At 70.7% G+C, this 56,706-nt stretch carries 50 protein-coding genes, 1 tRNA gene and 1 riboswitch (2 of these 52 only partly in view); of the genes, 21 read left to right on the top strand and 30 right to left on the bottom strand.

Features of this window, described 5'->3' with window-relative positions:
- Window positions 1–420, bottom strand: the beginning of a protein-coding gene (locus JOE53_RS02060) for a bifunctional methylenetetrahydrofolate dehydrogenase/methenyltetrahydrofolate cyclohydrolase (RefSeq protein ID WP_204946620.1). Its footprint begins 465 nt before the window's first position; the window shows 420 of its 885 coding nt (coding positions 1–420); the start codon lies at window positions 418–420; its stop codon lies off the left edge, out of view.
- A 146-nt stretch (window positions 421–566) separates the two neighbouring features.
- On the bottom strand, window positions 567–1,841 hold the full coding sequence (gene glyA, locus JOE53_RS02055) for a serine hydroxymethyltransferase (protein ID WP_204946619.1): 1,275 nt from the start codon (window positions 1,839–1,841) through the stop codon (window positions 567–569).
- A gap of 66 nt (window positions 1,842–1,907) precedes the next feature.
- A riboswitch (ZMP/ZTP riboswitch) is annotated at window positions 1,908–1,991 on the bottom strand.
- Window positions 1,992–2,128: 137 nt separating this feature from the next.
- Between glyA and JOE53_RS02050 the strand changes: the two genes are divergently transcribed.
- From JOE53_RS02050 to JOE53_RS15065, 6 genes are all read left to right on the top strand, one after another.
- Window positions 2,129–3,703, top strand: coding sequence for a family 20 glycosylhydrolase (locus JOE53_RS02050; RefSeq protein WP_204946618.1), 1,575 nt, complete (start codon window positions 2,129–2,131; stop codon window positions 3,701–3,703).
- Window positions 3,700–4,836 carry an N-acetylglucosamine-6-phosphate deacetylase gene (gene nagA, locus JOE53_RS02045; protein WP_204946617.1) on the top strand — a complete coding sequence of 379 codons (1,137 nt, stop codon included), beginning with the start codon at window positions 3,700–3,702 and terminating at the stop codon, window positions 4,834–4,836. Before JOE53_RS02050 ends, nagA begins: the two co-directional genes overlap by 4 nt.
- A gap of 93 nt (window positions 4,837–4,929) precedes the next feature.
- Entirely contained in the window at window positions 4,930–5,178 is a 249-nt protein-coding gene (locus JOE53_RS02040) for a hypothetical protein (protein ID WP_204946616.1), read from the top strand.
- Between the two features lie 41 nt (window positions 5,179–5,219).
- Entirely contained in the window at window positions 5,220–5,642 is a 423-nt protein-coding gene (locus tag JOE53_RS02035; protein ID WP_204946615.1) for a YrdB family protein, read from the top strand.
- A 13-nt stretch (window positions 5,643–5,655) separates the two neighbouring features.
- On the top strand, window positions 5,656–6,111 hold the full coding sequence (locus JOE53_RS15070) for an FAD-binding oxidoreductase (RefSeq protein ID WP_309297562.1): 456 nt from the start codon (window positions 5,656–5,658) through the stop codon (window positions 6,109–6,111).
- Complete coding sequence (locus tag JOE53_RS15065; RefSeq protein WP_309297563.1) at window positions 6,075–6,473, top strand: FAD-binding oxidoreductase; 399 nt, start codon at window positions 6,075–6,077, stop codon at window positions 6,471–6,473. Before JOE53_RS15070 ends, JOE53_RS15065 begins: the two co-directional genes overlap by 37 nt.
- Before the next feature lie 10 nt (window positions 6,474–6,483).
- On the opposite strand, the gene JOE53_RS02025 is transcribed toward JOE53_RS15065, so the two are convergent.
- From JOE53_RS02025 to JOE53_RS01995, 7 genes are all read right to left on the bottom strand, one after another.
- The gene (locus JOE53_RS02025; RefSeq protein WP_121191122.1) at window positions 6,484–7,119 is read right to left on the bottom strand and encodes a hypothetical protein; all 636 of its coding nucleotides are present in this window, start codon (window positions 7,117–7,119) and stop codon (window positions 6,484–6,486) included.
- An 82-nt stretch (window positions 7,120–7,201) separates the two neighbouring features.
- Entirely contained in the window at window positions 7,202–7,981 is a 780-nt protein-coding gene (locus JOE53_RS02020; protein ID WP_204946614.1) for a glucosamine-6-phosphate deaminase, read from the bottom strand.
- On the bottom strand, window positions 7,974–8,930 hold the full coding sequence (locus JOE53_RS02015) for an ROK family protein (RefSeq protein WP_204946613.1): 957 nt from the start codon (window positions 8,928–8,930) through the stop codon (window positions 7,974–7,976). Before JOE53_RS02015 ends, JOE53_RS02020 begins: the two co-directional genes overlap by 8 nt.
- On the bottom strand, window positions 8,930–9,769 hold the full coding sequence (locus tag JOE53_RS02010) for a carbohydrate ABC transporter permease (RefSeq protein ID WP_204946612.1): 840 nt from the start codon (window positions 9,767–9,769) through the stop codon (window positions 8,930–8,932). The genes JOE53_RS02015 and JOE53_RS02010 overlap by 1 nt, the downstream gene beginning before the upstream one ends.
- Window positions 9,766–10,695, bottom strand: coding sequence for a carbohydrate ABC transporter permease (locus JOE53_RS02005; protein WP_204946611.1), 930 nt, complete (start codon window positions 10,693–10,695; stop codon window positions 9,766–9,768). Before JOE53_RS02005 ends, JOE53_RS02010 begins: the two co-directional genes overlap by 4 nt.
- A 135-nt stretch (window positions 10,696–10,830) precedes the next feature.
- Window positions 10,831–12,108 carry an extracellular solute-binding protein gene (locus JOE53_RS02000; protein ID WP_204946610.1) on the bottom strand — a complete coding sequence of 426 codons (1,278 nt, stop codon included), beginning with the start codon at window positions 12,106–12,108 and terminating at the stop codon, window positions 10,831–10,833.
- Window positions 12,109–12,166: 58 nt separating this feature from the next.
- On the bottom strand, window positions 12,167–13,342 hold the full coding sequence (locus JOE53_RS01995; RefSeq protein WP_204946609.1) for an ROK family transcriptional regulator: 1,176 nt from the start codon (window positions 13,340–13,342) through the stop codon (window positions 12,167–12,169).
- A gap of 111 nt (window positions 13,343–13,453) precedes the next feature.
- On the opposite strand from JOE53_RS01995, the gene JOE53_RS01990 reads away from it, so the two are divergent.
- A complete protein-coding gene (locus JOE53_RS01990; protein ID WP_233449459.1) occupies window positions 13,454–13,903 on the top strand; it encodes a hypothetical protein in 450 nt (149 codons plus the stop codon).
- Between the two features lie 106 nt (window positions 13,904–14,009).
- Window positions 14,010–15,521 (top strand): L,D-transpeptidase family protein, encoded by a 1,512-nt coding sequence (locus JOE53_RS01985; protein WP_204946607.1) that lies wholly within the window; start codon window positions 14,010–14,012, stop codon window positions 15,519–15,521.
- Window positions 15,522–15,611: 90 nt separating this feature from the next.
- Here JOE53_RS01985 and JOE53_RS01980 read toward each other — a convergent pair whose 3' ends face one another.
- Window positions 15,612–17,828 carry an NADP-dependent isocitrate dehydrogenase gene (locus tag JOE53_RS01980; protein ID WP_204946606.1) on the bottom strand — a complete coding sequence of 739 codons (2,217 nt, stop codon included), beginning with the start codon at window positions 17,826–17,828 and terminating at the stop codon, window positions 15,612–15,614.
- Window positions 17,829–18,037: 209 nt separating this feature from the next.
- Here JOE53_RS01980 and JOE53_RS01975 point away from each other — a divergent pair, with 209 nt between their 5' ends.
- The 3 genes from JOE53_RS01975 to JOE53_RS01965 all read left to right on the top strand — a co-directional run bounded on the left by JOE53_RS01975 (window position 18,038) and on the right by JOE53_RS01965 (window position 20,110).
- Complete coding sequence (locus JOE53_RS01975) at window positions 18,038–18,490, top strand: GNAT family N-acetyltransferase (RefSeq protein ID WP_204946605.1); 453 nt, start codon at window positions 18,038–18,040, stop codon at window positions 18,488–18,490.
- A gap of 108 nt (window positions 18,491–18,598) precedes the next feature.
- Window positions 18,599–19,057 carry a TIM-barrel domain-containing protein gene (locus JOE53_RS01970; RefSeq protein ID WP_309297564.1) on the top strand — a complete coding sequence of 153 codons (459 nt, stop codon included), beginning with the start codon at window positions 18,599–18,601 and terminating at the stop codon, window positions 19,055–19,057.
- Between the two features lie 210 nt (window positions 19,058–19,267).
- On the top strand, window positions 19,268–20,110 hold the full coding sequence (locus tag JOE53_RS01965; RefSeq protein WP_271171008.1) for an endonuclease domain-containing protein: 843 nt from the start codon (window positions 19,268–19,270) through the stop codon (window positions 20,108–20,110).
- 146 nt (window positions 20,111–20,256) lie between these two features.
- On the opposite strand, the gene JOE53_RS01960 is transcribed toward JOE53_RS01965, so the two are convergent.
- From JOE53_RS01960 to JOE53_RS01930, 7 genes are all read right to left on the bottom strand, one after another.
- Window positions 20,257–22,074, bottom strand: a complete 1,818-nt coding sequence (locus JOE53_RS01960; protein WP_204946603.1) for an ABC transporter ATP-binding protein — start codon at window positions 22,072–22,074, stop codon at window positions 20,257–20,259.
- Complete coding sequence (locus JOE53_RS01955) at window positions 22,071–23,936, bottom strand: ABC transporter ATP-binding protein (RefSeq protein WP_204946602.1); 1,866 nt, start codon at window positions 23,934–23,936, stop codon at window positions 22,071–22,073. The genes JOE53_RS01960 and JOE53_RS01955 overlap by 4 nt, the downstream gene beginning before the upstream one ends.
- 366 nt (window positions 23,937–24,302) lie before the next feature.
- On the bottom strand, window positions 24,303–24,797 hold the full coding sequence (locus JOE53_RS01950) for a methylated-DNA--[protein]-cysteine S-methyltransferase (RefSeq protein WP_204946601.1): 495 nt from the start codon (window positions 24,795–24,797) through the stop codon (window positions 24,303–24,305).
- Window positions 24,794–26,326 (bottom strand): DNA-3-methyladenine glycosylase 2 family protein, encoded by a 1,533-nt coding sequence (locus JOE53_RS01945; protein ID WP_204946600.1) that lies wholly within the window; start codon window positions 26,324–26,326, stop codon window positions 24,794–24,796. Before JOE53_RS01945 ends, JOE53_RS01950 begins: the two co-directional genes overlap by 4 nt.
- Before the next feature lie 101 nt (window positions 26,327–26,427).
- Complete coding sequence (gene purH, locus JOE53_RS01940) at window positions 26,428–28,038, bottom strand: bifunctional phosphoribosylaminoimidazolecarboxamide formyltransferase/IMP cyclohydrolase (protein WP_204946599.1); 1,611 nt, start codon at window positions 28,036–28,038, stop codon at window positions 26,428–26,430.
- A gap of 33 nt (window positions 28,039–28,071) precedes the next feature.
- Window positions 28,072–28,677, bottom strand: a complete 606-nt coding sequence (purN, locus tag JOE53_RS01935; protein ID WP_204946598.1) for a phosphoribosylglycinamide formyltransferase — start codon at window positions 28,675–28,677, stop codon at window positions 28,072–28,074.
- A gap of 4 nt (window positions 28,678–28,681) precedes the next feature.
- Window positions 28,682–29,938, bottom strand: coding sequence for a cell division protein PerM (locus JOE53_RS01930; RefSeq protein WP_204946597.1), 1,257 nt, complete (start codon window positions 29,936–29,938; stop codon window positions 28,682–28,684).
- Between the two features lie 95 nt (window positions 29,939–30,033).
- Here JOE53_RS01930 and JOE53_RS01925 point away from each other — a divergent pair, with 95 nt between their 5' ends.
- Window positions 30,034–31,488 (top strand): NCS2 family permease, encoded by a 1,455-nt coding sequence (locus JOE53_RS01925; protein WP_204946596.1) that lies wholly within the window; start codon window positions 30,034–30,036, stop codon window positions 31,486–31,488.
- 129 nt (window positions 31,489–31,617) lie between these two features.
- On the opposite strand, the gene sucD is transcribed toward JOE53_RS01925, so the two are convergent.
- Window positions 31,618–32,520 (bottom strand): succinate--CoA ligase subunit alpha, encoded by a 903-nt coding sequence (sucD, locus tag JOE53_RS01920; protein WP_039414217.1) that lies wholly within the window; start codon window positions 32,518–32,520, stop codon window positions 31,618–31,620.
- A 30-nt stretch (window positions 32,521–32,550) separates the two neighbouring features.
- Window positions 32,551–33,717, bottom strand: a complete 1,167-nt coding sequence (gene sucC / locus JOE53_RS01915) for an ADP-forming succinate--CoA ligase subunit beta (protein WP_204946595.1) — start codon at window positions 33,715–33,717, stop codon at window positions 32,551–32,553.
- 190 nt (window positions 33,718–33,907) lie between these two features.
- On the opposite strand from sucC, the gene JOE53_RS01910 reads away from it, so the two are divergent.
- Window positions 33,908–34,585 carry a TetR/AcrR family transcriptional regulator gene (locus JOE53_RS01910; protein WP_061683905.1) on the top strand — a complete coding sequence of 226 codons (678 nt, stop codon included), beginning with the start codon at window positions 33,908–33,910 and terminating at the stop codon, window positions 34,583–34,585.
- A 299-nt stretch (window positions 34,586–34,884) separates the two neighbouring features.
- On the opposite strand, the gene JOE53_RS01905 is transcribed toward JOE53_RS01910, so the two are convergent.
- Entirely contained in the window at window positions 34,885–36,612 is a 1,728-nt protein-coding gene (locus JOE53_RS01905) for an acyl-CoA dehydrogenase (protein WP_204946594.1), read from the bottom strand.
- A gap of 152 nt (window positions 36,613–36,764) precedes the next feature.
- Here JOE53_RS01905 and JOE53_RS01900 point away from each other — a divergent pair, with 152 nt between their 5' ends.
- The 3 genes from JOE53_RS01900 to JOE53_RS01890 all read left to right on the top strand — a co-directional run bounded on the left by JOE53_RS01900 (window position 36,765) and on the right by JOE53_RS01890 (window position 40,601).
- On the top strand, window positions 36,765–37,811 hold the full coding sequence (locus JOE53_RS01900; RefSeq protein ID WP_204946593.1) for an ATP-dependent DNA ligase: 1,047 nt from the start codon (window positions 36,765–36,767) through the stop codon (window positions 37,809–37,811).
- A gap of 264 nt (window positions 37,812–38,075) precedes the next feature.
- Window positions 38,076–39,398, top strand: coding sequence for a threonine/serine exporter family protein (locus JOE53_RS01895; protein WP_204946592.1), 1,323 nt, complete (start codon window positions 38,076–38,078; stop codon window positions 39,396–39,398).
- Between the two features lie 36 nt (window positions 39,399–39,434).
- A complete protein-coding gene (locus tag JOE53_RS01890; protein WP_204946591.1) occupies window positions 39,435–40,601 on the top strand; it encodes an AI-2E family transporter in 1,167 nt (388 codons plus the stop codon).
- Between the two features lie 12 nt (window positions 40,602–40,613).
- On the opposite strand, the gene JOE53_RS01885 is transcribed toward JOE53_RS01890, so the two are convergent.
- The 6 genes from JOE53_RS01885 to JOE53_RS01860 all read right to left on the bottom strand — a co-directional run bounded on the left by JOE53_RS01885 (window position 40,614) and on the right by JOE53_RS01860 (window position 47,549).
- Complete coding sequence (locus JOE53_RS01885) at window positions 40,614–40,868, bottom strand: hypothetical protein (protein ID WP_204946590.1); 255 nt, start codon at window positions 40,866–40,868, stop codon at window positions 40,614–40,616.
- A 40-nt stretch (window positions 40,869–40,908) separates the two neighbouring features.
- Window positions 40,909–41,919: a non-homologous end-joining DNA ligase gene (gene ligD, locus JOE53_RS01880; RefSeq protein WP_204946589.1), complete on the bottom strand. Its 1,011-nt coding sequence runs from the start codon at window positions 41,917–41,919 to the stop codon at window positions 40,909–40,911.
- A 200-nt stretch (window positions 41,920–42,119) separates the two neighbouring features.
- On the bottom strand, window positions 42,120–43,130 hold the full coding sequence (locus JOE53_RS01875) for an SseB family protein (protein ID WP_204946588.1): 1,011 nt from the start codon (window positions 43,128–43,130) through the stop codon (window positions 42,120–42,122).
- Window positions 43,131–43,202: 72 nt separating this feature from the next.
- The gene (locus tag JOE53_RS01870) at window positions 43,203–45,626 is read right to left on the bottom strand and encodes an ATP-dependent helicase (RefSeq protein WP_204946587.1); all 2,424 of its coding nucleotides are present in this window, start codon (window positions 45,624–45,626) and stop codon (window positions 43,203–43,205) included.
- Window positions 45,627–45,685: 59 nt separating this feature from the next.
- Entirely contained in the window at window positions 45,686–46,384 is a 699-nt protein-coding gene (locus JOE53_RS01865; protein ID WP_204946586.1) for a LuxR C-terminal-related transcriptional regulator, read from the bottom strand.
- Window positions 46,338–47,549, bottom strand: a complete 1,212-nt coding sequence (locus tag JOE53_RS01860) for an ATP-binding protein (protein WP_204946585.1) — start codon at window positions 47,547–47,549, stop codon at window positions 46,338–46,340. Before JOE53_RS01860 ends, JOE53_RS01865 begins: the two co-directional genes overlap by 47 nt.
- Window positions 47,550–47,665: 116 nt before the next feature.
- On the opposite strand from JOE53_RS01860, the gene JOE53_RS01855 reads away from it, so the two are divergent.
- The 5 genes from JOE53_RS01855 (at window position 47,666) to JOE53_RS01835 (ending at window position 50,747) form a co-directional block, all read left to right on the top strand.
- On the top strand, window positions 47,666–49,291 hold the full coding sequence (locus JOE53_RS01855) for a PspC domain-containing protein (RefSeq protein ID WP_204946584.1): 1,626 nt from the start codon (window positions 47,666–47,668) through the stop codon (window positions 49,289–49,291).
- Entirely contained in the window at window positions 49,288–49,623 is a 336-nt protein-coding gene (locus JOE53_RS01850; RefSeq protein ID WP_204946583.1) for a hypothetical protein, read from the top strand. Before JOE53_RS01855 ends, JOE53_RS01850 begins: the two co-directional genes overlap by 4 nt.
- Before the next feature lie 27 nt (window positions 49,624–49,650).
- Window positions 49,651–50,049, top strand: coding sequence for a YccF domain-containing protein (locus tag JOE53_RS01845; protein WP_061682901.1), 399 nt, complete (start codon window positions 49,651–49,653; stop codon window positions 50,047–50,049).
- A gap of 110 nt (window positions 50,050–50,159) precedes the next feature.
- A tRNA-Met gene (locus JOE53_RS01840) sits at window positions 50,160–50,232 on the top strand.
- A gap of 98 nt (window positions 50,233–50,330) precedes the next feature.
- Window positions 50,331–50,747 (top strand): hypothetical protein, encoded by a 417-nt coding sequence (locus JOE53_RS01835; protein ID WP_204946582.1) that lies wholly within the window; start codon window positions 50,331–50,333, stop codon window positions 50,745–50,747.
- A gap of 83 nt (window positions 50,748–50,830) precedes the next feature.
- Here the strand turns inward: JOE53_RS01835 and JOE53_RS01830 are convergent, their stop codons facing one another.
- The 4 genes from JOE53_RS01830 to JOE53_RS01815 form a co-directional block, all read right to left on the bottom strand.
- Window positions 50,831–53,953, bottom strand: coding sequence for a S8 family peptidase (locus tag JOE53_RS01830; protein ID WP_204946581.1), 3,123 nt, complete (start codon window positions 53,951–53,953; stop codon window positions 50,831–50,833).
- Window positions 53,954–54,082: 129 nt separating this feature from the next.
- Window positions 54,083–55,168 carry an ABC transporter permease gene (locus tag JOE53_RS01825; RefSeq protein WP_005050370.1) on the bottom strand — a complete coding sequence of 362 codons (1,086 nt, stop codon included), beginning with the start codon at window positions 55,166–55,168 and terminating at the stop codon, window positions 54,083–54,085.
- Window positions 55,165–56,097, bottom strand: coding sequence for an ABC transporter ATP-binding protein (locus JOE53_RS01820; RefSeq protein ID WP_204946580.1), 933 nt, complete (start codon window positions 56,095–56,097; stop codon window positions 55,165–55,167). The genes JOE53_RS01825 and JOE53_RS01820 overlap by 4 nt, the downstream gene beginning before the upstream one ends.
- Window positions 56,098–56,173: 76 nt before the next feature.
- On the bottom strand, window positions 56,174–56,706 hold the 3' portion of the coding sequence (locus JOE53_RS01815) for a glycerophosphodiester phosphodiesterase family protein (RefSeq protein WP_204946579.1). The gene runs 460 nt beyond the window's last position; the window shows 533 of its 993 coding nt (coding positions 461–993); its start codon lies off the right edge, out of view — the gene reads right to left on this strand; the stop codon is at window positions 56,174–56,176.

The following is a 56,706-nucleotide window of genomic DNA, read 5'->3' as shown; positions in this document are numbered from 1 at the left end:
CGAGGTGATCTCGTCGTTGACGTTGAGCACGAGCTTGCCGAGGTTGGTCGGGTGCAGGCCGTCGGCATCCTTGGCCGGATCGATCCGCTCGAGGATGCGATCGGTGTCGATGTGCCGCGGCAGCGGCAGCTGCACGATGTAGCCGTGGCAGGTCGGGTCGGCGTTGAGGCGATCGATCGCGGCTTCGACGTCGGCCTGTGTGGCGTCGGCCGGCAGCTCGACCTGGATCGAGTTCATGCCGATCGCCTCGGACTCGCGATGCTTCATCCCGACGTACAGCTGCGATGCCGGGTCGGCCCCCACCAGCACGGTCGCGATGCCGGGGGTGACCCCCACGGCCTTCAGCTTCGCGACGCGTTCGGCGAGCTCCGCCTTGATGGCCGCGGCCGTCGCGCGGCCGTCGAGCTTGTGTGCAGTCATGCGTTGTCTCCTCCGTGTTCTCCCCGCGAGACACGGTTCCCGCACCGAGACACGCGTCAACGGCGCGTGTCTCGGTGCGCAGGCGGTGTCTCGCGGACCGTGGATGCCGCGGCGCACCCGCGCGGGCGGGGAATGCCGCGGGCGGGTTACTGCGTGAGGCCGGGGTACAGCGGGAAGGCGGCGGTCAGGGCGGCCACGCGCGTGCGCAGCGACTCGACGTCGGCGTCCGGCAGCAGCGCCAGCGCGATGATGTCGGCGACCTCGGTGAACTCCGCGTCGCCGAAGCCGCGGGTCGCGAGCGCCGGGGTGCCGATCCGCAGGCCCGAGGTCACCATGGGCGGACGCGGGTCGTTGGGCACCGCGTTGCGGTTGACGGTGATGTGGATCTCGTGCAGCAGGTCTTCGGCCTGCTTGCCGTCGATCGCGGCGTCGCGGAGGTCGACGAGCACGAGGTGCACGTCAGTACCGCCGGAGCGGACGGAGATCCCGGCATCCTTCACGTCCTGGTGCGAGAGGCGCTCGGCGAGGATCGCCGCACCGCGCACGACGCGCTCCTGGCGCTCCTTGAACTCCGGGGTCGCGGCGAGCTTGAACGCGGTCGCCTTCGCGGCGATCACGTGCATGAGCGGACCGCCCTGCTGGCCCGGGAAGACGGCCGAGTTGAGCTTCTTCGCGAGGTCGGCGTCGTTGGTCAGGATGAAGCCCGAGCGCGGGCCGCCGATCGTCTTGTGCACCGTGGAGCTCACGACGTGCGCGTGCGGCACCGGGGAGGGGTGCAGGCCCGCCGCGACGAGGCCGGCGAAGTGCGCCATGTCGACCCACAGCAGCGCGCCCACCTTGTCGGCGATGGCGCGGAAGCGCGCGAAGTCGAGCTGACGCGGGTAAGCCGACCAGCCGGCGATGATGACCTTCGGCTGGTGCTCGACGGCGAGGCGCTCGACCTCGTCCATGTCGATCGTCGAGGTCTCAGGGTCGACGCCGTAGGCGACGATGTTGTAGAGCCGGCCGGAGAAGTTGATCTTCATGCCGTGCGTGAGGTGCCCGCCGTGATCGAGCGAGAGACCCAGCAGGGTGTCGCCGGGGCGAGCGATGGCGTGGAGCACCGCGGCGTTGGCGGAGGCTCCCGAGTGTGGCTGGACGTTCGCGAACTCGGCGCCGAACAGCGCCTTGGCGCGCTGGATGGCGAGCTCCTCGGCGACGTCCACCTCTTCGCAGCCGCCGTAGTAGCGGCGGCCGGGGTAGCCCTCGGCATACTTGTTCGTCAGCACGGAGCCCTGCGACTGCAGCACCGAGACGGGAACGAAGTTCTCCGAGGCGATCATCTCGAGGTAGCCGCGCTGACGGTCGAGCTCGCGCTCGAGAACCTGCGCGATCTCGGGGTCGACCTCGGCGAGCGGGGCGTTGAAGTACGGATCGGTCATGACGGTCTCCTGCCATTCGTCGGGTGGATGCCGGTGTGCGCCGGGCGCACGCCGGTGTATCAAACGAAGGCCGGCCCAGGCGTGCGGTCGATTGCCGTGTTCGCCGCTCCCCGATGGTGACCCACCTCAACGCCAGTCGCGACAGTGCGAGCATATCGGATGCGACGCCGCCGGCACACGGCTAGGCTGGCGTTATCGGATTTGTTAGGACTCCTTACATCACCGCCGCAGGCTCGGGCCGCTGCCGCTGGGCCCGATCCCCGGCCGCCACGCAGAATGGAGACACCGTGTCGCAGCCCTGCCTCGTCCCCGCACCCGCGCGGCTGACCCTCGACGAGGGCAGCCCCTTCCTCCTCGCGAGCGACGTCGCACTCGTGATGACGACGGATGCCGCGGGAGTCGCCGACGCCGCCGCGGAGCTCCGCCGGCTGATCGCGGCGCGCACCGGCATCCGCCTCGCCGCCCCGACACCCGCGAACGGCCAGGAGCCACACCTCCGATTGAGCCTCGAGCACGACGGGCCCGCCGAGTCGTACCGGCTGAGCAGCGACGCCGGCGCCGTGCACGTGGCCGGCGCCGATGCGGCGGGCCTCTTCTACGGCGTGCAGACGCTCGTGCAGGCGATCACGACAGACGCCTCGGGCTGGCGGATTGCGGCGATGGAGATCGAGGACACCCCCCGCTTCGCGTATCGCGGCGTCATGCTCGACGTCGCCCGTCACTTCCTCGATGTCGCGACGGTGTGCGGCTACATCGACCGCGCCGCCGGCTTGAAGTTCAACGCCCTGCACCTGCACCTGACCGACGACCAGGGATGGCGCATCCAGATGCACTCCCGCCCCCGGCTCACCGAGAAGTCCGCCACGAGCTCGGTCGGCGCCGACGGCGGCGGCTTCTACACGCACGAGGACTACCGCGCCATCGTCGCGTACGCCGGCCGCCACCACATGATCGTCGTGCCCGAGATCGACGGTCCCAGTCACACCCACGCCATCTCCCTCGCCTACCCCGAGCTGTGCGCACCGCCGGTGGTGAGCGCGCAGCTGCGGCGGCAGTCGGAAGAGGACGGCAGCGCCCTCCCGCTCGGCGGCGTCGCCTACGAAGGCATCGGCGTGGGCTTCTCGTCGTTGCGGATCCGCGACGAGGCGACGTACACCTTCCTCGCCGACGTCCTCACCGAGTTGGCGGCTCTCACTCCCGGTCCGTACCTGCACATCGGCGGCGACGAGGCGCTGGGGACGGATGCCGAGGATTACGACCGCTACATCGCACGCGTCTCGCGGCTGGTGGCCGAGACCGGCAAGACCGCCATCGCCTGGCACGAGGCCGGCGTCTGCGGCGGCCTCGCGGAGGGAACCATCGGACAGTACTGGGGTTTCGTGTCGCCGACCGACGGCATGGACGAGAAGACCCGGGGCTTCGTCCGCCGCGGCGGACGCGTCATCCTCTCACCCGCCGACGCGATCTACCTCGACATGAAGTTCGACCCCGACTCGCCACTCGGGCTGACGTGGGCGCGTGGAGTGACCAGTGCCCGCCGCTCCTACGAGTGGGAGCCGACTGCCGTCATCGACGGCATCGATCAGGCGCAGATTCTCGGCGTGGAGGCGCCGCTGTGGAGCGAGACCGTCCGCACATCCGCCGACATCGACGCCCTCGCCTTCCCGCGCATCGCCGCCGCTGCAGAAGCGGCGTGGTCCCCGGCGCTGGGAGCCCTCCCTCTGCGAACATGGGAGTCCTTCCGGGCCCGCGTGGGCGGGCTCGGGCCGCTGTGGAGGTCACTCGGCATCCGCTTCACCGCGCTGTCCGAGATCGATTGGACACCCGCGGAGCCGATCACCGTGCAAGGGGACAACACATGACCACCGTCATCCACTCGGCGCAACTGGTCACCGCCGGAACACTCACCCCCGACGCCTGGATCGCCTTCACCGACGGGGTCATCGACGGCCGCGGCACGGGCACGACGTGGCGCACCCTGAGGGCGGGCCAGGTGATCGACGCCGCGGGAGGGGTGCTCGCTCCCGGGTTCATCGACATCCACGGTCACGGCGGCGGGGGCGCCTCGTTCGATGACGGCGCCGAGGCCATCGCCACGGCGCGGGCCGTGCACCGTGCGCACGGGACGACCCGCGCGGTGCTTTCGCTCGTCACGGCATCGCTCGACCATCTCGCCGCCCGCGCCGGCGTCATCGCCGATCTCGTCGAGCGCGACGCGACGATCCTCGGCTCCCACCTCGAAGGGCCGTTCCTCGATCCCGGACACAAGGGCGCTCACACACTCAGCCTGCTCCGCCCGCCCGATGCCGCGGCCGTGGGACGGCTGCTCGACGCCGGGCGCGGCACCGTGCGGCAGGTCACCCTCGCACCCGAGCTGCCGGGCGCGCTGGCGGCGGTGTCGCAGTTCGTCGCCGCGGGTGTCGCGGTGGCGGTCGGCCACACGAACGCCACCGCGGACGACGCCTTCGCCGCCTTCGACGCCGGCGCGACGATCCTCACGCACGCGTTCAACGCCATGCCCGGCATCCACCACCGCGAACCCGGGCCGGTGGTGGCCGCGCTCCGCGACGAGCGGGTGACGCTGGAGATCATCGCCGACGGGGTGCACGTGCATCCGGACGTCGTCGCGCTGGCGTTCACGCAGGCGCCGGGTCGGGTCGCGCTCATCACCGACGCGATGGCGGCCGCCGGCGCCGCCGACGGGCACTACGAGCTCGGCGGGCTCGCCGTGACGGTCACCGCCGGCACCGCACGGCTCGATGACGGCGGCGCCATCGCGGGCTCGACGCTCACCCAGGACGCTGCCCTGCGGCTCGCCGTCGGCCACGGCATCGCGCTGACGAGCGCCGTCGACGCGCTGACCCGCATTCCCGCGCGTGCTATCGGCGTCGACGACCGGTTCGGCGTCGTCGAGAGCGGTCGTGTCGCCGACGTCGTGCTGCTCGACGAGCACCTCCGGGTGCGGACGGTGTGGGTCGACGGCATCCGCGTCTGACCGCGGGCACCGGACGAGAGAAGCCCCTCCACCGGTACCGCGCAGGTCCTCCCCCGAGATCCCGCGCTTCCGGTCCTGGCCACGGATCGCTCCGTGACTCCCACCCCGACACCGACTCCGGAACCCACACCGGTCCTTCCCGACGGCGCACCCGGCAGCACGGTGACGGTGAAGTTCGGCGACGTTGAGCGAGCGCGGGTCACCCTGTCCGCCGAAGGCACCGCAGAGGTCACGATCGAGGGCACCGTCCTCGACTTCTGGTTCACGAAGATCTCGATTGCGTACATGGCAGGCGCCGCCGGCCCGGCCACCGTCACCGACATCTGGCGCCTCGTCGGCTGACGGCCAACGTGAGTCACAGCCCCGCCGCGTAAACTGGCGGAATGTCCGAACTGCCGCACGTCCGTCCCGCCGCCCCCGAGGCCCCGCGATCGGCCGACGGTGCCGCCGCACGTCCGGCCGGCGTGCGCCCTGCGCTGGATGCGGTGGATGTCCTCGCCTTCCTCTGCGAACTGTTCGCCTTCGTCACCCTGGCGGTCTGGGGCTTCACCGCCTGGCCGTTCCCGTGGAACATCGTGGCCGGCATCGGCGCTCCGTTGATCGCGATCCTGCTCTGGGCTCTGTTCGTCTCACCGCGCGCCGTGTTCGTCGTGCACCCGTTCGTGCGGGCGCTCGTCGAACTGCTCGTCTACGCCTCCGCGACGATCGTCTGGTGGACGAGCGGCAACGCGTGGATCGGCCTGGCGTACGCGGTGGTCGCCGTGACCGTCGGACTGGTCTCGGGTCGACGCCGACTCGCCGCGTGAGCCGCGCCCGATCGTGAGCGCCGTCCTCGACCTGCTCACCGCCGAGCTCGCCGACCGCATCGACACGGATCCCGCCGCCCTCGACGCCGCCCGCGCGGACAAGTCCGGCCACGCGGCCGCCGGCTCGCCGGTGGCGATCGTGCACGCGGCATCCGTCGCCGACGTCCAGGCGACGATGCGCATCGCGTCCGCGACGGGCACACCCGTCGTGATCCGCGGCGCGGGCACGGGGCTGGCGGGCGGCGCGAACGCCGGTGCCGGCGAGATCGTGCTGTCGATGCGCGGAATGGACCGCATCCTGGAGGTGCGGGCCGACGACCTGCTGGCGGTTGTCGAGCCCGGCATCCTCAACGCCGACCTCAACGACGTCCTCGCCGCGCACGGGCTGTGGACGACGCCGAGGCCGAGCTGCTGTGGACCATCCGCCGCTCGATGCATCCGGCCATGGAGGCGATGGGCACGACACTGATCGAGGACGTGTCGGTTCCCCGCAGCGCCCTTCCCGCGATGTTCGACGAGATCGCGCGCATCGAGCGCGCCTACGACCTCGTGATCCCGACCGTCTGCCACGCGGGCGACGGCAACCTGCACCCCAACTTCGTCTTCGACGGCGAGGAGGTTCCCGAGATCATCTGGCGCGCCGCCGACGAGCTGTTCCGCGCGGCCCTGCGCCTCGGCGGCACCCTCACCGGCGAACACGGGGTCGGCGTGCTCAAGCGCCGCTGGCTCGTCGACGAGCTCGGCGAGGATCAGTGGCAGCTGCAGCGCCAGATCACCCGGGTGTTCGACCCCCTCGGCATCCTGAATCCGGGCAAGGTCTTCACCGACTGAGTGGGACCGCTCAGACGGCCGGCGGGTAGATCTGCGGGCTCGGAGCGGCCTGCCCGCGCGCGCCGAGCACCATGGCGAGGATCCCCAGCGCCAGCGGCACGGTGAGGATCACGAGCGACCCGAGCGCGAACAGCCACAGGAGCCCCTGCGGGTCTTGACCCGAGGCCCCGACGAGCGCGATCTGGGGCAGCGCCGAGGTCGCGACGATCACCGCGAGCCCCCAGGCGGGCGCCCACTGCCACGGCCGCGGCACGACGGCGGCGCGCCCGATCGCGACCACGGCGACCAGCGCCGCGGCGGCGGTGACGGCCAGCTGCGTGAACGACAAGATCTGCAGGAGTGAGATGTCCTGCCCGGTCGCCAGGGCCGACAGCGCCAGCTCGACGACCGGCGGGAGGACCGCGAGCACGAGCAGCGCCGCCATGCCCGGTGGACGCCGTGCGACGATCGATCCCTGCCCACGCAGCCCGAAGGCGAACACGAGGAGGGATGCCGCGAACAGCACCGCCGTCACGATCGCGACACCCGAGCCGAGGCCTCCCGGCGCCACGGCCCGCACCGCCGTCGGCACCACCGCACTGGCGGCGAGCAGCGCGCCGCCCCAGATCCATGCGGGCACGGGCTTTCGGATCTCGGCATCCGTCATGGCCCGACCCTACCGCCGCTCGTCCGTCCCGTCATGTCGCTTTCGCCGACGCCTACCGGCGAGAGGGGACGGATGAGCGCCGTCAGAGACCCTGCCAGGCCGGCTTGTTCGCGTAGGCGTAGCGGTAGTAGTCGGCGTGCTCCAGGCGGGATGCCGCGGCCTCGTCGACCACGACGGTCACGTGCGGGTGCAGCTGGATCGCCGAGCCCGGCAGCGACGAGGTCACGGGGCCTTCGACGGCGCCCGCGACGGCCGCAGCCTTGCTCTCACCGAAGGCGAGGAGGAACAGGTGACGCGCCGACAGGATCGTGCCGAGCCCCTGCGTGATGCAGTGCATCGGCACGTCGTCGATCGTGTCGAAGAAGCGGGCGTTGTCGCGTCGCGTCTGCTCGATGAGCGTCTTCACGCGCGTCCGCGATGCGAAGGAGGAGCCGGGCTCGTTGAAGCCGATGTGACCGGAGGTGCCGATCCCGAGGATCTGCAGGTCGATGCCGCCCGCGTCGGCGATGGCCCGCTCGTAGTCCTCTCCGGCGTGCGCGATGCTCGCCAGATCACCGTTCGGCGTGTGGATGCGCTCGGGATCGAGGCCGAGCGGCTCGACCACCTCCGTCGTGATGACGGAGCGGTAGCTCTGCGGATGCCGCGGGTCGATGCCCACGTACTCGTCCAGGGCGAACCCGCGCACCCGCGACACGTCGGTGCCGGCGAGCCGGGGCCGCAGCGCCTCGTAGACGGGGAGCGGAGTCGACCCGGTCGCCAGCCCCAGCACCGCGTCCGGGCGTGCCGCGATGAGGCGGACGATCTCGTCGGCGACGAGCGCCCCGGCATCCGCGGCCGAGGGGACGATGACGACTTCAGCCATGGAAAACAGCCTCCTGCTCGGATTCGGCGCCGAGGATGGCGGCGCCCAGTGCTGCGGCGGGCGATCCCGACGGCAGCAGATCGACGCGCTCGCTGAGCCGCAGCGACCGCAGGAACGGGGATGCCGCGGCGCTGGAGTCCAGTTCGGCGAGCACCGGCCTCAGCATACGGTCGCCCAGTGCCGTGACGCCTCCCCCGAGCACCACGGCGTCGACATCGGTGGACAGCACGATCACGCGGACCGCCGACGCGACGCCGTACGCGAGCCCTCGGCGCAGCTGCACGGCGAGCGGGTCGCCGGCGTCGGCGGCGTCGAACACGTCGCGCACGGGCAGCTCCGCGGGCCGGCCCCATCGCTCCGCGACGGCGGCTCCCCCGCTGAAGGCCTCGATGCAGCCGCGCTGTCCGCAGCGGCAAAGGGGTCCCGTCGGATCGACGGAGATATGTCCGACCTCCCCCGCGGCTCCGTGGACGCCTCGCCAGAGTCGGCCGCCGTGCACGAACCCGGCGGCGATGCCGGTGCCGAGATTGAGGTACGCCATCGACGGCAGCGTGTCCGCACCGCGCAGCACCGCGGCACCGACGGCAGCGGCCTTGACGTCGTTCTCGGCCCGCACCGGAATGCCCAGGCGCGGCCCGAGTGCGAGGGCCAGATCGAGCTCGTCGATGCCGAGGTTCACCGCATGGGCGACCACCGCGCCTCCCGGAGCGACCTGCCCCGGCATCCCGACGCCGAGCGAGGTGAAGGCGGCAGGGGGCATGGCGACGGCGGCAGCCAGCTCGTCCACCGCGTCGAGGATCGTCGTGATCACCGCATCCGCGCCCCACCCGGTCGCCCGGCGCACACGAGCGAGGATCCGCTGATCCGACGCGTCGCCGCCGCGCGGGCCGGATGACGCGACGACCACGGCGTCGGTCTTGGTGCCCCCGACGTCGAATCCGAGTCGCATCAGCCCTTCACCGCTCCCGACACGAGACCGCTGGTCATCTTGCCCTGCACGATGAGGAAGAAGATGATCACCGGAATGGCCATGAGGGTCGAGCCGGCCATGACGACGGCCCAGTCGGTCGCCTTCGTCGCCTGGACGAAGCTGCGCAGCCAGATGGGAAGCGTCTGCGCCTCGGGGCGGGTCATGATCACGAGGGCGAAGATGAACTCGTTCCACGCTTGGATGAACGCGAAGATCCCGGTGGAGACCAGTCCCGGCGCGAGCAGCGGGAAGGTCACGCGCCAGAAGGCCTGTGCCCTGCTGCACCCGTCGATCATCGCCGCCTCCTCGAGGTCGGCGGGGATGCCGTTGACGAACCCGCGCAGGGTCCAGATCGTGAAGGGCAGCACCATGGCGATGTAGACCGCCGACAGTCCGATCACGGTGTTCAGCAGGTGCCAGCCGTCGAGCACGCGGAAGGTCGAGATGATCATCGCCTCGGCGGGGATCATCTGGATCACGAGGATCGCGACGATGAAGCTCTTGCGGGAACGGAAGCGGTACCGCGAGATGGCGATGGCGGCGAGGAAGGCGAAGACCAGGGCCGCGGCGACGGTGAGCACGGTGACGGCCAGCGAGATCCACAGCGCCGGCATGAACCCGCCGTCCCAGGCCGCGCGGAAGCTCTGCAGGGTGAACTGGTCGGGCCAGAAGTGCGGCGTCTCGCTCTTGACGGCCGAGCCGGGCAGGAAGGCGGTGTTGACCATCCAGTAGACCGGGAAGACCGAGCAGACGAAGACGACGACGGCGGCGAGGTTGAGGAGCACACGCCCGGCGGCGCGTCTCGTGCGGGCGCTCATCCGTCGTCCTCCGAGGTCAGCATGGTGCGGATGTAGTAGGCGGAGATGGCGAGCAGCACGACGACGAGGATCACCGAGATCGCCCCTCCCGAACCGAGATCGCCGGTGGCCATCGAGACGCTGTAGATGTAGACGCCGATGGTGTTCGTGTCGGCGCGGATGCCGCCGACGGTCTGCAGCGCATAGATCTGTGCGAACACGCGCAGGTCCCAGATCACCTGCAGGATGAGCAGCACGACGAGGATCGAGCGGATGTAGGGCACGACGATGAAGCGGAACCGCTGCCACGCGCCCGACCCGTCGAGGGATGCCGCCTCCAGCACCTCGTCGGGAACCTGCGAGAGTCCGGCGTAGGTGGAGAACGCGACGAACGGGATCGCGCCCCACGTGATGATGATCGCCGCGACGCCGAAGAAGCTGAGGGGGTCGGACAGCCAGCTGTGTCCGAACCAGTTCTGCCCGGTGATCCGCGTCAGCGCGTAGTTGACGAGGCCGTAGGACGTGTCGAAGATCCAGCCCCACACGATGGTGCCGGTGAGCGCGGGCATCGCCCAGGCCAGCAGCAGCCCCACCGAGACGACGGTGCGCATCACGCGTCCGAGTGAGGTCATCATCAGGGCTATCGCGATCCCGAGCACCATCGTGGCGGCGGCGCAGACCACCATCAGCCCGAAGCTGCGGGCCAGGACGACCCAGAACTCGGAGTCGGTCAGCACACGCACGTAGTTGTCGAACCAGACGAAGGTGGGCGGCTTGCCGAAGATCTGCTCGCGCCCGTACTTCTGGAACGACATGACGATCAGCTGCACCAGAGGCCAGCCGATGAAGACCAGCAGCATCGCCAGGGCGGGCAGCAACAGGACCAGCGGCGTGCGGTCGCGGCGCCGACGACGCGGAGATGCCGCGGGCGCGTGAGCGGTGGTCATGCCGGCTCTCCTTTCGTGGGTGTCGGGGGCATCTCGACTCGCGGCGCCCGCTCAACGACCGGGGAGGCGATACCACCGCCGGTCGTTGAGCGAGGAGCGCAGCGACGAGTCGACACGCAGACGGGTCGAGCGGGCTCAGCTGTTGAGGATGGAGTCGATCCGCTCGTCGAGAGCCGTGGCGAGCGTCTTGACGTCACCGCCGGCCGCGACCTGGACGAAGAAGTCCTGCAGCAGGCCCTTCGCCTCCACGTCCGCCCACTTCGGCGAGGCCGGCGTCAGCTTCGCGTTCGCGGCGGCATCCGAGATGATCTTCGCGAGTTCCGGAGTCGCCGCGGCGACCTGGCTGCCGAGCGACTTCTTGGCCGGCACGAGGCCGGCCTTGGCCAGCAGCGTCTGGTAGTCGTCGCTGAGCATGATCTCCAGCGCGCTCTTGGCAAGCTCGGGGTGGGCCGACTTGGCGGAGATGCCGATGTTGGAGCCGCCCGCGAACACCTGCGCGGCGCCTCCGTTCTTGCCCGGCAGCGCGTAGAAGCCCACGGTCTTGGTCAGGGCGGTGTCGGCCTTGTTCTCATCGGCGACGATCGACCAGTACGCCCAGCTGGGCGCCGACAGGGTGGCTGCCTTCTCGGTGCGGAACGGAACCCAGGCTTCGGTCTCGTCGCCGTCCTTCGGGGCGAGCGAGGCCGTGGTCATCAGCTGCTGCACCTGCTCGATGCCCTTGACCGAGGCGTCGCTGGACATCTGCGCCTCCCACTTGCCGTCCTTCTGCACGGCGATCTCGCCGCCGTTCTCCCAGATGAAGGGCAGCGTGTTGTACCAGTCCTTGCCCGGGAAGTAGACCCCCGAGACCCCGGGCAGGGCCTGCGCGAGCTTCTCGCCGTTGGCCACGTACTCGTCGAGGGTCGTGGGCACCTGCACGCCGGCGGTGGCGTACTGGGCCGTGTTGTAGAACACGATGCGGGCGCCGGAGTAGTACGGCGCGGCGTACAGCTTGCCGTCCCACGAGCCGGCCTCCACGAAGCCGGGCAGCAGGTCGTCGCCGCCGATGGTGTCCTTGATGTCGGAGATGTCCAGCAGTGCTCCGCTGGAGGTGAACGCGGGCGACTGGGTGTTGCCCATCTCGACGATGTCGGGCGTGTCGTTGGAAGACAGGCTCGTGGTGAGCTTGTCGACCAGGCCCGTCCACTGCTGCTCCTCGATGACGAGCGTCGAGCCCGGATTCTGGGCTTCGAAGGTCTTCACGAGATAGTCGCGGGCATCCTGCGGCGTGTCGGTGCCGTTCAACCACACGCGCAGCTGGGCCGGCGCCGGAGTGCCGGAGGCGTCGTTGCCGCCCGAGTCTCCGGCCGCGCAGCCGGCGAGAACGACAGCCGAAACGCCGAGGAGCGCGAAGGCGCCGAGCTTCTTGTTCATGGTGTCTTCCTTTGTCTCTCTTGGTGGTGTCGGGGCGCAGTGCCCCGCGGTGATGGGGTCAGGACACCCCGAGTTGTCCGGACAGGACCATGACGGCCGCGCCGCGGAGGACGATGTCCTCCCCCTGCGCCGTCATCCGCACCTGGACGCCGTCGTGGAACGAGGCGAGCGTCCGCGTGCGCAGAGTCTCGACGGTCGCGGTCGCGAGGGTTGCGTCGAGAAGATCGGGCCTGCCGGAGAGGATGATCTCCGACAGATCGAGCACGCCCACGATCGGGGCGAGGGCGATGCCGAGGCGCTCGCCGGCGTCGCGCAGCACGGCATCGCGGTCCGCGCCGGGCTCGGCCACGCGTGCGTCCAGGGCCGGAACCGACAGCCAGGCCTCGAGGCAGCCGACCTTGCCGCACACGCAGCGCGGGCCGCCGTCCGTGCCGACGGTGACGTGACCGATCTCTCCGGCGGCGAAACGACTGCCGGCCATGGGCTGGCCGCCGGCGAGCAGGCCTGACCCGACGCCTCGGCCCACGCGGACCAGCAGCACGTCGTCGGCGGCTCCGCCGAAGGTGTACTCCGCCAGCACGGCCGCATTGGCGTCGTTGGCGACGAGCACCGGCAGCCCCAGGTCGGCACGCAGAGCGCCTTCCAGGTCGACGCCCTGCCATCCGAAGTTCGGCGCCGTGAGAACGACGCCGCGATCGTCCACGATGCCGGGGCTGCCGACGCCGACGCCGAGGACCGGCGCGTGCGCGTCGGCCACGAGGCCACGCGCGAGCTCCATGACGGCGCCGAGGATGTCGGCGGGGTCCGCCGGTACCGTCACGTCCTGACGCGCGACGATCTCTCCGTCGAGCGTGAGGATCGCGCCGAGGAAACGATCGGAGCCCGAGAGGTCGAGCCCGACGATGCGATGGCCGTCCCGGTCGAGGTCGACGAGGATCGCGGGCTTTCCCGGCCCCGTCACCTCGCGCATCCCGCGTTCGGCCACGTAGCCGTCGTCGATGAGCTCGGCGACCAGATCGGAGATCGTCACCCGGGTCAGACCCGTCTCACGGGAAAGGTCCGCGCGACTCATGGCACCCTGGTGGAAGAGGGTCTGCAGCACGAGGGCGCGATTGTGCGCCCGCGCATGCTCCGGCAGCACCTTCGCCGCATGGCGCAGTGCGCGGCCCGGCACGACGGAGCGGGCCGGCGGTGCCGCATCGACGGCGCCACGCGGGAGATCAGATCCGGACATGTTTGTTAGTAGACCTTACGAAAGCCGCATCCACAAGCGTCGGCGCGGATTCGGAAGGACGATTTACAAAACTGTTACATTGCGCGACGCCCGCCCAGAGGAGAGAGCTTGTTGACCGTCACGACACGGACCCGCCGCATCGCCGCTATCTTGCTGACCGTCACCGCGATGGCCGGCCTCGCCGGGTGCGCCGCCGACGGCGGGACGGGCCCCGCGCCGTCGGGCGGCGACACCCAGACGACGAGCCAGGCGTGCGAGACGGTCCGCGCGAGCGTCCAGGACGCCGCCGCCCAGGTGCAACGCCTCGACCCCGGCGACCCGTCGTCGGCGGTGACGGCATTCGACGAGGTCGCCGCCCGTCTCGACGACGCCGCGCAAGAGGTGGGCAACCGCAGCGTCGCCGATCTGCTGCCGCCGCTGCGATCGGGCTTCACGACGGCATCCGCCGACCTGTCCGCCATCGCGGGCGGCGACCTCTCCCGCCTGGCGTCGCTGCAGAGCGCCGCCGCGCAGATCCAGTCGGCACTGAGCGCGTTCGCCGCCGCGTGCCCGACCCCCTGACCCTCGGCACGCGCGTCGGCAGCCGCCGATGGATACCTCTGCCGGCGATCGGCGTCCATCCCGTACCATAAGAGAGCGCGGCCGCGCAGAACACGGGGGTGTTTCGGTGACCGATCCTGCAACGGGACGAGAGGCAGAGGGTTCGCCCGACGCCTCCTCAGCGAGCCCCGCGACCGCCGCGACCGCCGTCCTGGACGGCCCGATCGACGCGATCGACGGTGCACAGCTGCCACCCGAAGACGCCCCTCCCGTGCAGTGGGCACCCGCAGAACCCTCGCCCCAGCGCAAGCGACGACTGTGGTTGTGGATCGGCGTCCCGGCCGCACTCCTGGCCGCGGGAGTCGCCACCGCATCGCTCGTGCTCATCGCCCCCGGAACGGCCGTCGCCGGAGTGCCGGTGGGCTTCATGACCGCGGGTGCCGCCACCGACGCGATCAACCAGCGCCTGGGCGCGACCACGATCGTCCTCGGCGACGGTGGTCCGACCGTCACCGCCGCGCAGCTCGGCGCGGCCGTCGATGCCCGCGGCCTCGCCGAATCGGCCTTCGACGCGCGGCCGATGTGGAACGTCACGCAGTGGTTCGGCGACAGTCTGGACGCGCCCGTGACGCTCGATGCCAACCGGGCCGACGCCGCCCTCCGCGCTGCACTGCCGTCCGCCTTCACGGCTTCGGTCCCGGCGCAGGTGTCTTTCACCGGCACGTCCTACGCCGTCACGCCGGCCGTCCCGGGCACGGGTCTCGACGTCGACGCGATCGCCGCGGCCCTCCACGACGCGTTCGTCGCGGGAACCGGCACCGTGACCGTCTCGGCCTCCCCCGTGCCGGTCGCCGCACCGGCCAGCAGCGAGAAGGCCCAGTCCACCGCCGATCAGCTCAACGCCATGCTGCAGACGATCGGCTTCTACGTCGGCGAGGAGCGCACCGTGCCGGTCGACCCGGCCACGGCCGCGTCGTGGCTGAAGATCACGCCCGACGCATCGGGAACGTTCTCCATCAGCGCGGATGCCGCCAAGATCCAGGCTTCCGTCGATGCACTGCCCGCGGCCGTCAACCGCGCCCCCGCCAACGGCACCGTCATCACCAACTCCGACGGAACGGTGCTCGAGACCAGCGTCCCCGGCGCCGATGGCCGCACGCTCGGCGACACGAGCGCGGTGGCGAAGGAGTTCGCCGCGCAGCTGACGGCAGGCAAGGCCGCTTTCGTCCTGCCGGTGACCTTGACCCCGGCATCCACCGTCACGCTGCAGCGCCTGCTCGAGGTGAACCTCAGCGAGCAGATGCTGTATCTGAAGGAGAACGGCGGCGTCGTCGACTCGTGGCCGATCTCCAGCGGCGTCGCGCAGTCTCCGACGTACACGGGCCATTTCCGCATCAACAGCCACATCCGCTCGCAGACGATGACGAGCACCGATCCGAACAACCCGTACTGGAACTACGACGTGCCCAACGTCGAGTGGGTCATGTACTTCAACGGCGATGAGGCGTTCCACGGGGTCTACTGGCACAACAACTTCGGCACACCTCAGAGCCACGGCTGCGTGGGCATGCCGAACTACCGCGCAAAGCAGATCTACGACTGGTCGCCGACGGGAGTCGACGTCTGGATCCACGACTGACGCTCGCGACGCGTTTCGGCTCGCCGCGCACGCCGCAACGAGAACGGCCCGGGTATCACCCCGGGCCGTCTTCTCGTATCCGCCTGTGGATCAGAGCGCGTCGATGACCGCGTTGAGCGTCCCGGAGGGGCGCATCACCGCGGCGACCTTGGCCACGTCGGGGTGGTAGTACCCGCCGATGTCGACCGGGTGTCCCTGCACGCCATTCAGCTCTGCCACGATCTGCTGCTCCGCGGCCGCCAGCTTCTCCGCCACCGGCGCGAACGCGGCGGCGAGGTCGGCGTCCGCCGTCTGGCGGGCCAGCTCCTGGGCCCAGTACAGACCGAGGTAGAAGTGGCTGCCGCGGTTGTCGATCGTTCCGAGCGAGCGGCCGGGCGAACGGTCTTCCTCGAGGAAGGTGCCGGTCGCGGCATCCAGCGTGTCGGCGAGGATCTTGGCCTTCGCGTTGCCGGTGAACTCGGCGAGGTGCTCCAAGGATGCCGCCAGCGCGAAGAACTCGCCGAGCGAGTCCCATCGCAGGTAGTCCTCCTCGAGCAGCTGCTGCACATGCTTCGGCGCGGAACCGCCCGCGCCCGTCTCGAAGAGGCCGCCGCCGGCCAGGAGCGGGACGATCGAGAGCATCTTCGCCGACGTGCCGACCTCGAGGATCGGGAAGAGGTCAGTGAGGTAGTCGCGGAGCACGTTGCCGGTGACCGAGATGGTGTCCTCGCCCTTGCGCAGGCGCGCCAGCGTGTACCGCGTCGCCTCCTCGGGCGGGAGGACCACGATCGTGATGTCGCCGGTGTCGAGCGTCGCGAGCGCCTGGTGCACCTTGCCGATGAGCTGGGCGTCGTGGGCGCGGTTGACGTCGAGCCAGAAGACGGCGGGAACGCCGGTCGCGCGGGCCCGCGTGACGGCGAGGCGCACCCAGTCCATGATCGCGATGTGCTTGGCCTGGGTCGCGCGCCAGATGTCACCCTTCTCGACGTGGTGCTCGATGAGCACCGTGCCGGCGGAGTCGAGCACTTCGACGACACCGTCGGCCGGGATCTCGAAGGTCTTGTCGTGGCTGCCGTACTCCTCAGCGGCCTGGGCCATGAGGCCGACGTTCGGCACCGTGCCGATCGTCGCCGGGTCGAGGGGGCCGTTGGCGATGACGTCGTCGATCACGGCCTGGTAGACACCGGCGTACGACGAGTCGGGGATGACCGCGATGGTGTCGTCTTCGGCGCCGTCGGCGCCCCACAGCTTGCCGCCGTTGCGCACGAGAGCGGGCATCGACGCATCGACGATGACGTCGGAGGGCACGTGCAGGTTGGTGATGCCCTTGTCGCTGTTGACGTAGCTGAGGCGGGGGCCGGTCTCGAGGTCCTGTGCGATGCGGGCGGAGATCGCCTCGCCGTCGGCGAGCTCGCCGAGGCCGGCGAGGATCGAGCCGAGTCCGTTGTTGCCGTTGAGACCCGCCGCGGCGAGCTGCTCTCCGTACGCGTCGAAGACGTCGGCGAAGAACGCGCGGACGACGTGGCCGAAGATGATCGGGTCGCTGACCTTCATCATCGTGGCCTTCAGGTGCACGGAGTACAGCACGTTCTCGGCCTTGGCCTGCGCGATCGTGTCGGCGAGGAAGGCGTCGAGAGCCTTCGCGGAGAGGAACGTGGCGTCGACGACCTCGCGCGGCAGCACCTTCAGCCCTTCCTTGAGAACCGTGACCGTGCCGTCGGCGGCGGTGTGTCGGATGCTCAGGACGTCGTCGTGCGCGGCGATCCAGCTCTTCTCGTTGCTCTTGAAGTCGTCGTGCCCCATGGTGGCGACGCGGGTCTTGGACCCGGCCGGGAAGGGCTTGTTGCGGTGCGGGTGCTTCTTGGCGTAGTTCTTGACCGCGAGCGGTGCGCGGCGGTCGCTGTTGCCCTCGCGCAGCACGGGGTTCACCGCGGAGCCCTTGATGCGGTCGTAGCGGGCGCGGATGTCCTTCTCCTCGACCGTGGACGCGTCGTCGGGATAGTCGGGGATGTCGTAGCCCTGCGACTGCAGTTCCGCGATCGCGGCCTTCAGCTGCGGAATGGATGCCGAGATGTTCGGCAGCTTGATGATGTTGGCCTCGGGAAGGGTGGCGAGTCCACCGAGCTCGGCCAGGGCGTCGCCGACCTGCTGCTCGGGCGCAAGACGCTGCGGGAAGGCGGCGAGGATGCGGCCAGCGAGCGAGATGTCGCGGGTGTCGATCTCGACTCCGGCCTGCCCGGCGAACGCCTTCACGATCGGCAGGAAGGACGCCGTCGCCAGCGCCGGCGCCTCGTCGGTGTGGGTGTAGATGATGGTGGACTCGGGCACGTGTGATCTCTCCGTCGTGAGCGTCGTCGTGGGCGTCGTGGTGAGCGTCGCGGGGTCGCCTCCAGGCTATCGCATCGACAGAAACTATCTTGACGTCAAGATAATTCTCGCCCCGCTCCTCGGCATCCTCTTGCGCACGCGCAGCGCTGGGGGTTTTCTCACCATTCGGAGGGTGCCCCCCGCGCTTTCCCCCGGGGTAGCCTGAGGGCATGACCGAGCTGCGCCTCGAGGAACTGTCCGCCGCGACGATCGTCGCCGTCAACACGATGTCGCTCAAGCCGGGGCAGGAGCAGTATCTCGCCCCCACCAGCTATGCCGTCGCGGGCACGGTGGCAAACCCCAGCACTGCCTGGCAGCGCGTGGTGCTCGACGGCGACGAGGTCGTGGGCTTCGTGAGCGCCAACTTCGACCCCGACGCCCTGCACGAGCACTTCCGCTCCGTGCTGTGGCGCATCAACGTCGACGCCGACGACCAGGGCCGCGGCGTCGGCCGCTTCGCCGTGGAGCAGCTGCTGGAAGAAGCCCGCACCCGCGGCATGGATCACGTCCACGTGATCTACGAGGAGGGGCAGGGCGGCCCCGACGCGTTCTTCCGGAGGGTCGGGTTCACGCCGGTCGGTGAGACCGAGTTCGGCGAGGTCATCGCCGAGGTCCGCTTCTAAGAGCAGCACGGTGGCGTGGCGAGAAGCCGCTCGCCGCTCTGTTTGTTGCCAATCTCCACAAAACTCTTGCGTCGGCGACGCCGACCGCTCTATCGTGATCACCAGCTCATGCCCTACCTGCATCAGCTCGGCGTGGATGCCGCGCGCACCGGCATCCCCCTGCTGCGTCCGATGGCCCTGGAGTTCCCGGATGACCCGGCCGTCGCCTACCTGGATCGCCAGTACATGCTCGGCCCGTCGCTGCTGGTCGCGCCGGTGATGTCGGCGAGCGGGGAGGTGGAGTTCTACCTGCCGGACGGCGAGTGGACCTCGCTGCTGAGCGGCGAGCACGTCACCGGCGGGCGGTGGCGCCGCGAGAACCATGGATTCGAGACCCTGCCGCTGTACGTGCGCCCCGGCGCCGTGCTGGCGTGGGGCGCACGCGAAGACCGTCCGGATTATGACTACCTCGACGGCCTCGAGCTGCGGGTGTTCCCCGGCGGCTCCGGCACGCGGGAGGTGGTCGTGACGACCCCCGACGGGCGCAGCGAGACCTTCGAGGTCGACCTCGACACGGCATCCGACTGATCGCCGCGGTTTGACCCGCTTGACCCGCTTGAACAGATGCGGAGATGAGCAACAGATGCGGATGCCGCACGCCTCGGCATCCGCATCTGTTCATCTGGTCCGCATCCGCTCCTCTGGCGGAGGCTCCTCCCCAGGAGCGGACACGAGCAGGTTATGCACGATCGCCCGCAGATGTGTCCGCGGCCGTGCGCGGTGGGCGAGGCTGACACGGTGGGGATCGGGGAGCTGGTGGCGGCGGGTGGCGGCATCGTGCATCGACAGGTGGTGCTCGATGCCGGCATCCGCCCCGCTGCGTTGCGGGCAGCCATCGCGGCGGGGGAAGTGCGCCGCGTGCGCCGTTACTGGGTGGCGACGTCCGCGGCCCCGCAAGCCCTGGTGCAGGCCGTCGAGGTCAGCGCCCGACTGGCGTGCGTCTCCGCCGCGAAGCATCGAGGGTGGTGGATGCCGCCGGCCACGACGCTCCGGCCGCACCTGCACGTCCGCGCTCACGCACACCGGCCGCGGGGCGACGACGCGGCGGTGATGCACTGGGATGCGCCGATGGTGCCGTCGCACCCGCACACCCTCGTGGAGTCGGTGCCCGACGCCCTCGCGCACATCGCCGGGTGTCTGCCGTACGAGGACGCGCTGGTGGTGTGGGAGTCGGCCGTCCGCCTCGAGCGGCTGCCGCTCCCGGTGCTGCGGCGGTACCGCTGGCGCACCCCCGACGCGCGGCGGGTGGCCGCCGACGTCACGGGTCTGAGCGACTCGGGCATCGAAACGCTCTTCGCCTCGCGGATCCGCGCGTTCGGTGTGACGGTGCGCCAGCAGGTGCTGCTGCTCGGACACCGCGTCGACGGCCTCATCGGGAACCGGCTCGTCACCCAGCTCGACGGCTATGCCTTCCACTCCTCGGCCGCCGACCGCGGCCGCGACCTGCACCACGATCGCGAACTGACCGCCCACGGCTACACGGTGCTCCGCTTCACGTACGCCGAGGTCGTGCACCAGTGGCCGCGCGTCGAGACGGCGATCCTCCGCGCGATCGCGCAGGGCCTGCACCTGTCCCGCTGACGCGCCCGCACCGCCCCCTCTCCGCGGCGACCCGGCGCGCATCAGAAGCGGACCAACGCAACAGAATCGGATGCCGAGAGCCCCGGCATCCGATTCTGTTGCTCATCTCCGAATCCGCGGTTGTGGAGATGGCCGCGTGGGCGTCGTCAGACGAGCGACTGCTTCCAGGCGCTGTGCAGCTGCGCGAACTTGCCCGTACCGGCGATGAGGCTGGCGGGGGTGTCATCCTCGATGATGCGGCCGTGCTCCATCACCAGCACGCGGTCGGCGATCGACACGGTCGACAGCCGGTGCGCGATGATGATGGCGGTGCGGTCGGCCAGCAGCGTCTGCAGCGCGGCCTGGATCTGCCTCTCGCTCGGGATGTCCAGCGACGCGGTCGCCTCATCGAGGATGAGCACCGCGGGGTCGGCGAGGAAGGCGCGCGCGAAGGAGATCAGCTGACGCTGTCCTGCCGACACCCGACCGCCGCGCTTGTTCACGTCGGTGTCGTACCCGTCGGGCAGGCGCTCGATGAAGGCGTCGGCGCCGACCGCGCGGGCGGCGGCGCGGATCTCCTCGAACGTGGCGTCAGGCTTTCCGAGCGCGATGTTGTCGGCGACCGTTCCACTGAACAGATACGCCTCCTGCGTGACCATCACGATGGCACGGCGCAGGTCTTTCGGATGCAGTTCCCGCAGATCGACACCATCGAGCGTCACAGCGCCGCGCGACGGGTCATAGAACCGCGACACGAGCTTGGCGAGCGTCGACTTGCCGGCGCCCGTCGTCCCCACCAGGGCGATGGTCTGACCGGCGGGGATGTCGAGCGAGAAGTGCGGCAGGATCGTGCGTTCGTCGGAGTAGCCGAACACGACGTCTCGGAACTCGACGTGTCCCGCGGCCTTCCACAGGTCGACCGGACGTGCAGGATCGGGAACGGTGGGCTGCTCCTCCAGCACCCCCGAGACCTTCTCGAGGGCGGCGGTCGCCGACTGGTACGAGTTCAGGAACATCGCCACTTCCTGCAGCGGCGAGAAGAAGTTCCGCACATACAGCACGGCGGCCAGCAACGTTCCCACCAGCAGCGCCCCGTCGACCACCCGCAGACCGCCCCAGAGCAGCACACCGGCCACGGCGAACGCGGAGACCGCCATCATGCCCGGCTCGAACGTTCCGAACAGGCGCAGCGAGCGCATGTTGACGTCGCGGTACTGACCCGACAGCTCGCCGAACTCCTCGTCGTTGCGCGGCTCCTTGCGGAACGCCTTGACGGCGCGGATGCCGGTCATCGTTTCGACGAACTTGACGATGACCTTCGCGCTGACCACCCGCGACTCGCGGTACGCACGCTGCGAGTTGCGGTAGAACCAGCGCATCAGCAGGTACAGCGGGATGCCGGCGACCGCGAGGATGACACCCGACTGCCAGTCCAGCAGCAGCAGCGCGATCAGGGTGAAGGCCCCGTAGAGCACGCCCGAAACCAGCTCGTTGAGGCCGCCGTCGAGCAGCTCGCGGATGGAGTCGAGGTCGCTCGTCTGACGCGAGATGATGCGCCCCGACGTGTACGACTCGTGGAACTCGAGGCTCAATCGCTGCGTGTGCAGGAAGATGCGGGTGCGCAGGTCAAGCATGACAGCCTGCGTCAGCCGCGCGGCCACGACCGCGTACCAGCCGATGAGCGCAGCACCGCCGACGCCGGCGAGGAGGTACACGACGACGATGACGATGGTGGGCATCCAGTCGGCATCCTGCATGGCTTGCGGAAGCGCCGTGTTGAGGCCGTAGGCGATCAGAGCGGGACCGGCCACGCGCAGCGCGGTGGAGATCACCAGCACGACGAGGGCCAGCACGAGCTGCCACCGCAGCGGATCGACGAGCGATCCGAGCAGCCGCAGCGAACGCTGCCGGATGGAGCGCGATTCGTCGCGCGTGTAGTCCGAGCGGTCTTCACCGGTGGTTCCGGCGACGGATCCCGTACTCACAGGTTCACCTCCGTCTCCCGCAGGCGGGTGTTCTCTTGTGCTTCGGCATCCTCGAGGCTCGAGATGACGTGCCGGTAGTGCTCGCTGCTGCGCAGCAGCTCGGTGTGGGTGCCGACGGCGGTGATCCGCCCCTCTTCGAGCAGCGCAACCCGGTCGGCGAGGGTGACCGTCGAGGGTCGGTGCGCGATGACGAGGGTCGTCGTGTCGGCCATCACGTCGCGCAGGGCGTCCTCTACGAGCGCCTCGGTGTCGACGTCGAGCGCCGACAGCGGGTCGTCGAGCACGAGCACGGCCGGACGGGCCGCGATCGCACGGGCCAGCGCGAGGCGCTGGCGCTGGCCGCCCGAGAGCGAGAGCCCCTCTTCGCCGATGATCGTGTCGACCCCGTCGGGCAGCTCGTCCACGAAACCGGCCTGCGCGACGGCGAGCGCCTCACGCAGCACCGCCTCGGCCTGCGCGCTGCCCGGCGCCAGGTCTTCACGACCCAGCAGCACGTTCTCGCGCACGGTCTGGGAGAACAGTGTCGAGTCCTCGAAGGCCATGCCGACGTGGGTGCGCAGCTCTTTCAGGGTGAGGTCGCGGACGTCCACGCCATCGATCGTCACGCGCCCTGCGGTGACGTCGTACAGGCGAGCGGGCAGGGTGGTCAAGGTCGTCTTGCCCGATCCGGTGAGCCCCACGAGCGCCATGGTCTCGCCCGGCACGAGCGTGAGATCGATGCCGTCGAGCAGATCCCGCTCCCGCGCCGCGGCATCCTGATAGCGGAAGTGCACACCCTCGAACGCGAGTGCGCCGCGCGATGCGCCCAGCACGACGGGCGCGGCGGGATCGGTGATCGTGTTCTCCTCGTCGAACACCTCGAAGATGCGGTCGCTCGCGGTACGGGCGTCGAGCAGGAACGAGAAGAGGAAGCCGATCGACTCCATCGGCCAGCGCAGCACGGTGGCCATCGCGAAGAACGCGACGAGCTCGGCGATGCCGAGCTGGCCGAGCTGCTGCAGCACGATGCCGACACCGAGGCACAGCGCGAACGCGATCTCGGGCAGCAGCACGAGCCAGAACCAGATCCAGCCGACGGCGCGCGCTTTGCTCAGCTCGGTCTCGCGGAGGGTCTCGGCCTGACGGGTGAACTTGAGGAGGGCGTGCTTTCCGCGCCCGAACGCCTTCAGCACGCGGATGCCGTGGACGCTCTCCTCCACGCTGGTCGCGAGATCGCCGGCCTGGTCCTGGCTCTGGCGCGCGAGCGTGCCGTACGTCTTCTCGAACCGGTAGCCGGCGTACCAGAGCGGGGCGCAGACGATCAGGAAGGTGACGCCGAGCGCCCAGTGCCAACGGAACAGCAGCGCCATCCCCACGAGGATCGTCAGCAGGTTGACGACGAGCAGGACGATGCCGAAGGCCATCCAGCGCCGCAGCATGCTGATGTCCTGCATCATGCGCGAGAGCAGCTGTCCCGACTGCCAGCGGTCGTGGAACGCGACCGGCAGGCGCTGAAGACGTTCGTAGAAGCTCGTGCGCAGGTCGTACTCGACCTTGGTCGACGGTGCCAGCACGAACCAGCGCCGCAGCCACACCATGACGGCTTCGAGAAGCCCGAGCACGAGGATGAGAGCGGCGCCCCACACGAGCTGGCTGCGATCGCCGGTGGCGCTCGCTCCCGCGGCGATCGGGCCCTGCACGAGCACTTCGAGCACGAGCGGGATCGAGAGGGCGAGCAGGCTCGCCACGAGCGCGCTGACGGCGCCCAACACGAGCCGGGGCAGGACGGACCGGGCGAAGGGGTAGAGACGCGCGAGCGCGCGCACCGTCGACAGGCGCTCGACGGGAGGGGTGAGCTCGGAGGGCGTTGAGGAGGAGGTCATGATCCTTGCGGAGGGGTGGAACGGATGCCGGGGTCACGCGGCCGGCGAAAGGTGACGGGTGGGCGCACGAAGGCGCGGCAGGACGGAAAGCCCTGTCGGAGGTAACGCGCGGCGGGACGATGCCGCCGAAGGAGGACGCGCGGCGCGTTATCCCCGACCGATTCCGGCGGCCTCGACCGGGGCCGGGGCGGCGTTCGACGGACGGAGGAAGGCGGGCTTCGTGGTGACGATGGCCGTGGACATGGCTTCCTCCAGGGAGTCGGTGAACGGGGACTGCGGCCCACGCGGTTTCTCGCACGGGCGCGACAGCCCCCCAGCCTATGCCGCTGCGTTCACCGGGGGCAAGGATTTTTTCACAGCGGCGCCTCAGGCGCGCGCGACCGACTCCCGCGCGAGCAACGCGCGCTTCACGTCGAGACCCCAGGCGAAACCGCCGAGGCCACCGCCGGTGCGGAGCACCCGATGGCACGGCACGAACAGGGCCGGGGCGTTGCGGGCGCAGATGGATGCCGCGACGCGCACGGCCGCGGGCCGTCCCAGCGCGGCGGCGAACTCTGCGTACGTGAGGGGGTGGCCCGCGGCGATGCGGCGCAACGCCGCCCACCCTTCGAGTTGCAGAGCGGTGCCGGTCTGGGCGACGGCGACCGTGTCGATCGCCGTCAGGTCACCCGCGTAGTACGCGTCCACGGCGGACGCGGCATCCGTCTCCCCCTCGCGGATGTCCGCGGCAGCGAGGGCGATCCGGCCGAGGATGGCAGCGGGGTCGGCGCTCCAGCCGCTCGCGAGCACGCGTCCGCGGTCATCGGTGAGCAGCGTGAAGGGGCCGTCGGCAGTGGGGATCGTCTGGATGGTCGCGGTCATCGAGGGCTCCGTTCGCGGGGTGCGGTGCGTGCGCGGGGGGCACGGATCGCCGTGGTCGGCGCGGCGCGCCAGAGGTGGGCGGTGAGATAGCTGCGCCAGGGCGCGGCACGGACGGCCCACGCCTCGTACCCGCGCGGGTCGGCGGGGAGGCCTGCCGCTGCCGCTCCGGCGCGGACGGCGACATCGCCGGGCAGGGTGATGTCGGGGTCGCCGAGCACGCGCATGCGCACGTAGTCGGCGGTCCAGGGCCCGACGCCGGGCAGTGCCAGCAGCGCCTCGCGCTGAGCGAGGCTGTCATCGCCGGGACCCAGCTCGAGCGCGCCCGAGGCGAGCGCCGCAGCGGCACCGGTGACCGCGCGGATGCGCGCGGCGGGGCCGCGCAGCACCTCGGCGCCGTGCTCGGCGATGGCCGCCATCGTGGGAAAGAGGCGGTCGAGGCCGTCGTGCGGCGCCACGCGCTCCCCCAGTTCGGCCGTCAGCGCGGTCAGAGCCGTGCGCGCGGCCGCGACGGTGATCTGCTGACCGATCATCGCGCGGATGAGCATCTCGTGCGGGTCGGCGGCGCCGGGCACGCGGATGCCGCCGGTCGCCGCGACCAGCGGCGCGACGACAGGATGCGCCGACAACGCGGCATCCACCGCCGTCGGGTCGGCGTCGAGGTCGAACAGCCGCCGTACGCGGCTCACCAGCACAGGAAGATCGCCGAGGTGGGTCAACCGGGCGTTCAGCCGCAGCTTCCCCGCGCCATCGAGCCGGATCGCGAACCACACCGGACCCCCGGGCAGCCGCAGAACGCGGGCGAACGCGTCGTCGCCGGCCTCCTCGACCCCCGCGACGGCGCGGGCGCGCATCCAGGCGAACAGCCCGGCGGCGTCGAACGGCGTGCGGTACGGCAGCACGAGATCGATCGTCCCGGCGGCCGGGGCGCTCACCGTGCGCGCCGCCGCCGGTCGGCGCGCACGCAGGTCGCTCGGCGAGAGGCCGAACACCTCGCGGACCGTGTCGTTGAACTGACGGACGCTCGCGAATCCGGCGGAGAAGGCGACGTCGGCGGCCGTCAGGTCGGTGGATACGAGGAGCATCCGCGCGGTGTGGGCCCGCTGAGCGCGGGCGAGCGCGAGGGGCCCGGCGCCGAGCTCGGCGGTGAGCAGGCGCGTGAGGTGGCGGGCCGAGTAGCCGAGGCGGCGCGCGAGCCCCGGAACACCCTCGCGCTCGACGACGCCGTCGGCGATGAGCCGCATCGCGCGTCCGGCGATGTCGCCGCGCAGGTCCCACGCGGGCGAGCCGGGCGCGGCCTCGGGCAGGCACCGCTTGCAGGCTCGGTACCCCGCCTCGTGGGCCGCGGCCGACGTGGGATAGAACGTGACGTTGGCAGGCTTGGGCGTGCGCGCGGGACAGCTGGGACGGCAGTAGATGCCGGTCGAACGGACGGCCGTGACGAACTGACCGTCGAAGCGCACGTCACGAGCGTCGATGGCGCGGTAGCGCTCGTCGAACGTCATCGCGGCGGTGGCGTCGACGTGGGGCATGCGTCCAGCCTGACACGGCTGCGCGCCGCCCGCTCGCGGAAATCGGACACGGCAGTGCGCGGCATCCACCCTGCCCCGTGGATGCCGCGGCGTCAGCCTGATCAGTGGAAGAAGTGACGCTCTCCCGTGAAGAACATCGTCACGCCCGCGGCGCGCGCCGCGTCGATGACCTCCTGATCGCGCACCGAGCCTCCCGGCTGCACGATGGTGCGGATGCCGGCGTCGATCAGCACCTGCGGGCCGTCGGCGAAGGGGAAGAACGCGTCGGATGCGGCCACCGACCCCGCCGCGCGGTCTCCGGCGCGCTCGACGGCGAGGCGGCATGAGTCGACGCGGTTGACCTGTCCCATGCCGATGCCGACGGTCGCGAGCCCCTGAGCGAGCACGATCGCGTTGGACTTGACGGCGCGGCAGGCCTTCCACGCGAAGATGAGGTTCTCCATCTCCTCCGCGCTGTCGGGGCGCTCGCCGGAGACGAGCTCCCAGTCCTTCGCGACCGACTCGATGTCATCGGGGAAGCGGTCGGCATCCTGCAGCAGGAGCCCGCCGGACAGCAGACGCACGTCCATCGGCTCCTGCCGCCAGTCGGCGGGAAGGCGGAGCACGCGCAGATTCTTCTTCAGGGCGAAGACTTCCAGCGCCTCCGGCTCGAAGTCGGGGGCGACGATGACCTCGGTGAAGATGTCACGCAGGTTTTCGGCCATCTTCAGGGTGACCGTGCGGTTCGCGGCGATCACGCCGCCGAACGCCGAGACGGGGTCGCACTCGTGGGCGCGCAGATGCGCCGACGCGATGGGGTCGAGCGCGTTGGGCGCCGCGACCGCGATGCCGCAGGGGTTGGCGTGCTTGATGATCGCCACCGCCGGCTTGACCATGTCGAAAGCTGCGCGCAGGGCCGCGTCGGCGTCGACGTAGTTGTTGTACGACATCTCCTTGCCCTGGATCTGCTCGGCCTGGGCGATGCCGTGGGCGCCGGCGCGCGTGTAGATCGCGGCGCGCTGGTGCGAGTTCTCGCCGTAGCGGAGCGTGCTCAGCCGCTCGGCCTTGATCGTGAGGTGCTGGGGCAGGTCGCCCTCCGCCTCGAGGGTCTCCTGCGCGAACCAGGTGGCGACGGCACGGTCGTAGGCGGCGGTGTGCGCGAAGGCGCGCGCGGCGAGCTCGCGGCGCTGGGCGAGCGAGGTGCCCCCGGCACCGAGCGCCTCGATGATCGCGGGGTAGGACGCCGGCGAGACGGCGATGGCGACGTTTGCGAAGTTCTTGGCCGAGGCGCGCACCATGGCCGGCCCGCCGATGTCGATCTGTTCCACGACCGCATCTCCGACGGCACCGGAGGCGACGGTCTCGACGAACGGATAGAGGTTCACCACGACGAGCTCGAAGGGCAGGATGCCGAGGGCGTCCAGCTGCGTCTCGTGGTCTTCGAGACGAAGGTCGGCCAGCAGCCCCGCGTGCACGCTGGGGTGCAGCGTCTTCACGCGCCCGCCCAGCGACTCGGGGAACCCGGTGATCTCGGCCACATCCTTGACGGCGAGGCCCGCGTCGCGCAGGAGCGCCGCCGAGCCGCCGGTCGACACGATCTCGACGCCCGCGGCATCCAGGGCCTCAGCGAGCGGCAGCAGGTCGGTCTTGTCGCTCACCGAGATGAGCGCCCGGCGGACGGGCACGAGGTCACGGGATCGGTAGAGGGCGGGATCGACGGCAGGACCGGCCATGCGGGGCTCCAGTGTTCGAGGTGGATCGGTTCTTCAGGACGCAGCCGCGTCGGAGGCGACGGCGGACAGCTCGAGCTCTCCGGACGCGACCGCGCGGACGACATCGATGAGCAGGCGCCGTTCGACCGGTTTGATGCGCTCGTGCAGGCTCTGCTCGGTGTCGTCGGGCAGCACGGCGACGCGCTCCTGGGCCAGGATCGGCCCGGAGTCCACCCCGTTGTCGACGACGATGACACTCGCCCCGGTCTGGGTCACGCCGGCCGCGAGGGCGTCGCGGACGCCGTGGGCGCCCGGGAACTCGGGCAGGTAGGCGGGGTGGGTGTTGATGATGCGGGGTGCCCACGCGTCGACGACCGACGCCGGAAGCAGCCGCATGAGACCGCTCAGCACCACGAGACCGGGGTTCCACACCCGCAGCTGGCGGTCGAGTTCCTCGCCCCACTGCTCGCGCGTCTCGAACTCCCGGAAAGGCACGAGGAAGGTCGGGATGCCGAAGGCTTCGGCGTGGGCGAAGCCTTCCGCCTCGCGATCGGCGCCGACGACGACGATGCGTGCCGGGAATGCGGGGTCGGCGGCAGCCTCGAGGAGGGCTCGGAGATTGGAGCCGGTGCCCGAGATGAGTACGGCGACCGTCAGCACCCGGTCAGTCTACCGGCGCGCCGGCGGGGTCTCTGGTGTGCGCCGGGGAGAAGAGCGCGATCGCGGCTCCGACGGCGAGCTCGACACCCACGCAGAACGCGAACGGACCGGCGGCCGGTCCGACGGTGCTGAGGCGTCCGGGCCCGACCGCGCCCGATGCGAGGACCGCCAGCAGCGCCGCCGCGGCGGCTCCGAGCACGACGATCACGCCGAAGACGAACAAGCGCACAGCCGTGGTCGACTCCCGCGGGGCGCCGAACTCGTCAGCGGACGCGAGGCGGGCACGGGCGGTCGCTCCGGCGACGAAACCGACGGCGACGACCACCAGGACGAGGGCGAACAGCCACGGCGAGGGGTTGTCGGGGATGAGGCCGAGAGACGGGATGCCGGGGAGGACGCCGAGAGTCGTGCCGGCGGGCGATACGGCAGTGCCGGCGCCGACCGCGAAGCCCGGCCCGGCGGCGAACGAGGCTCCCCACACGATGAGGGTCGGCAGGTAGACCAGCTGCCCGAGGGAGAGTACCGCGCCGCCGAGCACATCGACGTGCGCCGCCTCGAAGAGAGCGACGACCTGCCCTCCGCGCAGCACCGCGGCCACGGCGACGACGAGCGCACCGACGCCGACCAACCCGGAGACGGCGGCGGCGAGACCCCGGACTGCGGCCGAGACGGCGCTCACCCACGGGTGACCCCGGCGCGCATCGACGCCGTCGATCCGGTCGCGGAGGCCATCGATGAGACCGTCGTCTCCGAACCGCCACGCCTCGACGACAGCGCCCACCAGGGCGGGGACGGCGAAGACGAGAGTGGGCAGCAGGATCGCCTGCCATCCGTAGACGGCGGCGACGGGCGTGCGCGAGGTGGCCCAGAGGGCGGCGGCGAGCAGAAGCGTGACGAGCGTGCCGGCAGCCACCCCCACCGCCCACGCCCCGGAGCGGGCGGCACGGGCGCCGGAGCGCGCCGCGAAGAGGGCCGTGAAGACGGCGAGCGCGAGCGGCGCCAGCGAGACGACGAACGACGCCGCCTGCGGCGCGATTCCGGTGGCGACGAGGTAGTCGTCGCCGAGCGTGATGTGCAGCGGCACGAACTGACCGAGCTGCCAGATGCGCACGGCCGCGGGCCACAGCGCACCCCAGTCGGCCGTGCCCCCCAACGCCATCACCCAGAAGAGCGTGAGGGGTGCGAGCACGACGGCGACACCGACGGCCACCGCGATGAGGGCATCGACGGCGGCGAGGAGGAGGACGAGCAGGCGGTTCATGCGGGTTCGACCCTACCTACCCGGGTGAGGAGCGGGCGCGGGGCGCGCGGGGCGGGGGCGGCGCGGCATCCACTACGGTTCTGGATGGAGGATCCATGCCCGCTACACCCACGTCCGCCGCCCGTTCCGCCGACGCCCCGCGCGGGGCGCTCGACCGCTTCTTCGAGATCAGCCGTCGCGGCTCGACGATCGGGGGCGAGATCCGCGGCGGACTGGTCACCTTCGTCACGATGGCGTACATCGTGATCCTCAATCCGATCATCCTGTCGGGCAAGGCGGATATCGCCGGCAACGAGCTGGCGTTCTCCGCCGTGGGGGCAGCGACCGCGCTGACCGCCGGGGTCATGACGATCCTGTTCGGCGTCGTCACGCGTCTGCCGTTCGCGTTCGCGGCCGGACTCGGCATCAATGCGTTCCTCGCCTTCAGCGTCATCCACGAGGTCACCTGGCCCGAGGCGATGGCCCTCGTGATGATCAACGGCGTCATCATCGTGCTGCTGGCCGCCACGGGCCTGCGCAAGCTCATCTTCGACGCCGTGCCGGTGCAGCTGAAGCTCGCCATCACCGTCGCGATCGGTCTGTTCATCGCCTTCATCGGGTTCGTGAACTCCGGGTTCGTGACGGCGACCGGATCGAACTCCCCGCCGGTCGGCCTCGGCATCGGCGGCTCGGTCGCGTCGATACCGACGCTCATGTTCGTCCTGACGCTGCTGGTCACGGGCGTGCTCGTGGCCCGCAAGGTGAAGGGCGGCATGCTGATCGGCCTCGTCGGCGGCACGGTCGCCTCGGTGATCGTGGAGGCCATCTGGCACCTCGGTTCGGCGACCGATCACCCGGGCGGATGGGGCCTGACGATCCCCGCCCTCACCGGGTCGCCCGTCAGCATCCCCGACCTGAGCCTGCTCGGCGCCGTCGACTTCGGCTTCGACATCGGCAAGGTCGGCATCGTCGCGCTCATCATGCTCGTGTTCACGCTCGTGTTCTCGAACTTCTTCGACGCGATGGGCACCATGACCGGTCTCGCGAAAGAGGCGGGGCTCGCCGACGAGAAGGGCGACTTCCCCCGCATCAAGTCCGCGCTCGTCGTCGAAGGCGTCGGCGCCGTCGTGGGAGGCGCGACCTCCTCGTCATCGGCAACCGTGTTCATCGAGTCGGGCTCCGGAATCGGCGAGGGCGCCCGCACAGGGCTCGCCAACGTGGTGACCGGTGTGGTCTTCCTCCTGGCGATGTTCTTCACGCCGCTCACCTCGATCGTGCCGACCGAGGTCGCCGCCGCGGCGCTCGTGATCGTCGGCGCGATGATGATGGCGCAGGTCAAGCACATCGACCTCGGCGACTTCAGCGTGCTGCTGCCGGTGTTCCTGACGGTCTCGGTCATGCCGATGACGTACTCGATCGCCAACGGCATCGGCGCCGGCTTCATCAGCTGGGTGGTCGTGCGTTCGCTCTCCGGCAAGGCGCGGCAGATCAGCCCGCTGCTGTGGGTGGTGGCCGTCGGCTTCCTGATCTACTTCGCCCGCGGCCCGATCCAATCCCTGCTGGGAGCCTGACCCGCGCCCCCTCCCGCGAGCCGCTACGCCCGTTCGTGGCGGCTCGGCGGATTCGTAGCGGCTCGGCACGGGGCGGAGACAGAGAGAGGGGGTGGATGCCGCGGCATCCACCCCCTCTCTCGTCGGACGTCAGAGCGTCTCGATGATCTCCCGCATGAGGGCAGCCGTCTCGGACGGCGTCTTGCCCACCTTGACACCGGCGGCCTCGAGGGCCTCCTTCTTGGCCTGCGCGGTGCCCGCCGAGCCGGAGACGATCGCGCCGGCGTGGCCCATCGTCTTGCCCTCGGGTGCCGTGAAGCCCGCGACGTAGCCGACGACGGGCTTCGTGACGTTCGCCTTGATGAACTCGGCCGCACGCTCCTCGGCGTCGCCGCCGATCTCGCCGATCATCACGATCGCCTTGGTCTCGGGGTCGGCCTCGAACGCGGCGAGGGCGTCGATGTGCGTCGTCCCGATGATGGGGTCGCCGCCGATGCCGATGGCCGTCGAGAAGCCGAGGTCGCGCAGCTCGAACATCATCTGGTAGGTCAGGGTGCCCGACTTCGACACGAGACCGATCGGTCCCTTGCCGGTGATGTTCGCGGGAGTGATGCCCACGAGCGCCTCACCGGGCGTGATGATGCCGGGGCAGTTCGGACCGATGATGCGGGTCTTGTTGCCCTTGCTCTTCGCGTACGCCCACGCCTCGGCCGTGTCGCCGACGGGGACGCCCTCGGTGATGACGACGAGGAGCGGGATCTCGGTGTCGATGGCCTCGACCATCGCGTCCTTCGTGAACGCCGGGGGCACGAACGCGATCGACACATCGGCGCCGGTGGCGGCGATGGCCTCGGCGACCGAGGCGAACACGGGCAGCTCGACGGGGTTGCCGTCCTTGTCGACGTGCGAGACGGTGGTGCCGGCCTTGCGCGCGTTGACACCGCCGACGACGTTGGTGCCCGCCTTCAGCATCAGCGCGGTGTGCTTGGTGCCCTCACCGCCGGTGATGCCCTGGACGATGACCTTGGAGTCCTTGTTGAGGTAGATCGACATAGTCCTAGTTCCTTGTTCCGATGCCGCGGCTCAGGCGTTCGCCAGCTCGGCGGCCTTGTCGGCGCCCTCGTCCATGCCGGCAGCGAGAGTGACGAGCGGGTTGTTGGCGGCGGCGAGGATGGCGCGGCCCTCTTCGACCTGGTTGCCATCGAGGCGGACCACGAGCGGCTTGGTGGCGGCGTCGCCGAGGATCTCGAGCGCCTTGACGATGCCCTCCGCGACGGCGACGCACGACGTGATGCCGCCGAAGACGTTGACGAACACCGACTTCACCTGCGGGTCGCCGAGGATGACGTCCAGCCCCGCCGCCATGACGGTCGCCGAAGCGCCGCCGCCGATGTCGAGGAAGTTGGCGGGCTTGACGCCGCCATGGTTCTCACCGGCGTAGGCGACGACGTCGAGGGTCGACATGACCAGACCCGCGCCGTTGCCGATGATGCCGACCTGGCCGTCGAGCTTGACGTAGTTCAGGCCGGATGCCTTGGCCTTCGCCTCGAGCGGGTCGGCGGCGTCCTTGTCCTCGAGCTCCTCGTGCTCGGGGTGGCGCACCTCGGTGGCGTTGTCGTCGAGCGACACCTTACCGTCGAGGGCGATGATGTTGCCCACGGCATCCTGGATGAGGGGGTTCACCTCGACGAGGGTGGCGCCCTCACCGGTGTAGACGTTGTAGAGCTTGACGAAGACGTCGGCGACCTTGGCGGCCAGCTCGTCGTCGAAACCACCGGCCTTGGCGATCTCGAGCGCCTTGGCGGCGTCGATGCCGGTCAGCGGGTCGACCTCGACCTTGGCGAGGGCCTCGGGCTTCTCGACGGCGAGCTGCTCGATCTCCATGCCGCCCTCGACCGAGCACAGGCTCAGGTATGAGCGGTTGGCGCGGTCCAGCAGCACCGAGAAGTAGAACTCCTTCTCGATCTGGGCGCCCGCGGCGACCATGACGCGCTTGACGACGTGCCCCTTGATGTCCAGGCCCAGGATGGCCTTCGCCGCCTCATAGGCGTCATCGGAGGTCTTGGCGACCTTGACGCCGCCGGCCTTGCCCCGGCCTCCGGTCTTGACCTGGGCTTTGACGACGACGACGCCGCCGAGCTTCTCGGCCGCCGCCTTCGCCTCCTCAGGAGTGTCGGCGATGATGCCGGGGAGCACCGGCACCTCGTACTTCTCGAACAGGTCTCGTGCCTGGTACTCGTACAGATCCACGTGCAATCCTTCGCTGGGCGTCAGTGGGTGTCGTGCCGAAGGGTTCTCGGTATCGGAACAAGAGTGCTCAAACAATCTCGATATCGAGAGATCGACCGATCCCCCAGCTTAGTAGACGCACCGCAACGGTCCGACCGTCGCCCGCCCCGCGCAGCGGCACGGGCGTCCGGGTCGCGTTAGGCTCACGGGCATGGCCGAAGCGTCTCCCACCTCCTCCCGCAACGCCGTCGTCGCCGCTGCGCTGGACCTCTTCGCCGCGCACGGGTTCGAAGCGACCTCGGTGGAGCAGATCGCGCAGGCCGCCGGAGTCTCCCGGTCGACCTTCTTCCGTCAGTTCGGCGGCAAGGACGACGTCGTGTTCAGCGACCACGACGTGCTCCTCGCGCACCTGCGTCAGAAGCTGACGGCCGGCGGCGAGAGCGCCGGACAGAACCCGTGGGCCGCGGCGTGCGCGGCATCGGTCGACGTCTTCCGCCACTTCGCCGCCGAGCCCGAACTCGCCCGCCGCCGTTACGCGGTGGTGCGCCAGGTGCCGGCGCTGCGCGACCGCGAGATCGTGACCGTCTTCCAGTACGAGCGGCTCTTCGACGACTACCTGCGCTCCGCGCTCCCGGGCCTCGACCCGATCGACGCCGTGGCGTTCTCTGCCGCCGTGACCGCGGTGCACAACCACGTCCTGCGCCGCCTGCTGCGCGGCACCGAGGACATCCCCGAGTCGGTGCTGACCGACGCCTACGACGAGCTCATGCACCGCTTCGGCGTGCACCCGGACGGCGAGCAGGCGCAGAACGACGACGTCGTCGTGGCGACCTTCCCCCGTCGGATGCCGATGGCCGAGGTCGTGCGGCGCCTGCGCGACGAGCTCTGAGCGCGCGCTGCCCGACCGAACTGCAAGGGCTGCCGGACGGCACGCCGGGATCACGGCATCCCGCGCGGCGTGTCGCCCGACGGGCCTTGCAGTTGCGGCGCGGGATGCCGAGGGCGGCGGCGGGCGCGCTGCGCTCGCTCAACGACCGGGGGCGCGGCGGCTGCCCGACCGAACTGCAAGGGCTGCCGGACGGCACGCCGGGATCACGGCATCCGGTGCGGCGTGTCGCCCGACGGGCCTTGCAGTTGCGGCGCGGGATGCCGAGGGCGGCGGCGGCCCGGCAGGGCGGCGGTCCGCCCTCAGACCGTCTCCCCCGAGGCGACGGTCTCGGCGAGCGCGTGCACGCGCGGCAGGTGGTGCGCGCCGTAGAAGTCCGCCGCGGTCAGCCGCTGCGCGTCGGCCTCCTCCGGGGTGGCGTGGGCCGCGACCGCGACGACCGCCAGCGCGTGCATCCAACCGCCGGCAAGGACGCCGAGGAGCATCAGATAAGGCACGCTGACGGCGTGCGCATCCCGCGGCGCGTCGGCGAAGCCGATGAGATCGGCGGTTGCGCGACGCGCGGCATCCACGGCCCGCTCGAGGCGTGCGGCCGTGCGCGCCGCGACGTCGCCGCCCGCCGCGCGCAGTGCCGCGACGGTGCCGGTGATGTCGGCGAAGAGCGCCTCGGCGGTCGCCCCCTGGTTTCGGATGACCTTGCGTCCGATGAGGTCGTTGGACTGGATCGCGGTGGTGCCTTCGTAGATCGGCATGATGCGGGCGTCGCGGTAGTGCTGAGCCGCACCGGTCTCCTCGATGAAGCCCATGCCCCCGTGCACCTGGATGGCGTCGCTCGTCAGCGCCACGGCATCCTCCGTCGACCAGCCCTTCAGAATCGGCACGAAGAACTCGGCCATCGCGAGCACGGCGGCATGGTCGGTCTGCTCCGCCCGGTCGAACAGGTCGGCGACGTAGACGCCCAGAGCGCGCATCGCGAAGACTTCGCTGCGCATCGACAGCAGCAGCCGGCGCACGTCGGGGTGCTCCGCGATCGGCGCGGTGCCCTCGCGGCCGAGGACGCGTCCCTGTACCCGATCAGCGGCATAGGCCGTGGCCTGCTGCAGCGCGCGGTCGGCGATGCCGGTCGCCTGGAACCCCATCGCGATGCGGGCGGAATTCATCATCACGAACATGCCGGCCAGTCCCCCGCCGACCTCGCCGACGAGGTACCCGATGGCGTCCTCGTAGGAGAGCACGCAGGTGGGGCTGCCGTGGATGCCGAGCTTGTGCTCGACGGCGACGGTCGTGACGGCATTGCGATCGCCGAGCGAGCCGTCCGTGTTGACGAGGTACTTGGGCGCGACGAACAGTGACAGCCCCTTGGCCCCGTCGGGGGCGCCGGGCGTGCGTGCGAGAACGAGGTGAACGATGTTCTCGGCGACGTCGTGATCGCCCCAGGTGATGAAGATCTTCTGCCCGCGGATCGCGTACGTGCCGTCCCCGCGGGGTGTGGCGATCGTGCGGATGGCGCCGAGGTCGGTGCCCGCCGCCGGCTCGGTGAGGTTCATCGTGCCCGTCCATTGGCCCGAGACCAGCTTCGTCAGGTACGTCTCGCGGATCTGATCGGATGCCGCGGCATCCAGCGCATGGATCTGTCCGGCGGTGAGCAGCCAGCACAGCGCGAACGCGGCGTTCGAGGCGTTCCAGATCTCGCCGAGACCGGCCCGAATCGCCCCGGGGAGTCCGTCACCGCCGGCCGAGTCCGGTGCTTCGGCGCTGATCCATCCCGCGTCGACGAAGGCGGCGTAGGCCTCGGCGAACCCGTCGGGCAGACGCACCTGGCCGTCGACGAGACGAGCGCCCTCGCGATCGCCGATGCTCTGCAGCGGCGCGAGGACGGACGCCGCGAACTCACCGGCTCCGGCGATCACATCCGCGCCGTCGGCGGCGGTGAGCTCGCCGCCGGTCGCGCGGGCGACGATGTCGAGACCGAACGCCTCGCCGAACAGGAAGGCGTAGTCGGCGGTGGGGGCCTGGTACTCAGCGGCCATGGGAACTCCTCGGATGCTCGCGGCGTCTCGGTGATCGATCCCGATGAAGAATGCGAATGAGACTGCGGACCATCATAAGTGATACTCAGTCTCATCGCGAGTCGTCGGATGCCCCCTGTCGCCGCCGTGCCCCCGCCGTCATGATGAGAGCCATGCCGTACGACATCCCCGCACCGATGCTGGCGAAGGCCGTCAGCGCCGTTCCCGACCCCGCCCGCACCCCCGGGGGCCTCGCGTTCGAGCCGAAATGGGACGGATTTCGCGCCCTGCTGTCGTGGGACGGCACCGACGTCGAGATCGGCTCGCGCGGGGCAAAGCCGCTCACCCGCTACTTCCCCGAACTCGTCGCCGCGTGCACCGCCCTGCTGCCCGAGCCGTGCCTGCTCGACGGGGAGATCGTGGTGGCGCTCGACGGATCCGACGGGCGTCGGCGGCTGTCATGGGAGGCGCTGTCACAGCGCATCCACCCCGCCGCCTCACGCATCGCCCTGCTGAGCAGGGAGACGCCCGCGATGTTCATCGCCTTCGACCTCCTCGCCCGCGGCGAGCGCGATCTCCAGCAGGAGCCGTTCTCGACGCGCCGCGCAGAACTCGAAGACCTCCTGCGGACGGTCCCCGCCCCGGTGCACGTGACGCGCACGACGGGTGACCACGACCTGGCGACGCAGTGGCTCGCCCGCTTCGAAGGCGCCGGGCTGGACGGGGTGATCGCCAAACCGCTCGCCCTGCCCTACGCGCCCGGAAAGCGGACGATGTTCAAGATCAAACACGCCCGCACGGCCGACGTCGTGCTGCTCGGCTACCGCGTGCACAAGAGCGGCCACGGTGTCGGCTCGCTGCTGCTGGGGCTGTACGACGAGAACGGCGATCTCCGCAACGTCGGCGGAGCGTCGGCCTTCAGCGATGTGCGCAGGCGTGAGCTCGTCGACGAGCTGGCGCCTCTCGTCGTCACGGATGCCGAGGGCACCGCCATGACCGGACAGACCGACCGTTCGCGCTTCTCGGCGACGAAGGACACCTCGTTCGTCCGGCTGCGGCCGGAGCGCGTGCTCGAGGTGCGCTACGACCAGCTCGAGGGCGCACGCTTTCGCCACACGGTGCAGTTCGAGCGGTGGCGGCCCGACCGCGACCCGCGCTCGTGCACCTTCGCCCAGCTGGAACAGGTGCGCGCATACGACCTGGCGGACGTCCTGGACTGAAGCCGCGGCGCACGGATCCGACCCGCGCAGCACCGCACGGGCCGGATCCGGCTCTCCCGCCCACGCCCGCATCGGCGCCGGGTTCCGGCGGCCGGACATGCGATCCGTTGGTGCGGATGGTGAGGGGCGCTCTCCCCTCCTCCGTGATCCCGAGCCTACGGGCGCGCGAAGGACCGCTGATCGGTCGGCGACCGTGAATATCGGCATCCGTTGTTCCGGCTCGTGATCCTCGCCCTGCGGCGGCGCCGGTGCGAGGATCGGACCATGGTCCCCGCCCCGCCCGACGAGCCGTCCGCTGCGCCGTCCGAGCCCCTGGAACCCACGGTGACGCAGGAGCTCGCACTCGAACCGGTGCAGTTCATCGCCCGCACGGACGCGGTGCTGCGCCTGGGATCGCTCATGCTGGGGGCGGGTGCCTCCTCCGCGCGGGTGCGCGACAGCATGGTGCGGGCCGCGGAAGCGGTGGGAATCGACGACGTGCACTGCCGCGTCGGCATGACCGACATCGTGCTCACCGCCGGGCGCGGTCAGATGTTCCGCACACGCGTGGCGGAAGTTCCTCGTCCGACCGTCGACGCCGACCGCATGACGGCCCTGAAACGTCTGACGGCGCGTCTGCAGCCGGGCACGACGCCGGCTCACCTGCAGGGCGAGCTGCGCGAGGTCGAGCGGATGCCGCGGCGCTACTCCGATCTGACGCGCGTGCTGGCGGCCGCGCTGGCGTGTGCGGCCTTCGCGCTGCTGAACAACGGTGGGTGGCAGGAGTTCGTCGCCGTCGGGATCGCGGCGGCGGCGGGCCAGTGGGTGCGGATGCTCATCCACCGCCTCCGCACGAACGAGTTCCTGCTCGTGTTCGCCTCGGCGATGACGGCCCTGCTGGTGTACCTGGCCGCCGCGCAGGTGTTCGTCGCCCTCGGCGTTCCCGGCGGACAGCACGACGCGGCACTGACCAGCGCCGTGCTCTATCTCGTTCCCGGCTTCCCGCTCGTGACCGGCGCCCTCGACCTCGCCCGACTGGATCTCAACGCCGGCATCGCCCGGGTCACCTATGCCGTCCTGGTGCTGCTGGCCACCGGCACCGCCGTCTGGGGAGTCGCGACCGTCTTCGACGCGACCGTCACGCAGGTCGCCGCCCCCGAGTTCGCCGAGCCGTTCCTGTCGCTCGTCCGACTCGCCGCCGGCTTCGTCGGGGTACTCGGTTTCGCTCTGCTGTTCGGCACGCCCTGGGCGATCGCTCTGACGGCATCGAGTCTCGGCGCCGTCGCGAACGTCGGGCGCTTGGCGCTCGTCGACGCCCACGTCAATCCCGCCGTCGCCGCCGCTGCCGCCGCCCTGGCCGTGGGACTCGGCGCCTACCTCTTCGGTGATCGGCTGCGCGCCGCACGCGTGACCCTGACCGTGCCGGCCGTGCTGATCATGGTTCCGGGGGCGGCCGCGTACCGCTCGATCGCCGGTGTCATCGGCGGCGACACGGTGGCGGCGATCCAGAATGCGACGACCGCGCTGTTCGTCGTCGTGGCCCTCGCGATCGGCCTGACCGTGGCGCGCGTGCTCACCGAGCGGGAGTGGTCGCGTCCGGCCCGGTGACCGAAGCGGAGGCTACGGGTCGTCTACGGTCGAGGCATGGGACTGTTCCGCGACCGCACCGTCCGCATCGACCAGCACGGCACGGACGGGGTCGACGTGCGCCCGGTGGGCAGACCGTGGAGCCTCTGGGCGGATGCCTTCGGCGCCCTCGCGATCCGGGCGGTGCAGATCATCGTGGTTGTGGCCCTCGCCGCGGGGATCATCTGGGGCATCCGCCAGCTGACCGTCGTGACGATCCCGCTCGTGATCGCGCTGATCCTGGCCTCGGCGTTCGCGCCGCTCATGGCCTGGCTGCGCGGGCGCGGCATCCCCTCTCTCGTCGCGACGCTGATCGCCCTGTTCGCGATCGCCCTCGTCCTCACCGCGGTGGGCTGGCTGATCATCTGGGCCGTGCGCGACCAGTGGGATGAGCTAGCGACACAGGCGCAGGGCGGCTTCACCGATCTGATGGCGTGGGCGGGCACCCTGCCGTTCCAGATCGATCATGCCCAGATCGACGAGTGGCTGAAGACCCTCACCGACTTCGTGACGAGCGCGCAGTTCGGCAGCGGCGCCCTCGCCGGCGTCAGCGCCGTGGCGAACTTCATCACCGGCCTCGTGCTGATGGTCGTGATGCTGTTCTTCTTCCTCAAGGACGGTCCGCAGATGTGGGCCTTCCTGCTGCGGCCGTTCCGCGGCGAGCCGTACCAGCGCGCGCTGCGGGTCGGCGACAAGACCGTGACGGTGCTCGGTTCGTACGTGCGCGGCACGGCGACCGTCGCCGCGGTCGATGCCGTTGGCATCCTGATCGGGCTGCTGATCCTGCAGGTGCCGTTGGCCCTGCCGCTGGCGGTGCTGGTGTTCCTGCTGGCGTTCATCCCGATCGTCGGTGCGACCCTCGCCGGCATCCTCGCTGCGCTGGTCGCCCTCGTGGCCAACGGCTGGGTCGTGGCCCTCCTCGTGGTGGGCGTGGTCGTGCTCGTCAATCAGCTGGAGGGCAACCTGCTGCAGCCCGTGCTCATGGGACGCTCGATGCAGCTGCACGCCTTCGTCATCCTCATCGCCCTGACCGCCGGCACCGTGCTGGGCGGCATCGTCGGGGCCGTGCTCGCCGTGCCGATCACCGCGGTCGCGTGGGGGATCGTGCAGGTGTGGGACGGCCCGCACACCCCGGCGCGGTGGGCGCGCCCGCATCGCCGCGAGGCGATCGCCCGCACCGACTGACCCGCGGCGGCGTCAGGGGATCCAGACGACGACGCCGTTCTGTCCGCTGAGCAGCGCCGCGACCCCGGCAGCGACGGCGTTGCGGCAGCGCTCGGGCGTGAAGCTCGCCGGATCGTGGTGGGCTGCCTGACCGAGATCCTCGCCGCGGAAGCCGGCTCCGGCCCAGTCGACGGCGAGCACGTTCTGCGTCGGCTCGGCCAGTTCGCCACCCAGGACGAGGAAGGGTTGGTCGAGGTGACTCGCGGTGACGATCGCGAGGGGATCCACGAGTCCGTCGCAGGTCCAGGCGACCGCGCGGTGAACCCGCTCAGTCCTTCTTCGCCCGACTGGGTTGGACGCGCGGCGGCTCCCCCGGCATCTTGGGGAACTCGGGCGGGAACGGCAGCTCCCCCAGGCCCGCCTCGCGATCGCGTCGCCACCACTCGAGCAGCACATCGATGCGACCGGGGTTCTCCTGCAGACCCTCCCACGGATCGCCCACCGCGGCGAGTCGTTGCGGCACCGTGCGCACGGTGAACGCGGCGGGGTCGACGCCGTCGGCCAGCTCCGCCCAGGTGATGGGCGTCGCGACGGTCGCCGACGGCAGGGCGCGCGGGCTGTAGGCGCCGGCCATGGTGCGGTCGCGATTGGCCTGGTTGAAGTCGACGAAGATGCGCCGTCCGCGCTCCTCCTTCCACCAGTCGACCGTCACGGCATCCGGCATCCGTCGCGCGAGCTCTCGCCCGGCCGCGATGACGGCGTGGCGGACATCGAGGAACTCGTGCGTCGGCTCGATGGGGCAGAACACGTGGATGCCGCGGTTGCCGCTGGTCTTCAGCCACGGCTCGAGGCCGGCCTCGCGCAGCACGTCGCGCAGCACCGGGGCGACGGCCGCGGCATCCGCGAAGTCGGTTCCCGGCTGCGGGTCGAGATCGATGCGCAGTTCGACGGGATTGTCGGTGTCGGCGGCGAGCGAGGCCCACGGATGGAAGACGACGGTGTTCATCTGCACCGCCCAGACGATCGCGGCGGCCTCGTCGAGGACGACCTGCGGGTGACGGCGCCCGCTGTTGTAGGTGCACATCACGTCGTGGACGTACTCCGGCACGCCGCGCGGCGGGTTCTTCGAGAAGAAGCGCTCCCCGTCGACCGTGTCGGGGAACCGCTCGAGCGAAACCGGACGGTGGCCGTTCGCGCGCAGGAACGGCTCTGACACCGCGATCACGTACTCGGCGAGTTCCTGCTTCGTGATGCCGAGCTGCGGCCAGATGACGCGGTGCGGACTGGACAGCGAGACGTCCCGGCCCGCAACGTCCAGGGTGATGCGCTCCGAGGCCATGCCCCGACCCTACGGGCCGGTCGCCGGTCGCGACAGGGGGCGGGCCGCCGCCCTCGGGCGGGCGGCCGCGCTCGGGCGGGCCGCCGCAGATTCGGAGGCCAGCAACGGATGCGGACCGGATGCCGCACAGCATCCGAATCCGATGCACTGATCCGAATCTGCAGCGCGCTGTGGGGCGCGCGAGTGCCCGACGGCGCGCGTCAGCGGGCGAGTGCGAGCACGCCCGCGAGCGCGTCGCGGTCGAGTTCGATCCAGGGGCCACCCGGATCCACGACGACCCCGGTGAGGCCGGGCTCGGATGCCAACGCGCGACCCAGCTGCTCGGGCTGCACCGGCAGGGGGCTGTCGCCGCGGCCGAGTGCAACGACCTCCAACGGGTGCGAGAACACCTCCATGCGGCGCTGTCCGTCCGGGGTGCGCGCCTCGGCGAGACCCATGCGCCCCTCGGCGTCACTGTTGCCGGCCACCCAGACCGGCAGGCGCGAGAGGGCATCGGCGACGCGTGCCGCCGTGCTCTCATCGCGCGATCCCGAAAGCAGGGTCTTGATCTCGAAGGTCGGCTCGCTCTCCTCGACCGCACGGCTGATCAGCGGCGACGGCAGGATCACGCGGGCGCCGAGCGTCGCGTGGTCGAGGTAGACGCCGTCATACCCGCCGCCGACGGCGTTGCGCAGCACCTCGATCGCCGGCTGGCCGATGACCGATGTGGACACGCCGCCCTCGGAGTCGACGCTCGCCTGCAACGCCGCGCCGCCGCTGAAGGCGAGCAGGAAGCGCTTACCCTCCACCGTCGCGATCGCGAGGTTGATCTGCTCGCCCGCGGCGAGCAGCGCCTGCACGTCGCCCTGGGCGCGCAGGAACAGCTGCCCCTGCATCGCCTGGCGCATCACGTTCATGATCTCGGTGTTCTGCGGCTCCGCGGACAGCGCGGACAGGGCTGCCTGCAGCAGCGCGTTGTCGACCAGACCGGGGACGATCTCCCGCGGCGCCGGCGCGGTCGCTGCGGGGCGCGTCGGAGCTGCGGGCGCCGGAGCCGTCGGGTCGGCGCCGAAGGTGGAGACCGAAATGCCGACCTGCGGCACGGCCTCGGCAGCGACGGCGGCCGCTTCGGCGGGTTCGTCCGTCCCCGCGAGGGCGTCGACGGACTCGACCTCGGACGCCGGGGCGGCATCGCCCTTGTCGGAACGGTCGCGACGCGAGAAGAGTGCCATGGGTTCGAGCCTAGCCGTGACGGTGTGCGGCCCGCGGCGGTCGCGGCATCCACCGCCGGTCGGGACGGCCTGCTACAGCTTCTCGATCGGGGCGATCTTGATGAGCAGCTTCTTCTGCCCGGCGCGGTCGAAGCGCACGTGGGCCACGCGCTTGGCGCCTTCGCCCGTCACCTGATCGACACGGCCCTCTCCGAAGTCCTCGTGGCGGATGCGGTCACCGGGCGCCAGCTCCATCTCGCCGTTGTCGCGCACCTTCGCGGGGATGCGGTTGGCGAACTTCGCGAGGTCGCCCGCGGGCTTGTCCCGCCGGGGCAGCGGGACCAGGTCGTCGCCGTAGCGCGAGCCACCCGATGTCCCCGAGCCGCCGAACCCACCCGGCCTACGCCCGTTCAGCGCGCGCGAGCCGCCCTGGCCGCGCGCGTTGATGTCACCGGGTGACTGGCGCCAGTCGATGAGGTCGTACGGGATCTCCTGGAGGAACCGCGACGGCATCGCGACCGACACCTCGCCGAACTGGGCGCGGGTCATGGCGAGCGAGAGGTGCAAGCGCTTGCGGGCGCGCGTGAGGGCGACATAGAACAGACGCCGTTCCTCCTGCGGACCGCCCGGCTCCCCCGCGGAGATGCGGTGCGGAATGAGATCTTCCTCGACCCCGGTGACGAACACGGCGTCGTACTCGAGCCCCTTGGCCGTGTGCATGGTCATGAGCGAGACAGTGCCGGATGCGTCGGCGAGGTCATCGGCATCCGAGACGAGCGCCACCTCGGTGAGGAAGTCGAGGAGGGTGCCGTCGGGGTTGTTCCGGGCGAACTCCCGGGTGACGGCCACGAGCTCGTCGAGGTTCTCGACGCGCGCCTCGTCCTGTGGGTCCTTCGACATGCGCAGGGCGTCCAGGTAGCCGCTCTTGTTGAGCAGAAGGGTGAGGCCCTCGGCGACCGCGGTCGAGGGCGGCGCCTCGCCCGAGGCGGGCAGCATGATGGCCGTCGCCTCGACGAGGACGGCGTCGAGCTGCGCGATCGCGGTCTGGATCTTGGGGCCGACGCCCAGCGCCGACGCGTGGGTGAGCGCGTCGCGGAAGGTGATGTCCTGATCGGCGGCGTAGCGGGCGATGGAGGTCTCGGTGACGTCGCCGATGCCGCGGCGCGGCTTGTTCAGGATGCGGCGGACGCTCAGCTCGTCGGCGGGGTTGGCGACCGCGATGAGGTAGGCCATCGCGTCTTTGATCTCGGCACGGTCGTAGAACTTGGTGCCGCCCATGATCTTGTAGGGAACGGCGGCACGGATGAAGATCTCTTCCAGCGCGCGGGACTGCGAATTGGTGCGGTAGAACACGGCCATCTCGCCGTAGGGCAGGCCGGCGCGGTGCAGCGCTTCGACCTCGTCGGCGACGAACTGGGCCTCGTCGTGCTGCGAGTAGCCGGTGAAACCGACGATCTTGTCTCCGGCGCCGAAGTCGGTCCAGAGCTTCTTGTCCTTGCGGTCGAAGTTGTTGCTGATGACGGCGTTGGCCGCGGTCAGGATGTTCTGCGTCGAGCGGTAGTTCTGCTCGAGTAGTACGACCTTGGCGCCCGGGTAGTCGCGCTCGAACTCGGTGATGTTGCGGATGTCGGCGCCGCGGAAGGCGTAGATCGACTGGTCGGAGTCACCGACGACGGTCAGCGACGCCCCGTCGGTCTCGTCCAGCAGCGCACCGACGTCTTCGATCGGCCGGGTGAGCTCGTGGATGAGCGCGTACTGGGCGTGGTTGGTGTCCTGGTACTCGTCGACGAGGATGTGCCGGAACCGGCGGCGGTAGGTGTCGGCGACGTGCGGGAACGCACGGAACAGATACACGGTCTGGGCGATGAGATCGTCGAAGTCGAACGCGTTCGCGCGCTGCAGCGAACGCTGATAGTCGGCGAAGATCTCGGCGAACAGGCGCTCGGCGGGGTCGCTCATGTTGGCCGTGCGCGCGAACGACTCGGCATCCGCGAGCTCGTTCTTCAGCTTCGAGATGCGCCCCTGCACGGATGCCGGGGTCAACCCGAACGCGTCGGCCTCGTACTGCTTGACGAGTCGCTTGATGAGCGCGCGCGAGTCGCCGGAGTCGTAGATCGTGAAGCTCTTGGTGAAGCCGAACTGGTCGGCCTCACGTCGGAGGATGCGCACGCACGCCGAGTGGAACGTGGAGATCCACATGCCCTGGGCGGTGTCGCCGATGAGCTGCTGCACGCGCTCGCGCATCTCGCCGGCGGCCTTGTTGGTGAAGGTGATGGCGAGGATCTGGCTCGGCCAGGCCTCACGTCCCCGCAGCAGCGACGCGATGCGGCGCGTGAGCACGCTCGTCTTCCCCGAGCCCGCGCCGGCCACGATGAGCAGCGCTTGTCCGCGATAGGTGACAGCTTCGCGCTGCTGCGGGTTGAGGCCCACCAGGAGATCCTCGTCGACCCGGCCTCCCGCACCGCGCGCGGCGTCCGTGGGCATGCCGACGATGACGGGTTTGATCGGGTCGCTCATAACCCGTCAAGTCTAGGTCGCGGCTCTGACACCGCCGACGGGATGCCGCGGCGACCTGCTCAGAGCAGGCGCCGCTGCGAGGCCCACACCGTCAGCTCGTGCCGTGACGACAGCTGAAGCTTTCGCAGCACCGCCGAGACGTGCGTCTCGACCGTCTTGATCGAGATGAACAGCGCGCTCGCGACTTCCTTGTACGCGTAGCCGCGGGCAATGAGGCGCATCACCTCCTGCTCGCGGGCCGAGAGGCGATCGAGCTCGTCGTCGACGGCGGCGGTCTCACCCGCGACCGCGCCGAACGCATCGAGCACGAACCCCGCCAGGCGCGGCGAGAACACGGCGTCCCCCTCGGCGACGGCGTGGGCTGCTCGACTCACTTCCGCACCCGACGAACCCTTGGTGATGTAGCCGCGGGCGCCCGCGCGGATCACGCGCACGACGTCCTCGGCCGCGTCCGACACGCTCAGCGCCAGGAACCGGGTCGGCGCGGCGGCGGCGGCGCGGATGACCTCTTCGCCGCCGGTGGCATCGTCGCCCTGCCCGCCCGGCAGATGCACATCGAGCAGAACCACGTCCGGCCGCGTCTGGGTGATGACGGCGATCGCGGTGGGCACATCAGCTGCCTCCCCGACGACCACGACGGTGTCGTCGAGGTCGCTGCGCAGACCCGAGCGAAAGATCGAATGGTCGTCGACGATGACAACGCGGATGCCGTCAGCCACGACCGTTCCCCTCGGCGCTCGCCGACCGCAGATGGACATCGGTGCCCTCCGGTCCCGACGTCACCGTCGCGGTGCCCCCGAGGCGCCGCATCCTCCCGATGATCGACTGCCGCACGCCGAGCCGGTCGTCAGCGACCTCGTCGAGGGCGAAACCCGGTCCTCGGTCGCGGACGAAGACGTCGACGCCGTCGGCTCGCCCTTCGATGTACACCGAGACGTCGCCGCCGGCATGGCGTGCCGCATTGAGCATGGCCTCTCGCCCGGCGGCCGCGATCTCGCCGCTGGCGCGCTCGCTCGAGACCCCGACGGTGACGACGTCGATACGCACCGGGTAGTCGAGCTCGAGTGCCGCGGCATAGTCGCGAAGGTCAGTCGCCAGGTCGCTGTCGGCCGGCTGATCGCCGTCGTACAGCCAGGCCCGCAGCTCCCGTTCCTGTGCGCGGGCGAGCCGCGCGACATCGCTCGATGCGCCGCCCCGGTTCTGGATCAGGGCGAGGGTCTGCAGGACGGAATCATGCAGGTGCGCGGCCATCGCGGCGCGCTGCTCCTCGCGGATGCGTCGGTCGCGCTCACCGCTCAGCTCGCGCCACTTCTCAACGAGGTTCGACGACAGCATCGCGGCGAGCGCGACCAGGGGCACCACGATCAGCAGAGCATCCGCCGCCGCGCCGTCGCGAAGGGCGAGGATGGTCACTGCGCACACGGCGAGCAGGATGATCACGACCGCGGTTCGGACGATCACCGCGTGCCCCGGTCCGCGGAGGGGGTCGCGGCGATCGATCAGCGTCGCCCATGACCCCGCGGTCGCCGCTGCCGCCGATGCGGCGACGACGGCGGCGGCGAGGTCCGAACTCGCACGCGAGCCGACGACGGCGAGCGCGGTCAGCGGCAGCAGGGCGATCGCGGCGGCGCACGTGAGAATCCAGGCGATCGGCGCCGAACTCGTGGTCGGCGCGTCTCCGGCGGCGCGAGGCGCGAAGGCCCAGCACCAGGCGTAGAAGAGGATGCCGGCACCTCCGCACAGCGCGAGGGTGACGAACAGCGCGCGCACGGCGCTCACGGGGGCACCGAGGTGACGGGCGAGTCCTTCGGCGACGCCGGCGACGACGCCCTCGCGAGGACGCCCGAGCGACGGCCGGGCCGGCGGCACCGGACGGGGCGCGGGCGCGGTGCGCGCGGCATCCGAGGCGGCGGCGGGCGTCATACGGCCCATCAAACCACCCGCGGCCACGGCCGTCGTCACTCCGGCGGCGCAGATCAGGGCCGTCTCAGGGGTTCCCCCCATAGTCGGCGCGGCTGCCGCGCCGCGAAGATCGATGCATGACCACCCCGCCCGTGGATCCGCCACCGCCCGCCGCGTCGACGCCATCTCCTCCCCTCGACACCGACCCCACCGGCGCCACCCCGGCCGCCGCGCCCACCGACACCGGCCGCGACAGCCGGAACACCGGCGACCGCTTCTTCTCGTGGACCGCGGGGCTGGGGCTGGTCCGCAGCGACGGGTGGATCGGCGGGGTCGCGGCGGGAATCGCGGCGCGCCTGCGGATCGATCCGCTGATCGTCCGCGGCATCCTGGTCGTGGTCGCTCTCTTCGGGTTCCCGGTGATCTTCCTCTACGCGCTCGCCTGGGCGCTCCTGCCCGACCTCGACGGTCGGATTCTGCTGCGCGACGCTCTGCGTCGTCGGTTCGAGCCGGCTCAGGTCGGGATCGTCGGGCTGCTGATCCTCGGGCTCATTCCGCTCGGACCGGGAGTCGTCTTCGTCGGCGGGATCCCGCAATGGATGCTGAGCCCCGGGCTCGGGGGATGGTCTGCCCTGTCCGCTCTCCTGGTGGCCGTCGGCCTCGTCCTCACCGGAGCACTCCTGTTCATCATCGTGCGCGCCGCGCGTCACTCCGCGCGCTCCGCGTCTCCGGCACCGCCGCAGCAGAGGGCTTCCGCTGCGGATGCGTCGCCGGATGCGTCCGCCGTGGCCACCGGTTCGGGTCCGGTCGCCCCCGCGGACCCGCAGGGGACGGATGCCGCCGGCTTCGCGGCATCCTCCCCTGCCCTCTCTCCCGACGACGATGCGTACGCCGCGTGGCGAGAGCAGCACGCCGCGTGGAAGATGCAGGACGACGCATGGCGCCGGCAGCAGCAGGATGTCGATCGCGTCGTCCGCGAGCAGGCGCGCCGGGAGCGGCAGGAGCGCGCCACCGTGTTCGCTGCCGAAGCCGCGGAGCGCCGTCGCCGGCGGCGTCTGAATTCTCCGCGCACGCCGCTCGCGTTCGTCGGCGTCGCCCTCGGCGTCGCCGTGATCGCGGGCACCGCCACCGCGATTGCTCAGCGCGATGCCCTCGGCGCGGCGCGCGGGCTGTTCGTCGCGGCGGTCGTGCTCGGCCTGTCGATGGTGGTGGCCGGTGTGCTGCGCCGCCGCAGCGGCTTCCTCGCCTTTGCGACCGTCGTGACGCTGCTCGGCGCGGGCGCGGCGACGGCGATACCGATCGCTCAGACGCTTCACATCGGAAGCTATTGGATCGCCGTGGGCGATGCGTCGCAGCCGGGCACCTCCGCATCAGACCCCTTCGTCCAGACGTGGGGCGACCTCGTCATCGTCGCTCCAGACAACGGTGTGGACGGTTCGGTCTACGTGGAGAAGACGTCGGGTAACACGCAGATCATGGCGGAGCCGCTTGACGGATCCGTCCGAATGGAGATCGAGATCACCACGCGAGACGCCGCGGTCGATCGGGTCCGCCTCACGGATGCCGACGGCACGTCGTACGCGCGCCTCTCCGACGACCCCGACGTCACGAGCACTCGTCTCGCTGACGGGCGGATCCGTCTGACGACGACGGTGGGCGGCGCGAACGCCCGGACTCACCACCGCATCGTCATCGAGCAGGACAGCGGCTTCATCTCTGTCATGCAGTCATCACCCGCAACGACGACAGGAGGCTCCCGATGAGCGATTCCGCACCAGGCTCTGACGTGTTCCCGGCATCCGCTGCCGACGCTCTCGCGCCCGACGCGCCCGACGCGCCCGAGGCCCGGCCGGGCCCGCGCATCCGGTGGGCAGGGATCGTCTGGGGGCTCGTCTTCGCCGCAGCCGCCGCGGTCGGCGCCGTAATGACGTGGACGCCTCGCGCGCTCGACGACCTGGCGACGATCGTCCCTCAGCTGACCGGAGCCACATTGGCGGCCGCCACGCTCATGGCGCTCGGCACACTCGCGTTGATCTGCGGACTCGTAGGGCTGCTGCGTCACGCGCAGAGCGCGGCGGCTCGGCGTCGCGCGTAGCCCCGCGCGGCCGGGGAGAATGGACGCATGCGCACGATCCTCAACATCGTCTGGATCATCTTCGCCGGGTTCTGGCTGTTCGTCGGCTACGTGGTCGCAGGTGTCGTGCTGTGCATCCCGATCATCACGATCCCCTGGGCGATCGCCTCGTTCCGCACCGCCGGCTACGTCATCTGGCCGTTCGGACGCACGATCGTGCCGAAGCCGACGGCGGGCGTGGGCTCGTTCCTCGGCAACGTCGTCTGGGTGATCCTGGCGGGCTGGTGGCTCGCGCTCGGGCACCTCGTCAGCGGCATCGCGCTGTGCATCACGATCATCGGCATCCCGATGGCGATCGCCGACTTCAAGATGATCCCCATCTCTCTCATGCCGCTCGGCAAGGACATCGTGTCGACCCGCCAGAGTGCGTTCGACCGGACGCTGTGACCCCGACGCTCGCCCGTGTCACGCGCGGACACATATCGCAACCACAGGTCACACACCTGTCCCCGGCGGTCGGGGCGGGTTAGCGTGGGAGCGTCCCCTCACCGGGGCATCGCGGCGATCCGGGCGGACCCGGGCACCGGCTCATAACCGGGTGCGTTGCGGGTTCGACTCCCGCCGTCGCGTCGACGTCGGACTTCCCCGTTCTCCCCGCGCATTCGCAGGCGCAGGGCCTACCCTCGCTTCATCCGGCACACCGCATCCGTCGGCGCGAGGAGGCCCCCATGCGCAGAACCCCGATCCTGACTGCGATCGCCCTGGCGGCGCTCGCGCTCACCTCGTGCAGCTCCGGCAGCACCGATCCCGCACCCGAACTGTCGGGCGTCTCCCCATCCACCCGCCCGCCGCTGCAGACGACGACGCCCGGCCCCATCGGCCCGAGCGGACCGGCGATCGCCGTACCTCAGAGCCGCTGGGACGCGCTCGTCGCCGACCTCACGAAGCGGGGCGTGACCGGCACCCCGCAGCTCGTATCCTCCGAGGCGGTGACGTTCAACGACGGCTCGCTCGGGTGCCCGTCGCCCGGCCAGAGCTACACGCAGGCGCAGATCGACGGCATGCGCGTCGTCGTCTCGGTCGACGGCAAGACCTACGACTACCGGTTCGGCCAGGGCGCCGAACCGAAGCTCTGCGGCGTCTGACCCGCGCCGCCCGCGCGACAGCGCGAGCACAGGAAGAGGGGGTGGATGCCGCGGCATCCACCCCCTCTTCCGTCTCGCCGGGGCTACTTCTTCAGCGGCAGCAGCAGCGCCTCATCGGCGCCGGACGCGTTGTCCATCACGACCACCATCGAGCCGAGCGGCTTCTGCGCCTCGATCTGCTTCGCGTTGAAGCCGACCTCGACGCTCGCCGAACCGCGCTGCGGCACCGTGACGAACTGACCGTTGGTGATCGCCGGCGCGGTCGGGTCATACGTCGCCCACCCGTCCACCGCATCCGACGCATCGTTGGACGCGAAGGTCTGGGCCGTGTACGAGAACGCCCCGGTGATGCCCAGATCGCTCGCCCGCACCGGCATCAGCAGGGTGCTGCTGTCGGTCGGCGCCTGCGTGAGGAAGCCCGCGGCGGCCGTCTCCTTCGTCTTGGCGTTGACGATGAATACCTCGGACAGGCCGTTGGTGTCGCCGTTGCGGACCCCGCCCGAGTCGGCCGACAGGACGATCCAGTCGGGGGTGCCGTCGCGATCACTGTCGATCACGATGTCGTACTCGTTCGCGGCCGCGTTCGACCAGCGGTGGTGCATGTTCATCGCGAACACCATCAGCGTGTCGTCGCCGTCGGGGAAGGACTGCACCCCGACCGCACGGATGTCGTACCCGGTGTCGGCCAAGGTCTTGCTGGCGTCCTGCGGGTCGGACAGACCCCACGTGTACACGTCGGCACCGGCCGGCAGGGCGCCGGCGAGGTTGCGCAGCGTCAGCTTCTTGGTGCCGTCGGCGACCTTCTGCTTGCCGCTGAACCACGGGCCGTTCATCGTCGCGCGCACCGTGCTGTCGGCGCGCGGCACGAGCAGGTAGGGAACGCGCAGCGTGGAGTCGGACGACGTGAGCACGATGTCACCGGAGATCTCGGAGAACGCGAACTGGTCGTCGGCGCCCACCGAGCTCGGCACGTCCTTCGCCGCGGCGGCGACGATGAGCAGCACCTTCGCCGACCCACCCGCCGGCACGGTGATGGAACGGTTCGAGAGCAGGATGCGTGCCTTCTTCGACTGCGCCGACGGGGTCGTCGACACGTCGTAGCGCACGGCGGTCGGCCCGTCGTTGCGCACCGTCACGGTCTTCACTCCGCCGAAGCCGAGCGCCGACTCCTGGAAGCCGAAGCTGAGCGCCGACTCGCGCGCCCAGCCGCTCTCGGTGCGGAACGCGTCGCCCGTCGCGGTCACCGTCGTCGCCACCGCCTGCGCAGCGTCGACGAGACCCACGCCGCCGAGCGTCAGGCTCTGACCGGCGACCTTGTCGGGGTCGGCGGTGGACACCACGGATGCCGCGATCTGCGGAGCCGTCCACGACGGGTGCGCCTCGGCGGACAGCGCCGCCACACCCGCCACGTGCGGAGCGGCCATCGAGGTGCCCGACAGGATCGCCGCACCGTTGCCCGAGCCCACCGCGGCGGACGAGATCGACACGCCGGGGGCGGCGACATCCGGACTGATGGCACTGTCGCCCGAGCGTGGACCCGACGAGCTGAACGACGCGTAGCCGCGGAAGCCCGGGTTGGCGATCTGCGTGGCGACGAGGCTCGCCGTGGCGCCGGCGACGAACGCGGGACCGCTCGACGAGCGCACGCCGAGGAACGGGATCGTCAGGTTGAACGGCTCACCGGTGTCGGCGTTGGCCGTCACGACGCCTTCGAACGGGGGCAGGTCATCGGTGTTGTTCACCATGACCACCGCAGCCGCTCCCGCCTGCTGGCCGTAGATGGCCTTGGCGACACGGGCGCACGATCCGCGGTCGACGACCGCGATCTGGTTGCCGCCGGGCACGACGCCCGCGGCGGTGAACGCCGCCGGCGAGCATCCGAGCGCGTTGTCGCCGGCGAGGCGCACGACCGTCAGATCGCCGATCCCGTCGAGGGAGGCGCCGTTCGCGTTGATCGCCTCGACGGGGGTGCCGCCGACCGTGATCGTCGCGCCCGGGAACCCCTCGGCGCTGTCGACGGCCGACACGGAGATCACACCGTCGCCGGTTCCCGGCGAGCCGGTGAGGTACGGGTTGTGGCCCGCGTTGCCGGACGAGGCGACCACGACGACGCCGGCACCGACCGCGTTGGCGGCGGCCACGGCATCCGGGTCGTCGGCGCGTCCGAACGACGAGCCGAGCGACATGTTCACGACGTCCATGCCGTGATCGACGGCCCAGTCCAGGGCGGGCACGACCACATCGGTCGATCCTTCGCACCCGAAGACCCGCACGGCGTACAGGTCGACCTGCGGGGCGACGCCCGGGCCGACGCGGAACGGGTTCGACGGCGTCGTCGAGTCGTACGGACCGCGGTAGGTGGTGCCGTCGGCGAGCACACCCGAACCGCCCGCGGTGCCGGCGACGTGCGAGCCGTGGCCGTTGCAGTCGAGCGGGTTGTCGTCGGGGTGCGGCACCGGCTGGTAGGAGGCGCTGTTCGGGTCGGCGTTGTAGTCGTCGCCGACGAGATCGATGCCGCCCTTGACGCGCGGAGCGTCGGGGCCGTACATCGTCGGGTCGGCGGGCTGGGCGGAACTCGCCTTCGCCGCATCGAACGCCGCCACGGTGCCCGGTCCGCCGAAGGTGGCGTGGGTGTAGTCGATGCCGGTGTCGATGATGGCGACCTTGACGTTCTGTCCCGTGTAACCGGTGCTCTCCCACACCTGCGGAACGTCGAGGAAGGGCACCGAGACCGCGTTGTCGACGGTGTATTTGCGCACGGGGTGGATGGCGACGACGTTCGGCAGCGCGGCGATCGTCTCGAGCTCGCCAGCCGGCACCTTCGCCTGCACACCGTTGTAGGCCGACTGCATCTCGGCCTGCACCGAGCCGCCCTTGTCCTCGATCGCCGAGGTCACCGGCTCCTGCGCATCCTTGAGACGACTCTTCACGTCTCCGCGCTCGCCCTCACTGAGTTCGCGGCCCTGCTCGGCTTCGACGACGGCGACCGGGTCGCCCGTCATCTCGACCACGACGCTCACGAGTCCGTCGGCGTCGATGGCCGCCGAGGTGAACGACGTCGAGATCTTTCCGGCGGATGCCGCGGCGAGGAACCGCGACGACGGGTCTGCATCGTCGGGGGTCGCGGCGAACGCGGCCGTGGAGGGAAGCAGCAGTGCTATCGCACCTGCCGTGGCGAGGATGCGTCGTTGCCGTGGTGGTTGCAAGGGAAGACCGCCTTTCGTGCAGGGGGGTGTGCCACGTCGGGGGTAGGACGTGGCTGTATGGAGGCTATGCATCCCCTGCACGAGGCGAAAGGCGGATGAGAGGATCCTCATCCGAGTTCATCCGAAGGTCTATGCGATGCGTGTTCCCGGGGGCAGCGAACGCGCCGGCGTGCGGGTTCGCGCCCAGGCGCCCCACAGCAGCAGGCCCGCCAGCAGCACCTGGACGGCGAGGCCCACGAACCAGCTCGGGACGGTCTCGTCGATGATCTCGCGCGGGGTGGGCTGCGTCGAGTCGAGGTGCACTCCCGGCGCACAGTCGTCCCAGCGCTGCTCGAGCGACGGAGGCAGCTGCGCCGAACGAACCGACAGCTTCAGCGAGCCGAAGAGGTCGTCGGGGTAGCCGTACTCGCTGAACCGGGTGGGCGTGGCGTCGCCGAGGATCACGAAGGGGTTGGCCGACAGCAGCCACCACACGTAGTCGAAGCGCGGCGCCCGGTAGGTGCCGGTCTGCCACTCGCCGCAGACGAACTTCTCCGGCGCATCGCCGCAGAAGCGGGCACCGTCCTGGCACAGCGGCGCCCCATCGGGACCGGATTCGTAGGAGCGGGTGATCGAGGTGCCTTCGCTGGAGACCGCGGCGCCGATCAGCCCGAAACCCAGCGGCGTTCCGACGGTGAGCGCCGCGACGACGAGGTAGGTCGTGGCGACCGAGAACAGCGGACGCGCGAGCAGGCCCGACAGCGCCACGCCGATCGCGGCGACGACACCGGTCTCGACCACGAGCACGACGAGCGAGATGACCACGGTGAGCGGATCGACGCCGCCCGCGAAGGTGGCGATCACCAGGAACGGCGCCGCCACGGCGGCGAAGGCCAGTCCGGTGATCCAGCCGGCGACGAACTTGCCGAGGAGGATCTCCCCCGTCGTCACGAGCGTCACCTGCACGGGTGCGAGTGTCGCGGCATCCCGGTCGCCGTTGATGCTGTTGCCGCTGAGGGTGGGTGAGACCAGCAGCACAAGCAGCAGCGTGACGCAGACGACGACGGAGTAGATGCCGGGGCCGCTCTGCCCCCAGCCGCCATAGGCCAGGTAGGCCAGAGCGGTCACGCCGACGAGCAGCAGCGCGAAGACGCCGAGCAGCACGTACCACGACACGGTGCGCACCCGCTGGAGCAGCTCGAGGCGGGCGATCGTCCACAGACGCGCGGCGTTCATGAGCGTTCTCCCCGGAGGTCGAGGAACGTGTGTTCCAGAAGTCCCGTCGCCGCCGCGAACTCCGCGACCGGCAGGCCGGCCCCGACGAGGGCGGCGAGAGCGGATGCCGCGTCGTCATCGCTCGCGAACGAGACCAGCAGGTCGCGCCGATCGATCGGGACGAGGGCGGCGTCCAGGCCCAGTGTCTGGGCGACCGGCAGCGCCGCCGCCGTCGCATCACGGTCGGCGAGGCGGATGCGCCACGTCCGCAGGCGTGTCGCCGCCGCCGCGACCCGCTCACTGCTCACCGTGGTGCCGTCGACGAGGAACACCGCCTCGTCGACGACTTCCTCGAGCTCGGAGAGGATGTGACTGGAGATGAGGATGGTGCGCCCCTCGGCGGCGAGGCGGCGCAGCAGCACGCGCAGGTCGATGCGCGCCTGCGGATCCAGGCCCGAGGCCGGCTCATCCAGCAGCAGTACGCGGGGATCGTGCACGAGGGCGCGCGCGAGACCGAGGCGCTGCTTCTGTCCCCGCGACAGCACGCGTGCCGGCGCATCGGACAGCGTCCCGAGCCCCACCTCGTCGAGCAGCCGTGCGGCGCCCGCCCGGGCGGCCTCGGCATCCAAGCCGTAGAGGCGGCCGGTCATGACGAGCGTCTCGCGGGCGGTGAGGGTCGGCCATGCGCCGAGGGCGTCGGGCATCCAGCCGAGCAGCGCGCGGGCGGCGGCGGGCTCGGCGAGGGGGTCGACGCCGCCGATGCGGATGGTGCCCGCGTCGGGGGCGAGGAGCGAGGCCAGCATGAGCATGAGCGTGGTCTTGCCCGAGCCGTTCGGTCCGACGAGGCCGGTGACGGCGCCCGCCCGCGCCTCCAACGAGACATCGCGCACGGCATGCACGTGTCCGAACGAGCGGCGCACTCCGGTGACGACGATGCCGGGGAGGGTCATGCCCTCACCCTATGCGAGAGCTGTGCCGGGGCTGCGAAGCGCACGGTGAACACTCAGCGGCCGTGGTGAGGGCTGGTCAGCGGAAGAACGCCACCCCGAGGTCGGCGTGATCGACGAAGACGCCGTCGAGGCCGGCATCCCGAATCACGCCCCACTCGGCGGCGTAATCGCCGAAGGCAGCGTCGTCGCCTCCGCGGCGGAAGGCGGGCGTCAGGAACGCGTTCTCGGGACGACACGTCCACGTGAACACCGCGAGCCCCTCCGCGTGGGCGTCGGCGACCAGCTCGGCCCCCCGCAGCGCCGGACTCAGCAGCATCGCCTTGTCGACGCTGATGCCGTCCACCTCGTCCGCCAGCCGCGCCAGCCCGTCGGCGCTGACCTGGTCGCGATACGGCGTTGCCGCCGCGCCGTGGGTCGCGACGAGATCGAACGGCGCGCCGTCGGCCTCGACGAGGTAGACGTATGTCGCGCGGATGCCGCGGGCACGCAGCTCGCGCAGCACGGCGAGCTCGAACGACTCCACGAACAGCGAGCGCGCTCCCTCCGCCCACCCCGCGGCGCGCAGTTCCGCGGCGATGAGCGCCGCGACATCGAACCCCCGCGACCCGA

Source organism: Microbacterium laevaniformans (assembly GCF_016907555.1).
Lineage (GTDB): Bacteria > Actinomycetota > Actinomycetes > Actinomycetales > Microbacteriaceae > Microbacterium > Microbacterium laevaniformans.
Note: the sequence above shows the minus strand (reverse complement) of the source record. Positions and strands in the feature narration are given on the sequence as shown.

What these genes read in the sequence shown, in the direction of transcription:
- glyA (WP_204946619.1), bottom strand. Translation starts at nt 1,841, where the DNA reads ATGACCGATCCGTACTTCAACGCCCCGCTCGCCGAGGTCGACCCCGAG.
- nagA (WP_204946617.1), top strand. Translation starts at nt 3,700, where the DNA reads ATGACCACCGTCATCCACTCGGCGCAACTGGTCACCGCCGGAACACTC.
- JOE53_RS02035 (WP_204946615.1), top strand. Translation starts at nt 5,220, where the DNA reads ATGTCCGAACTGCCGCACGTCCGTCCCGCCGCCCCCGAGGCCCCGCGA.
- JOE53_RS15065 (WP_309297563.1), top strand. Translation starts at nt 6,075, where the DNA reads ATGCATCCGGCCATGGAGGCGATGGGCACGACACTGATCGAGGACGTG.
- JOE53_RS02025 (WP_121191122.1), bottom strand. Translation starts at nt 7,119, where the DNA reads ATGACGGATGCCGAGATCCGAAAGCCCGTGCCCGCATGGATCTGGGGC.
- JOE53_RS02020 (WP_204946614.1), bottom strand. Translation starts at nt 7,981, where the DNA reads ATGGCTGAAGTCGTCATCGTCCCCTCGGCCGCGGATGCCGGGGCGCTC.
- JOE53_RS02015 (WP_204946613.1), bottom strand. Translation starts at nt 8,930, where the DNA reads ATGCGACTCGGATTCGACGTCGGGGGCACCAAGACCGACGCCGTGGTC.
- JOE53_RS02010 (WP_204946612.1), bottom strand. Translation starts at nt 9,769, where the DNA reads ATGAGCGCCCGCACGAGACGCGCCGCCGGGCGTGTGCTCCTCAACCTC.
- JOE53_RS02005 (WP_204946611.1), bottom strand. Translation starts at nt 10,695, where the DNA reads ATGACCACCGCTCACGCGCCCGCGGCATCTCCGCGTCGTCGGCGCCGC.
- JOE53_RS02000 (WP_204946610.1), bottom strand. Translation starts at nt 12,108, where the DNA reads ATGAACAAGAAGCTCGGCGCCTTCGCGCTCCTCGGCGTTTCGGCTGTC.
- JOE53_RS01995 (WP_204946609.1), bottom strand. Translation starts at nt 13,342, where the DNA reads ATGTCCGGATCTGATCTCCCGCGTGGCGCCGTCGATGCGGCACCGCCG.
- JOE53_RS01975 (WP_204946605.1), top strand. Translation starts at nt 18,038, where the DNA reads ATGACCGAGCTGCGCCTCGAGGAACTGTCCGCCGCGACGATCGTCGCC.
- JOE53_RS01970 (WP_309297564.1), top strand. Translation starts at nt 18,599, where the DNA reads ATGCCCTACCTGCATCAGCTCGGCGTGGATGCCGCGCGCACCGGCATC.
- JOE53_RS01955 (WP_204946602.1), bottom strand. Translation starts at nt 23,936, where the DNA reads ATGACCTCCTCCTCAACGCCCTCCGAGCTCACCCCTCCCGTCGAGCGC.
- JOE53_RS01950 (WP_204946601.1), bottom strand. Translation starts at nt 24,797, where the DNA reads ATGACCGCGACCATCCAGACGATCCCCACTGCCGACGGCCCCTTCACG.
- JOE53_RS01945 (WP_204946600.1), bottom strand. Translation starts at nt 26,326, where the DNA reads ATGCCCCACGTCGACGCCACCGCCGCGATGACGTTCGACGAGCGCTAC.
- purH (WP_204946599.1), bottom strand. Translation starts at nt 28,038, where the DNA reads ATGGCCGGTCCTGCCGTCGATCCCGCCCTCTACCGATCCCGTGACCTC.
- JOE53_RS01930 (WP_204946597.1), bottom strand. Translation starts at nt 29,938, where the DNA reads ATGAACCGCCTGCTCGTCCTCCTCCTCGCCGCCGTCGATGCCCTCATC.
- JOE53_RS01925 (WP_204946596.1), top strand. Translation starts at nt 30,034, where the DNA reads ATGCCCGCTACACCCACGTCCGCCGCCCGTTCCGCCGACGCCCCGCGC.
- sucD (WP_039414217.1), bottom strand. Translation starts at nt 32,520, where the DNA reads ATGTCGATCTACCTCAACAAGGACTCCAAGGTCATCGTCCAGGGCATC.
- JOE53_RS01910 (WP_061683905.1), top strand. Translation starts at nt 33,908, where the DNA reads ATGGCCGAAGCGTCTCCCACCTCCTCCCGCAACGCCGTCGTCGCCGCT.
- JOE53_RS01905 (WP_204946594.1), bottom strand. Translation starts at nt 36,612, where the DNA reads ATGGCCGCTGAGTACCAGGCCCCCACCGCCGACTACGCCTTCCTGTTC.
- JOE53_RS01900 (WP_204946593.1), top strand. Translation starts at nt 36,765, where the DNA reads ATGCCGTACGACATCCCCGCACCGATGCTGGCGAAGGCCGTCAGCGCC.
- JOE53_RS01895 (WP_204946592.1), top strand. Translation starts at nt 38,076, where the DNA reads ATGGTCCCCGCCCCGCCCGACGAGCCGTCCGCTGCGCCGTCCGAGCCC.
- JOE53_RS01890 (WP_204946591.1), top strand. Translation starts at nt 39,435, where the DNA reads ATGGGACTGTTCCGCGACCGCACCGTCCGCATCGACCAGCACGGCACG.
- ligD (WP_204946589.1), bottom strand. Translation starts at nt 41,919, where the DNA reads ATGGCCTCGGAGCGCATCACCCTGGACGTTGCGGGCCGGGACGTCTCG.
- JOE53_RS01875 (WP_204946588.1), bottom strand. Translation starts at nt 43,130, where the DNA reads ATGGCACTCTTCTCGCGTCGCGACCGTTCCGACAAGGGCGATGCCGCC.
- JOE53_RS01870 (WP_204946587.1), bottom strand. Translation starts at nt 45,626, where the DNA reads ATGAGCGACCCGATCAAACCCGTCATCGTCGGCATGCCCACGGACGCC.
- JOE53_RS01865 (WP_204946586.1), bottom strand. Translation starts at nt 46,384, where the DNA reads ATGTCCATCTGCGGTCGGCGAGCGCCGAGGGGAACGGTCGTGGCTGAC.
- JOE53_RS01860 (WP_204946585.1), bottom strand. Translation starts at nt 47,549, where the DNA reads ATGACGCCCGCCGCCGCCTCGGATGCCGCGCGCACCGCGCCCGCGCCC.
- JOE53_RS01855 (WP_204946584.1), top strand. Translation starts at nt 47,666, where the DNA reads ATGACCACCCCGCCCGTGGATCCGCCACCGCCCGCCGCGTCGACGCCA.
- JOE53_RS01850 (WP_204946583.1), top strand. Translation starts at nt 49,288, where the DNA reads ATGAGCGATTCCGCACCAGGCTCTGACGTGTTCCCGGCATCCGCTGCC.
- JOE53_RS01845 (WP_061682901.1), top strand. Translation starts at nt 49,651, where the DNA reads ATGCGCACGATCCTCAACATCGTCTGGATCATCTTCGCCGGGTTCTGG.
- JOE53_RS01835 (WP_204946582.1), top strand. Translation starts at nt 50,331, where the DNA reads ATGCGCAGAACCCCGATCCTGACTGCGATCGCCCTGGCGGCGCTCGCG.
- JOE53_RS01825 (WP_005050370.1), bottom strand. Translation starts at nt 55,168, where the DNA reads ATGAACGCCGCGCGTCTGTGGACGATCGCCCGCCTCGAGCTGCTCCAG.
- JOE53_RS01820 (WP_204946580.1), bottom strand. Translation starts at nt 56,097, where the DNA reads ATGACCCTCCCCGGCATCGTCGTCACCGGAGTGCGCCGCTCGTTCGGA.